Genomic DNA, 57,671 nt, shown 5'->3' with positions numbered 1-57,671 from the left:
GGTGGGATGAGACCAAAAACACGATTCTGTATGTGGCTGGTGCCATTTTCGCCGGAATTACCTACTACAGTGGAACCATTGCCGCAGATACTGTTTTTCTGCCGACTGAAGCACAATCGGTGTTAAGCGAACACGCCGAATGGGCCCGGTATTTGCTTTGGTTCTTTGTGCTTTACGCTTTGTTAAGAATGGCTTTTCATTGGTTTGATCTTTTTGAGCGAAAGAGCTTCAAGATCATAGCTTTTATCACCGTTTTACCGGGATTGTTCATGATCTTTGAGACGGCAGAATACGGTGGAAAAATGGTATATGGATATGGTGCCGGAACCGGTCAGCTTCTACAGCAAGAAGAGCCGGAAACGTTTGCTTCGCCGGATAGTTTGAACGCTGTTTCATCATTCCATAAGAAAGAAAACGGAGATTGGAATTGGTCAGTAAGTTCAAATGCTGTAAGTGATCTGATTACCAATTTTAAATGGGTAGAAGGAACCGTTCAGGATCTGAAACCGGTGGTAGTGTCTGCTGAATCCCCAAAACTTAAAATAGAGCTTAGCGATCAAACGAATATGTTTGTCACCCGCAAAGAATACCGGGATGTTCAAATCGACTATTATCTGAATCTGGATAATCTGGATGGAGAAGTAGAACTCATTCATCATGTACAGGATACCGAAAACTATGATTTTGTATCTCTGAATGATGAGGGCATAATACGTCAGGGCAGAGTGGATAACGGAGAAACAGCCATCTTTGAAGAAGGAACCTTTGAACCAAACGGCGAGATATTTGTTCGTGTGGTAGGTGATGGATCACACTTCCGCGGATATGTAAATAAAGCAATGAAAGTACACGGACACGGAGATGCCCCGAAAGCCGGAAGTGTAGGCATAAAATTAAGCGGAGAAGGTTCAGTTTTGATCTCAGAGATTGAGCTGAGTCAGCTGTAGAAGAATTAAATAAAGGAGCATGCCATGAATCACGAACATCATCAACATTCCAATCAACATGATCATCACGGTAAAGGCGGGCATGATCATGCAGATCACTACAAACACGATCAAAAAAAGAGTGGAGGACATGCGCACCACGATCATCATAAAATGATGGTTCAGGATTTCAAGTTCCGTTTTTGGTGGGTACTGGGGCTTACCATCCCGATCATGGTGCTTTCTCCCATGATCCAGCATTTTCTGGATGTAGATTGGCGTTTTACCGGAGATACATGGATTCTGGCCATACTCTCGACCGGAGTATTTTTCTTTGGAGGTAAGCCGTTTTTAACCGGCCTGGTGGATGAACTCAAGAAAAAGCAACCCGGAATGATGACCCTCATCGGGTTAGCTATCTCCATAGCTTACTTCTATAGTACCGCTGTAGTTTTCGGCTTTAAGGGAGATCTGCTGTACTGGGAATTATCTACACTGGTTGGAATTATGTTGCTGGGCCATTGGATCGAAATGCGATCTGTCATGAGCGCTTCATCCGCGTTGGAAGAGTTAGCCGCCTTACTTCCCGGAGAGGCTCATAAAGTAAATGATGACGGTTCCACGGAGGATATACCGGTGGAAGACCTCATACAAGGAGATAACGTATTGATCAAGCCGGGAGAAAAAATTCCTGCCGATGGAATTGTGGTAAAAGGTGAGACCAGTGTAAATGAAGCCATGTTGACCGGGGAATCGAAACCCGTAAGCAAAACCAAAGGAGATGAAGTAATTGGAGGGTCAGTTAATGAAAAAGGCTCCATCACGATAAAAATTTCCAAGACCGGGGATGATTCCTTTTTATCCCAGGTGATGAAGTTGGTAAAAGAAGCCCAGGAAAGTAAATCAAGAACGCAGGATTTAGCCAATCGGGCTGCATTCTGGCTGACTATCTTAGCCATTACTGCCGGCTTGATCACTTTTGCAGCATGGGTCCTTTTCACCGGACAAAGTCTCGACTTCGCCATGAACCGAACTGTTGCGGTGATGGTCATAACTTGTCCACATGCCTTGGGATTGGCTATTCCACTGGTGGTTTCAAGATCGACGAGTATAGCTGCTACTAATGGATTTCTGATTCGCGACCGGACTGCTTTTGAAGAAGCCCGCAACCTCGATGCCGTCATTTTTGATAAAACCGGAACCCTGACGAAAGGAACCTTCACCGTAACTGATATATTGAACTTTGGAGAAACTTATTCCGATCAGGAGATCTTAAAATACGCCGCATCGCTGGAAAAAAACTCTGAGCATCCGCTGGCCAAAGGAATCTTGGAAAAAGCAGCAGAAACCTGGGAACCGGACGCCTTCGATTCTATCCCCGGCAAAGGTATTCAGGGAAAAGTGAATGGCAAAAGCGTAAAAGTGGTAAGCCCGGGTTACGTCCGTGAACAGGAAATGGGTTATCCAAATGAGGAGGTCGAGGAAATATCATCACAGGGCAAAACCGTGGTTTTTGTGATCATTGAAAACGAATTGGCGGGAGCCATTGCATTGGGAGATGAGATCCGCGAATCCTCCAAAAAAGCGATTGATGCGCTTCACAAAATGGGAATCGAGTGTATCATGCTGACGGGAGACAATAGACAAACAGCCGAATATGTAGCCAGAGAATTGGGGATCGACCAAGTGTTTGCCGAAGTATTGCCCAATGAAAAAGCAGACAAGGTAAAAGAAGTGCAAGATCAGGGGAAAAAAGTAGCTATGACGGGTGATGGGGTGAATGATGCTCCCGCACTTGCACAGGCCAATGTGGGAATAGCTATTGGAGCAGGATCGGATGTGGCCGTTGAAACAGGTGATATTGTCCTGGTCAAAAATAACCCACAAGATGTGACCTCCCTTATTCATTTATCCAAATCTACCTATCGGAAAATGGTGCAGAATTTATGGTGGGCCTCCGGATATAATATCGGAGCAATTCCATTGGCAGCGGGAGCTCTGTATGTATGGGGAATAATTCTAAGTCCGGCTTTGGGTGCTATTCTAATGTCGTTAAGTACCGTGATCGTAGCGGTTAATGCCCGTTTCCTAAAAATGGAAGAACAATAATTGTCACAAACAAGGCATGCTAATTCTAATTACAAACCTTCAAATTCATTATGAATGAATTTATAGCATTGTATGGCGAATCAACCAAAACAGCTCTTGGTTTCTTCTGGAAATCGGGGTGGGCATTTGTGCTCGGATATTTTGTATCGGGGATGATACAAGCCTTCGTGCCCAAAGGGAAACTGACAAAGTATATGGGCGATGGAGGTATCAAAAGTGTTTCTTTATCCACACTTTTTGGAGCGGCATCTTCATCCTGTTCATTTGCTGCACTGGCAGCCGCCCGCGCACTCATCAAAAAGGGGGCCCATTTTATAGCCGGTGTAGCCTTTATGTTTGCCTCTACCAACCTGGTGATCGAATTGGGGATTCTGATCCTTATTTTTCTGGGATGGCAGTTTTTGGCAGCCGAGATCATCGGGGGATTAGTGCTGATCGCTATCAGCAGTGTCCTCATTAAACTAACCTATCCCAAAAGCTGGATGGAAGCGGCTCGTGACAAGGTAGAATCGGAAGGCGACGGCCTGGAAGAAGATTTCGACTGGAAGAAACGCATCAAGAGTAAAGAAGGCTGGCAGCTGGTCGGACATAAATTCGTCAACGACTGGAAAATGGCTTGGGAAGATATTCTCATCGGGTTTACCATCGCCGGTTTTGTGGCCGTATTAGTACCTGAATCTTTTTGGAGTGAACTTTTTCTGGTGAATGCTTCCGGTATTCCTGAATGGTTGGTGACGTTAGAGAATGCTTTGGTAGCTCCATTTGTAGCTGCCGCCACGTTTATCGGCTCCATGGGGAATATCCCGCTAGCCACGGTATTGAATGAAAACGGGGTGCTTTTTGCCGGTATCATGGGCTTTATCTATTCCGACCTGATGGTGCCGCCGCTGGTGCATATCAATGCCAAATATTATGGATGGAGATTGGCGCTTTACATTGCCGGGATCATGTTTGTAAGTATTGTAATTACCGCTTTGTTGATGAATGGTTTATTCGGGCTATTGGGAATTACTCCGGAAAGTCAGCGCGTGGTTTCGGAGATCACCCAATTCAAGATCGATTATACGTTTTGGATGAACCTCGTATTTGTTTGGGTCGCTGGCTGGCTGGTTTGGCAGAATAAAAGCTATCTCAAAAACCACTCCATGAAAATGATGAGCATGGAAGGCGGCGGAAAAATAAAGGCCATTGCCGTTAGGGTATTTATCGCCATCAATGTGGTAGGGTTACTCGCCTTTCTGCTTGTTTGATACGTTTATCCTTTTCGCTATATAATTGAAGCAAGGGAAGAGGGTATAATTAGTAAAAACGTAAATGTTAAAAATAATTAATCTTAGAGATGTAACAATTGCTCGTCCAAATACTCTTGGTTTCATCAGCTGTATAAGACAGTGAGCGTTGAAACGCTTTGGGGTGAGTTCTATTCCTCCATTGGAAGGACATTTTGAGTGCAGGTTTATTTGGCAATGATCAGAACCTGAATTTAAAAATTATAACTCAAGATCCTTTTGATATGAAAGTACCTATGGAAATGGCGCTATCTGTAGCACGGGAGAATTTAAAAGAAATACGAACGGTAACCGAGTGGGCGCAGAAGATGGGTTATAAGTGCCCGAAGTATTTTTCGAGGAAGTTTAAGAAGTATTACGGGGTTCCTCCAAAACCCAAATTGGTGGAGTTGCGGATAGAGAAATTCCATGAGTTGATTAGGGAATTTCCGGAAATAAGCTGTTTTGAATTGGGACTTGAACTCGGGATTGGAGATGAAACTGATTTAAGTAAATATATAAAGAGGCATACACGGAAATACCCCAATGAATGGAAAAATTTATAAAGTTAAACTCTCTAATTACTAAGACTTTAGTTATGAAATATTTGATCGTTTTATCAACTGTTTTGCTAATGAATATTCACAATGGTAATGCTCAAAAACTTGAAGGTCAGATAATTGACAAAACAACGGAATCACCTTTGGCTTATGTAAATATTGGAATAGTAGAACTCGGAATAGGTACGGTTAGTGATGAAAAAGGCAAATTTGCGTTAAAAGTATCGAAAGATAAAGCCGATTCGGTGTTGTTTTCTGCATTAGGATTTGAATCGGTGAAATATTCTATTTCAGGTTTGTTAAAAGAACCAATAGTAAAGCTTAATCCAAAATCCTATGAATTGAAAACTTTTGATGTAGTGGATAAGGCCAGGGGGAGAGATAAAATATTTGGCAAGAAGAAAGGAATACCCCAGGGAGAAACAAACTTAATGGGGAATAGTCCTGGTGATGAGATAGGAGCTCACATTAGAATTAAGCAACCTACATATCTGAAAAGTGCAAACTTTAATATTACCAGAGTCAGTGGGGACAGTATGATATTCCGGGTCAATATATATGAGTTTAATAATGGGGAAATCGGAGATAATCTTTTGAAAGAAAATGTATTGCTTGAAAGCTCTCAGGAAGAGGGTATTGTTACAGTGGACCTAACACCTTACCAATTATTGATAGAACAGGATGTATTACTAACATTAGAAAATATAGATGTAGATTTAAATAAAAATGATCGAGGAATACTATTTAAATATGTACCAGTTTGGTTTAAAGCTAAAGGATTTTATATAAGAAAGGGCGTAAATTCTAAAAATGTGAATGGCAGTTTTTTAAAGCTTTTAGATGGTGTTGAGCTATGTTTCTATTTCGTCGGGAGAGAATTAAAGTGATAGAAAAATGGCAAGTAAAAGTAGTAAGTAAATGTTCTTGATTTATTTAAGATGTTTAAGAAAATTAAATCCGTCAACTTTAACAAATACATTATGCTATGAAAACAATATTTAAATTTTTCGGGATAACATTACTTTTGTCAATATTATCGTTAAATGTGGTTATAACGGGAAACACATTAAATGAAACAGAAGTGATGATCAAAACCCAGGAGGCTAATGCTCACATAGAGCCTGAAATCGCATGTCATTCATCTTCAAAGATTAACTTAGCTTATTCATATACTGATTGCTCGACATGCAATAACAGAAACTTCAGAAGAGGTATAGGTACAGAGTCAACTTGTATTCCTTAATAGGTATAAAAGGTTCTAAATAGCGTTTATGGGTATCCATAAACGCTTAATTTTTTTAACTTAACTCTTTTGGTTATGGTTCATAAAAATATTTTACTAATTATAGTTGCCAGTTTATTCATCTCATGTACTCATACGTCTGAGGATAGCAACCAAAAAATTTTAACCAAATTTCAAGACAGTATTAAATTGGAAGCAGAGCCTTTTCCAATTAATGAAAAGGTGTTAGGTATAATTTATTTGCAGCAATTAGACTCATTAATAATTGCCAGTACTATACAAGAAGATAATTTGTATTGGGTTTTAGAAAATGAAAAGGTAAAGGCAAATTTTGGTAATACCGGGAATGGGCCTAAAGAGATACCTTATCCTATTCACATTTATGATACATTTAAAAGAAATGCATTTCTATATGATTCTCAACTATTACTATTGTCTAAAGTTGATGTGGATGCTTCTATTGGGTCTGGAAAACTGGAAATAATTGATCAATATGAATTTCCCAAAGAACTATCTGGGATTCGTGAAGCATTTTTTATTAATGAAGAACTTATTGCAGGAATTTATGATGACCGATTTGACAAGAGATTAGATGAAAAAAGAGGCGTATTTTTCTTTCATATAGAAGAGAACTCCTATGAGCTTCTTCAATTAAATAACATTGAGATCACTCCGTATGAAGTAATGCCCGCTATTAATATAAATGCCAAAATGCCTACTCTTTCTCCGGATCGTACAAAAATAGCGTTGGCAAGTGTACATAACCCAATTTTAGAGATCGTGGATCTGGAAAAAAGACAAGTAAAGGAGCTAAAAATAGAGGGAGAAGATATTTTGGAAAATTATCCTCTTGAAGATTTCAAAGATGGAGAAGCTATTCAGTATTACACATTTATTTCTTCTACTGAAAAACATCTATATCTATTGTGTAAGGGGTATTCAGAGAATAATACTGAGGCTGGATCAGACTACTACATTCAAGTTTATTCATGGGAAGGGGAGCCTGTAAATCAATATGAAGTACCCTCTGGCATCGCGTTGTCTTCATTTTTTGTAAATGAAGAAGATGCGGTTCTTATAGGACATAGTTTAGAGAATGGGCAGACGTATAAATTCAAATTGTAATTCAGAATCTTCCAAAGATGAAACTTGAGCCAAAGATCCTATTCGTTAGTCTGATTGTTCTCGCTTTTTTTAGTTTATGGCTACTATACACTAATCATATTAGGCAAGATCAAATAGATAAGTTAGTTCATTTACAAAATGAACAAATTCTTAGTGGTAATGAACCTGAAAGCTGGGGTTTTGAACAAGCAGGTAACAGATCAGCTAAAATTGTACATCCTGAAGTTGAACTATCTTCAGCAGGATTATCATTGAGCGTCTTTTTTACAGACAATGGATGCGGTTATTGCGTGGATCATGAAGTTGAACTTTTGAATAAACTAAATGAAGAATTCGAGGGTAATTTTAATACTTATCTAATCAGTCACAACAAGTCTTTTTTAAAGCGCTTACACGATGCTGAATTTCCCTACACAACAATTGATCCTCAAGAAAAATTATTGAACAACGACTTTGATTTTGGAAATCCGGTTGCTCTCTTTACTGACAAAAACGGAGTTGTCCAAATCATTCATGTAGCTGAAAAGGATAACGAAGCAAAAAGCAACCATTTTTATGATAGAGCTGAGTCTCTTCTTTCTTCAATTCATAAATGAATAAGAATTATGACTCCTCCCCAACCACCCGATCCTGATGAAAACTGAACAAAAATATCTAATCAAAACTATTCCTCATCTTTTCTCGTCATCAACTAAAAAATACCCACTACTAAACCCATAGTTTCCATATCTGGTTTTATTTTACTATCCTCCGCTAAGTATTAATAAATTCTCTATTTGCTACTTAAAAAACCTATAGCTTCGGTGATCTTGGTTCTGGCGGTGCTCATTTTCGGGGGCATTGCATTGGAACGCTTATCCATTGAACTGATGCCGGATATTGATCGCCCCACGCTGTTAGTACGAACCGACTACTCCGGGGCACCTGCTTCGGAAGTGGAATTCCGTATTACCGAGTCCCTGGAGGGTATGCTTTCGGGCGTTCGGGGCGTACAGGAAATTGAATCCCTTACCCGGCAGGGACAAAGCCTCATCTTCCTCACTTTCGAGTGGGGGTTCGACATGGACATCGCTTTCCTGAATGTGCGGGAGAAACTGGATCAGGCGCGCTATATGCTCCCTGATCAGGCTGAACGACCCCAGCTGGTCTACTCTTCTGCTTCGGATGAACCCATTGCAACCATCGCCCTGCAGCTGGCCAATGTGTCCAATCAACAGTTTTCGAATCGACTTTCACTGAAGCGCTGGGCCGACCAGGTATTTACGCGTCGGCTGGAGCAGCAGGAGGGCATTGCCCAGGCACTGTTAGTGGGCGAGGTTCAACCCGAAGTACAAATTCAGTTCAACCCACGATTTATAGATCGGTATGGGTTATCGTTGTCGCAAATTCAGCAATCTGTACAGGAGGCGAATCTTTTTTCTTCTCCCGGAGAACTTCGGGACGGATGGTATCGCTATGCTTTGAAGATCGAAAGCCGGATCGAGTCGCTGGAAGACCTGCGGAAAACGCCGATCATTTCGTTGGCAAGCGGACGGGTTTTGCTTCTGGAAGAATTGGCCGAAGTGAAAATGGCAGAAGCAGATCCCACATCGTTTGCACTGTTGGATGGGGAAGAGGTGCTGAATGTACTCATCAAAAAAGAATATGGTTCAAATACAGTAGAGGTATTTGAGACGCTGGAAAATGTGTTGACGGAGATTCGTGACCAAAATCCGGATATCCTGATCGAGGTAATCCAGGAAGATGCCAGCTACATCGAAAATTCGATCTCTAACTTATTGCAAACACTGCTGATCGGGGGCGTGCTTGCATTCTTGGTGTTGTTCTTGTTCCTGGATGACGCGCGAAGTCCGTTTACTATTGGCATCTCCATTCCGGTCAGTATTTTTCTCACCTTTGTGGTGATGTATCTGTTCGATATTCAGCTTAACATCATTTCCCTGAGCGGATTGACACTCGGTATTGGTTTGCTGTTGGATAATGCCATAGTGGTGTTGGAAAACATCAGCCGCTACCGCCAAAAAGGGTTGGGAAGGTTTGAAGCCGCAAGAGAAGGAACAAAGGAAATCAGTCTTGCGGTTACCGCTTCTACGTTTACTACCATTTCGGTATTTTTGCCGCTCATATTTTTGGGCGGATTTGAAGGTGCCTTTTTCCGCGATCTGGCGGCCACGCTTTCATTCAGTTTGATCGCCTCATTACTGGTAGCCCTGTTTATCCTTCCCGTTTTTGTGGCTCAGATCAGCAGGAAGTCAAAATCAGGAGGAACGCTCAGTAAAGTCTCTGCAGGCCTGGATGCTATCGTTATGGCTTATGAGCGAAACCTGGGAAAAGTTATTCAAAAACCATTTCCATTAGTTCTATTTGCCATCGTTTTACTTGCCGGTGCGGGTTTTGCATTTATGACCATTCCCAAAGCGGTGTTGCCGGCAGACGAACCTTCAAAAGTAGAATATCTGGTTTCCATGCCCGGGAATACGGCCCTGAGATCTGCCAAGCAAGCATCTGTTACTGTCTCAAACATACTGTCAGAGCGGACAGATCGAACGAATATTTTATCACTTGGCGGCTATACCGATAACACAAACCTAAAATCCATTACCAACGAAGGACTGAATAAATTCACCATCTCAGTACCTGTGTCCGGTTTTGAAGAAGCAGAACAGGTAGATGATATCGTGGAGGCGATTGCTGATACTTATAGCAACTGGACCTTTCAGAAAATTGAAGAAGATGCTTCCGGCGTAGTTGGTATAGGGCAGGATGCACCCGTTCAGTTTAGTGTGGTTGGTACCGACCGGAATTTCAGCAAGCGGGTTGCTTCAGCGTTCGCCAAATTCATGAAGCAACATTATGATGAACTGAATCTGCGGCTAAAATATCCACAGCAAATACAAGCGTATCAGATACAGTTCAGGTCAGAAAACATGCTGGCATTTGACTTGACAGAAGATGAAGTCATTCGTTACCTGGAATCGTTAACGCGGGGAGCTTTTATCACCGATTGGAACCGGCAGGATGAGCAAATTTCCATCCGGCTGATCGGAGAGAAGGAGCAAAGCCTGAATCCGGAAGAAATCACCCTTGATATCAAGAACAAGATCATCCCGCTTACCGATGTCGTGGAAATCAGTCGCATTGAGGAAGCGGAGCAAATTGAACGTATTCGCCAGGCTCCCATTTTAACCTATAACTCCGATCTTACGTTTATGGATTGGTGGTGGGATGGAGGCGAGATTCAGCAATTGGTAAATCGGTTCATGCAAGAATCGGGTTATGAGATTCAGGTTCGGGGATCAGCTTTGCAGGTCATCAATTTATTGAAAGAATTAGGGTGGCTGCTGTTTATCAGTGTACTTTTGATCTACCTGATCCTCGCCATCCAGTACGAAAACCTGAAGTATCCGCTTATCATCATCCTGGCCATTCCTTTTGCCTGGATCGGTTCCTTCTTTGCCATGTGGATCGGCGGGGTGAGCCTGAACGCATTGTCTTTTATGGGTATCCTGATCCTGACCGGGATCGCTGTCAACGATTCCATCCTGAAAGTAGATTTCATGCGCCGTTATTTTGATGAAACCGGGAATCTGGAAGAAGCCATCAAGCAGGCCGGTATTAATCGTTTTCGACCGGTTGTAATGACCAGTATGACCACAATTCTGGCACTTATACCTATGCTGATACCATTTGGGGACGGATACATCCTCCGGCAATCACTGGCTATTGCCCTTATGGGAGGTATGATCACCAGCACCATGTTGACGTTGTACCTGATCCCGCTTGTATTTAAGTGGACGAATGGAACAGCCAACATGGAACAGGGAACATCCAACAAAGAACGTAGCACAGCTCGATAAACAGTATGAAAATTTTGAATTGGAAATTAGATAAGGATGAATTTTTTAGATGTAACCGAAAAGAAGTCCTCCCTTGAGGGAGGTGCCGGACTGAGCGAACGTGAAGTCGGGCGGAGGGTGAAAGCCGGGGGCGATGAGGTTGAAGTCAGATAATAACTTCCTGGCACCAACACCTCTCCCGGCTGAAGCCATACTCTCCTTAAGGAGAGACTAATTTTCATTTTGAATTTTTAATTCCTGAAGAGTGAAAGCAAGAAGAGATCAATAAATATCACATTATGAAACATCCCAAATATATACCACTGCTTTACTGCATACTGATCACAGCAACCCTGTTTACTGCTTGTAAAACGGAGGAAGAATCACCTGATGTACCTGATATGGACAGTGTGGAGATCCGCCCGGAAGTGGTCTTTGATGTGGTAGATGATAAACCGCTCAATTTCTACATCGAAAGTCGGGGAGTGGTGGAGCCGCTTCAGCAGACCAAGATCGTGCCTCGTATAAGTGGCTATGTGGAATCCCATATCATTGAGGAAGGCCGGCAGGTAGATAAAGGGGAAGTGCTGCTTCAGTTTGTGGATGATGAATGGGAATATGAGGTAGAACAGGCTCGCCAAGCTTATCTGAAAGCCAAAAATCAATATGAAATTGACAAGCGCTTGCGTGAGGGCTATTCGGGAGAAAGTAACGATGAAATGATCCGCATCAACAGCGGATTGGCTGAGGCGGAAGTAGCGTACGACCGCGCAAAATTGAATTTGAGCTATACGACCATAAAAGCTCCGTTTTCGGGGAGATTATCATTGCAGGATGTTGTAACCAATCAGGGTTTTATTTCTGTGGGTTCGTATGTATCTGCCGGCACTGAATTGGCATCCCTGATAGATGCAGCCACGGTACGGATCCGTTTTGATGTACTGGAATCCGAGATCAACAACCTGGAGAAAGGAATGGAAGTGGAGCTGTTTGGGCCTGAAGGAACAGAATACCGGGGTCAGATCATCGCGATATCTCCGGAAGTGAATCCCGATACTAAAACCGGACAGGTACTGGTAGAAGTTGATAACAGTGAGTACGGATTAAAAACCGGCATGACCGTTGACGGCCGGGTTTTTGTCCGCAGCCAGAAAAGTAAAGTCCGCATGCCCCGTGAAGCCTTATTGGAACGCGATGGGCGAACCTTAGTTTTCCGCCTGTTAAACAATGAAGAGGTGGAATGGATTTACGTTACACCGGTTGCAATGAATTCTGATTATGTACTCATCGACCATGAAGACATTAATCCCGGCGATACGCTGGCAGTGGATCAACACTTCAGCATCAGCCACCAACAAAAAGTAGTCCCGTTATTGGTTGATTGAAAATTGAATCAGTTTTCGCTCCAACGCAGAGCGTGTGGAGCGAGTGAAAAAGTAAAGATCGGAAATTATGAACCATTTAAGATACAGCTACAAAGAATTCCTCCCTTGAGGGAGGTGGATTGCGTAGCGAATGCGAAGCAAGACGGAGGGTGTAAGCCATGGGCAATGTTGTAAAAATCAGGTAAGTTGAAACCATGGCTACAACACCTCATCAAATTCAAACAGGCACAATTGCTTGAATTGATCTCTCCTCAGGGAGAGAATATAAGTAGTACCCCTACTGATTAATTAAGAATTCAAGGTTTTGGATTGGATCGTTTTTTTGCTCCAACGCCGAGTGTGTGGAGCGAGAGTGGAAATAACAATCAGGTCATTTTAAATTTCTTGTGAAAGAACTTCTAAACCGAAAATATCTCATTTCTTTTTTCTACATCATTGTATGTGTGATCGGGATAGCGGTGTGGCGAATTTTGCCGATCGAAAGTACGCCGGAATTGAATCTGCCATCTATAACCGTGAACTACAATTGGGGCAGTACCTCCCCGGAAGTGATGGAAATGGAGATCACGCGAAAAATAGAGCGGGAAGCCAACCGGCTGCGGGATGTTACCGACATTCGTTCTATTACACAAGAAGGCAGGTCTTCGGTTACCATCACCTTCCGCAAAGATGCCCCGGTAGATTACAGGGTTCTTGAACTCAGGGAATACCTTTTTGCGATGGATGAAAATCTCCCGGAAAGTATTTCTCCGCCCTCCATTACCCGTCGCGTTCCCGAAGAATTAGAGGATCAACAAACCTTTATCGTGTACACCCTGAACGGTGATCTGGCCCCGCGACGATTACTTGAATATACACGAACTAACATTCGTCCAAAGTTATTGGCGATCGAAGGGTTAGCGGAAGTGGCAATCCGAGGCGTTCAGGATCCGGCACTGGTGATCGAATTTGAGGTAGATCAGGTAGAAAAATATGGATTGGCTCCCCGGCAGATTCTGATGCAGGTACGGGATCGGTTGCGCTGGCGCTCTGCGGGTTTTGTGGAGGAAGGGATTTCACGCTACAGTCTTGTCATTCCTCCTGAGTTCAGCAGCATACCGGATATAGCAGGACTGAAAATTGAAATTCCCAATTCAAGAAAGCAGCTTGTACTGGACGATCTTGCCGAGATCTCCGTCCAGGATTATCCGGCACGATCTATAAAAAGGATCAACGGTGATCCTGCTCTTACCATCGAATTCGTAAAAGAGTCAGGAGCCGATGCCTTCACCCTGGCAGAGAAGGTGCTGAATGCCATGAAGGAGCTTGAAACACAACTCCCCGAAAACCTGTCGCTAATGCTTACGGTAGATTCAACCGAAGAGCTCCGTCAGCAATTTGATGACCTGCAGCTTCAGGCTGTCATAAGCGGGATCTTGGTCTTCCTGGTAGTCATTTTGTTTATCCGCAAAATTCGCGCTCCTTTAGTGATCATCGGAAGTGTGGCATTTTCAGTTTTATTCAGCCTCATCATCCTATACCTGATGGGATATAGCTTGAATATCATAACGCTGGCGGGTATTACCGTGGCCCTGGGTATGCTGATCGATAACGCTGTGGTCGTTTTTGAACACCTGAACCCCGGACTTCCCGCAGATAAATCAGATCGAATTGCCCATATCACCAAAGAAATTGGGAATTCCTTGGTTCCCGTACTTGGCAGTACGTTTACGACGGTGGGAATCTTTGTGCCCCTGCTTTTTGCCCTGGATGAACTCCGGATCTTTTTAGTCCCTCTGGCCGTAGCACTTACGGTTACGTTGGTTTGTTCAGTTTTGATAGCTTTTACGTGGATCCCATACTCGCTGGTATGGCTCACGCCCTCTGTCTCAGAAAAGAAGAAAAAGCAGCGCGGAACACGATGGTTGAACAGGTTGGTAATGAAAAGCTTTTTACTGAAATCGAAGCTTCGGTGGGTACTTCCTGTTGCTTTGATCGCAGTGATAGGCATCCCGCTTTTTGCAATCGAGGAGCCGGACTGGGATGCAGAAGAAGGAACCTTATGGCCAGAGTTCACCCAAATTTATTTTGATAACCGGGATGATATCGACAATTGGATCGGCGGAATAAGCAAGCGGTTTGCGGATGAAACTTATTTTGGAAGTCCCTGGCGGCGCAATAACGAGCAATCAGTGAATGTATATATTCGGGCTCCCCAGGGCACTCCGCTCTCCGAGATCGACAAGATCGTCAAGAACTATGAAAAGATCGTGCAGCCTTATGAGCAAGCCTTCAGTTATTATGAAGCCAACCTTTCGGAAGACTTCGGGGCCAGGATACGTTTTGTAGTTGATCCGGATTACGTGTTTAAGATGGAACCCTACGTTTTTTATGGGGAGGCTCAGTTTCTGGGAGCAAGGACCGGAAATTTTGCCACTTCGGTACAGGGCTTGAATATTCCCGGCATCAGTACCGGATTTGGCGGGAGCTCCTCAAATTATTCCATTCAACTTGAAGGGTATGCCTACGATGAACTCCTTAATTTAGCAAAAGACCTGGAACGCAGGCTCAAAACCAGCCGAAGGGTGAGTGAAGTAGACATCAACTCCTCGTACTACTTCTCACGGGGCGATAACTTTCAGCAATATATTTTGCGTCTTGATGATGAAAAGATGCTGGCTAACAATCTCGACCGAAGGGAAGTCCTTTCTACCCTGATGCTTGACCTGAACCCCGAGAATACGGTTGGAAAAGTTGAATTTGGAGGGCAGGAAATGTTTTTGATTGGGCGTAGTGAAAGAGACAGAGCGTTTGAAGAAGACATGATGAACCGCACCCGCACATTTGGGAACGTAAATTTCAATATGGCTACGATTGGGGAGATCACTCAAGAGGGCGCAATGGGTGAAATCAGGAGAACAAATCAGTCGTATGAAAGAGTGGTATCGGTGGATTATTTAGGAAATTACCGAATGGGCAGAGAATATATAGAATCTGTGATCGAAACTACGCCCGTTCCGGTGGGAGCCAAGATCGAGTTTGGGCGGGGGTTCTTCAGTTTCGGGGATGATGATAATACGCGTAATTTTGTATTTATCGCACTTTTGAGCCTGCTTAGCGTATGGATGATCGTCTCAGCCCTGTTGGAAAGCATTAAATACCCGCTGTTTGTGATCCTGGCCGTTCCCTTCAGTTTGATCGGGATCATGCTGGGTGGCCTTGCCAACGATATGGCTTTCGATCGCGGAGCCATTGCCGGCTCGCTGCTTTGCATCGGGGTAGTGGTGAATAACGCCATCCTTATTTATCACCAAAAACAGCTGGAAAACGGAAACGGAATTTTTGGCCTTCGCTGCTGGATGCACGTCTATCGAAAACGAATCCGGGCTATTTTGATCACAACGGTAACCACCATAACCGGCCTCGTCCCCATGATGATCTTCGGCAACAACGAATTCTGGGAGAATCTGGCTATAGTGGTTATCTGGGGCTTATCGGTTAGCACGATCTTGCTGCTGATTATGACGGGATTGCGGGTGAAGAGTGATAAATGATACCTATAATAGAATCTAAAAAGATATAAAAATAAAACCTTTTCATTCTTGAGATGCCTAAACTTGGAATACTTTTACTTACACTCGTTTGTTTATCTAAAAACTTCCAAGTTGCTGCTCAAAATCCGGAAATATTCACAAAACAAACAGAAATACGCTTACCCGACAACCATCTCATTGGGAATATAGAGGCGCTGGATGTTTATGGAAATAGCTTCCTTATTAGCGATACGTTTCAACAGCAGCAAATCTATTTGTACAAAAAGGGAGCGGATGCTTTGGTAAGGTTAGATCCTGAGGAGTGTTTTCCGGGCTTTACATATCACCCGATCCACGCTTTTCACCTGGCTGATCAATCGCTGTTTTTGGTGAATTCGGGACTGCCGGGATATCGGTTCAAACCCAATGGGGATTGTTTAGGAAATGTAGAAAAAGGATTTACCCCTGTTATTAAACAGCATATAGCAGTAGGAGAAAACGGGGACTTTTTTACCCTCCGAATGATACCGAACGGGGAAGTATTTTTAACCCATTACGACAAAACAGGTGAGCCTGTAGAAGAAGTCAGTGTAGGAAAACATTCTTTACCTCACTTCAATTATAGATTTGAGGGAGGCGGAATCGTGTTCCATGATGGAGTCATATACTATATGTGGTCATCAGGGAAAGTTATTCATCGGTATGATGTAGAGCGTAAAGAAACACTGGAAGAAATTTCCTTTGAGCCATCTTATGCATCAGCTATGACCAATGATATTCCAAACGATCCATTTTCGGGAGCTATGTTCAAGGCCATTGACAATACCCTGTCGGCGTATTATGTGATTCATTCGCTCTTCAAACTGTCCGAAAAGTTTTTGCTTATACAAACCAGCTTCAGGGAAAATGAATCCCGAATGTATGGGATTCACGTGTTAGATCTGAATACTTTGGAAATAAAAGAAGTGATTATCACCTATCAGCCATTCATCTTTGCCCGGGATGGAAAAGCATACCGGGTAAATGATCACAGAGAGGAAGGAGAAGGCCTGTTGAACCCATCTATCATGGTTTACGATCATATAGCGGAATCTGATCGCAATTAAAACTAAATTGATGTAATGTTCGTCTCATCAAAATTAAAATAAAATAGAGATTTACTATGGGATATAGATCAATTCGGGATACAGCTAAAATTTTTATCATGGTTGCATTGGCTACCGGATTGATGGCTTGCAACACCCAAAAGTCGTCCGATGTCATTCAAAAGAAAGATGGATTGGTGCAAAATCCGGATCGAGGACTGCTTCAGAATGAGGATCCTCCGAGGAATTTGAACTGGTGAAAACCATAGATCTTTCCGGGATCGAGGAGCCGGTAATAAGTAGAATAGGGGACTTACAAATTGATACCGAGGGTAATTGATATTTTATAGACCGGCGTATAAATAAGCTTGTTTCTATAGATCAGGATGGAAGGCTTCGGTATCCCACAAACATAGACGGTCCCCATGCATATGCAAAGCGGGCTTCCACCGGCAAGGCTGAGTCTCCCATCTACGAAGAACTACTGGATGTTTACAACTCCGATCACGAATTACTGTATACATTCAATGATACTGACTTTGTAGAAAGCCTGGGAAGTTTGTCAACCAGGGATGAGCAGGGATACTATTATTCTGCTTTCAGTGATGAGCTGCAGATCAAAAAATATAAAATTGTATCAGAATAATTATACCAATATAAATAAGGTAAAATCATAAGTAGCAATTTATTAGCACGTACAACTGAATGACTTTTCAACATCTTCAAGATCTTTGATCTGCATAGTAAGAACGGTTTGATTTTAGATTCATCGGAGGATAATCACAGATGTTCTTTTTTAGTTTTTTGAAATCAATGAAGCCCTGATAGCATCTCAAATTCAGGTCAATTAATCTTTGATTGATTGCAGGTTCGGTGCCTATATTCTGACGCTGTAAACAATTCATAGTTCCCAGGATTATTAATGAATTTATTTTCACTGTTAGATAAAGTAACCGTACTTCCCAACTTTGCGGTTGGCTCCAAAAAAGAACTCATTGATGCTTTAGTAGATGCATTAAAGGAAAAAATGGAAACCCAGGAGCAGCTGGAGGAAGTCCGAAAAGCTGTTTTCGAACGTGAGTCCATCATGAGTACGGGAGTAGGAAAGGGCTTAGCTATTCCGCACGCCAAAACTGCTGCGGTGGATGAAAACTTAGCCGCCTTCGCTTTATTGAAAGAGCCTCTCGATTTTGATTCTATTGACGGTGAACCGGTTCGGCTTGTGTTTTTGTTGGTAGGACCTGAATCTAATAACAGTCAGCACATCAAATTGTTGAGCCGCATTTCCCGATTGATGAACAGCGGGTCGTTCCGGGAGAAGATCTTAGATTGTACTACTACCGAAGAGATCCTTACGGCATTTCAGAATGAAGAAGAAAAATATTTTGTGAGTTAAATGAGATTATCCTTCCGACTGCTTTTCGTTTTTATACTTCTAATGGCAGCGGAATCTATTGCTGCTCAAGACCTTTCGTCGATCATTCAACGCGCTCCTAATCAAGAAGCATTTTGGTCAGTCACGGTGAGGGGTGAAAATGGACAAATCATAGAGAGCCTGAATCCCGATAAAAGTATTGTTCCGGCTTCCAATCAAAAGCTGGTTACCTCGGCTGCAATCCTGGATTATTTCGGAGCCGATTACCGTTTTGAAACCAAGATCTTTGGAAACGGCAGGATGGAGGGAGATACCTGGCTTGGCGATTTGATTGTGAAAGGGAGCGGAGACCCTTCTATCAGCGGGGACCTTTATGACGATGATCGCTACTATGTTTTCGATCATTTCCTCGAGCAGTTGAAGGAAAAAGGAATCCAAAGCATTCAGGGCAATTTGATTGCCGATGTTTCTTTGTTTGATGACCAACTCTACCCTAAAGGCTGGGATTGGTACGATATGTCTTTCTATTACGGCGTACAGATCAGTCCGCTTTCATTCAATAACAATGCGGTAGATCTGGAAGTGTTTGCAGATGGCGCGATTGGAGATACCCCTGCCATTTCATGGTTTCCGGACAGCACAGATTATGTACGGTTTATTAATGAGCAGGTGATCTCGCATCCTTCCACTGAATATGATGAATATTACCGGCGCGAAATGGGCGGGAATACCATCGTACTGGGAAGCTCACTTCCCCAAGGTTATTACGAAGATGAATCCTTGTCTATCGATAACCCTCCCAAGTACTTCCTCGATTCATTTAAAAAATATTTGAACAGAAATGGGGTGGAATTCAAGGGCCCTGTAATTGTTCCGGGACAAGCATTTCAATATGATAAATCGACAGTGCTTGCTTCTCACCGTTCTAAACCTATGTCGGAGCTCGTGAAATGGCTGAACAAAGAAAGCGACAATTTTTATACGGAAATGCTGGTAAAGAAATTATCGGCTGAAACCAGTGATGAACCGGGTAATTTTGAAGATGGGATCGAACAGGTTAAAATCTTCTTGACCAACCTGGGTATAGATACAGCTTACGTACAGATGAATGATGCTTCCGGGATGGCGAGCGGTAATTTCAACCAAACACAAATACTCTCTGATTTACTCTACAAAATGCAGGGACATCCCGAGTTTGATGCCTACTTTGCGAGCATGTCGGTGGCGGGCATTGATGGAACGCTTGCACACCGCATGAAGGGTACTCCTTTGTATAACAACTTCAAGGGAAAATCAGGATTTGTAACCGGAGTAAGAACGCTAAGTGGTTATATGAAAGCAAGTTCAGGGAGAAACCTAATAGTCAGTTTAGCTACTAATAATTATATTTCTGAAAAAGTACGCCCAATTGATGCCGTACACGAAGAAATATTGATGTACCTTTATGAGAACTACTGATTCATAAACGGCCTCTTTTTGATACGCAGAGCTCAAAATTTTTTTCATTAAGCAGAAATGAATGCCTGAAAGTAAAGCCCACATATTAGTCACGGATGATGAGAAAGCCATTCGGAATACGCTTCAGGAGATCCTTGAATTTGAGGATTACCAGGTATCGACAGTGGAGAGCGGGCAAGCGGCAATTGATTTTGTTTCGGAAAACCCAATTGATCTGATGTTTCTTGATATCAAGATGCAGGGCATGGATGGGTTGGAGACTTTGCAGGCCCTCAGGGAAAAAGGGTATGAGGTTCCTGTGATCATGATATCCGGCCATGGAACTATAGAAATTGCCGTGGAAGCTACCAAAATGGGTGCATACGATTTCCTGGAAAAACCTCCAGATCTAAATCGGTTGTTGATCGCCGTACGGAATGCTCTATCTCAAAAAAACCTTGAAAACGAAAATCGGCAGATCAGGAAAAAACTCCCCAAAATTCAGGAGATCATAGGCGAGAGTAAAGCCATTGAGGACATCAAGACCATGATCGAGAAAGTGGCTCCAACACAATCTCGCGTTCTTATAACCGGTGAAAATGGAACCGGTAAAGAATTGGTAGCCAAGTGGATACATGAGAAGAGCCCCAGGAGTTCAGGTGCGTTTGTGGAAGTAAATTGTGCCGCTATTCCTGCAGACCTTTTGGAAAGCGAATTGTTTGGGCACGAGAAAGGGGCGTTCACAGGAGCTTCTGAGCAGCGCATCGGGAAGTTTGAACAAGCTGATGGAGGAACTCTTTTCCTCGACGAAATTGGAGATATGAGCCTGGATGCTCAAGCTAAGGTATTAAGAGCCCTGCAGGAGAATAAGATCACTCGCGTGGGTGGCAACGATTCCATTTCCGTAGATGTGCGGATTCTGGCCGCAACCAACAAAGACCTGGAAGAGGAGATCAAGGCGGGTGAATTTAGGGAAGATCTGTTTCATCGGATCAGCGTAATCCCCATTAAAGTGCCGGCATTGAGGGAACGAAAAGAAGATATACCATTGATCGCCCAGGCATGTCTTCAAAGTCTTAAAAAACGTGACATCAGTTTCTCTTCGGTTTCATTTAGTGAGGATGGCTTGCAAGCCCTTCAACAAAAAGAGTGGAGTGGAAATGTACGCGAACTTCAAAATGCAGTGGAGCGATTGGGTATATTGGCTACCGGCGATAAGATCACTCAGGAAACAGTAGATAATATATTGCAGACCAGGGACTTAAGCTCCGAGGATCTCGGTAAATTAGCTGATGAGACGGAAGATTTTCAGGATTTTAAGGAAATGGCCGAACGTGTATTTTTGATGAAGCAACTGGATAAGCACGACTGGAATATCAGTCAAACTGCGGAAGCCATCGGTATTCAACGCAGCCACATGTACAACAAAATGAAAAAATATAACATAGAGCGATAGCATGAGCGCAGAAATTATTGACGGAAAGAAAGTAGCCGAATTAGTGAGAAGTCGTGTTCGGGAGGATGTTGAGGACTGGAAAGCCAAAGGACATAGAGCACCTTTTCTGCAAGTGATCTTGGTGGGAGACGATCCGGCATCCAAAGTATATACCGGAGCTAAAACGCGTGCCTGTGAAGATGTTGGCATCGAAACGCACACGGAAATACTTCAGGACACGATATCAGCTAAAGAACTAAAATCCATCATCCAAAAATACAATGAAGATGACGCGGTGGATGGAATTCTTGTACAGTTGCCGCTGCCTTCGCATTTGTCTTCGCATGATGTGATCGAAAGCATTGATCACCGCAAAGATGTGGATGGATTTCATCCCATGAACGTAGGGAGGTTAACAGTAGATCAGCCTTGCTTCCGAAGCTGTACGCCGGCGGGAATTATGGAATTATTCAAGCATTACAGCATTCCGGTGAAATCCAAGCATGCCGTGGTAGTGGGAGCAAGTAACATTGTAGGATCGCCTATGGCCATTATGCTTTCAAGAGAGAATTCGTCCGGTAAAGCAACCACCACGATTTGTCATAAGTACACCAAAGACTTGACACAGCATACCATTTCTGCTGATATCCTGATTGCAGCAGCCGGCCAGCCACACCTGATAAAGGCCGAGATGATCAAAGAAGGGGCTGTGATCATTGATGTGGGTATAAACCGGGTGGCCGATGAAACTTCAGAAAAAGGATACAAGCTGGTTGGCGATGTGGATTTTGAATCCGTCAAAAAGAAAGCCAGCTGGATCACTCCGGTACCCGGTGGCGTAGGCCCAATGACGGTAGCCATGCTGATGAAGAATACGCTTTTGGCGGCGAAGAAGAGTATTTATCCGGAGTAGGGAATTACTTCAATCCCAAATTCTTTAGCAGCTTTGGCCAAAACTTCATCAAAAGTGAAAAGTGGTTGTCGTTGTAGAAAACAGATTGACAAATGAAGCGAATCCAAACTTAAAAGAGGTAAAGTAGTTTGTTTGAGCATGATTTCAGCTCGTCTAAAGTGTTGAACTTCAAAATGATGCTCAATAAATATTCTTTCGTTGATCTGTCGTTCAAATTCAGAACTAATTAGCTCAGCATCTCCAGAGTCGATTGTCCCCATATGTAACTTTTTATTTAAAGCTGATATGAATTCAACTTTTGTCAAAGAGCTAATGTGAAGTTCCTGAGCCTCAAGAATTACAGAATTAGCTTTCTCTGTATGTATTTCAGGGATGAAAAAAGCCACTAAACAACTTGTGTCAACATACATTAATAACGGGCATTTCTTCTCATTTCAATTACCGTTTCAGAAAGAGGTTTCCCTTTTACTTTAATTTTTTTCCGGAATTCATCCATATCAGGAAATTTCTTCTTTGTTTCAGAGTCCTGATAATTCACTAGCTTGGCTATGGGCTTATTGTGCCTGGTGATGATGACTTCCTCACCACGCTCAGCCTCAGTGAGGTATTTGGCTAATTGCTCTCTGACTTTATTTACAGGTACTTTTTTCATGGCTTGGTTTTTAATTATGTACATAAATAAATGTACATAATTTGACCAAGTATTCCCATTAGGTTTCTAAGGCTATTTTTAAATCAAGAAGGTTGAAACCTTAGAATATTTAATTCTTAAAATAGGGTGACACTATGATGTCACTCGGTGTGCGTATCATTGAGTAAATCAAAAAAATAAAACTCAATGACCATGATGAATCAAGCACTTTCAATCACTCCAAAACAAAACAAAAACTCTGCATTATTTGCTGTTCCGGTACTGAAACGTATTCAGCAAGAAAGCATCGAAGAGTACAATGAGATGCAGCAAGCCTTTAATTTAATGGGCTGGGGCGACCTTCCGGATACATTAAAAATCGAGATCCATGAGGACATAAAATTTATGGTAGAAGAACTGAAGGGACGGTTTTCTTCTTGTGATCCGTTTGTAAAACGACGCCGGGAATCTATCCATTATTGGGTGAGTAACTTTCAGGAAGGCATTTGCAGCCTGGATACTGCTATTAACGCATTGAAGGTGAAGGCGCTTTAAGAGGTTTTTTCAGCTTCTTTGCCATGAGTTTTCTGCCCGGAAGAACGGTACACGTCTTCACTTTCAATGTAAATACCTTGGTCGGAGCCGCCAAAAGATCGAATTTTTTTGGAAAGGATATCGGTCAGGTCTGCAAGCTGTTTCTTCTGTTTGTTGAAGTAGTTCTTCAGGAAGAAGCGGCTCATGGCAAAGCCTCCTAATCCTACGAATGGAGCTATTAAAAGTCCTAATTCTTTACTGCTGATTTCTTTTACGGCAATAAGCGTAACAATAAAGGCAATGAAAAAACTAAGAAAGCCGGTCAGCTTTTTGAAAGGGCCCCAGGAGGAAACCATTTGTACTTTTGTTTTACCGTTTTTGGGAGTAAGTGAAAAATGTTTGTATCCGAAGTCACTTTTCCTCTGTTCCCATTCGTAGGTTTTTCCGGTTTTTCGTGTTTTGCCTATGCCTCCGGTGAATTTCCGGATTTCTAAAATAAGGTCTTCCCATTGTTCTTCCGTGAACTCGTTATTTAGGGTAGATACATGCTGAATCCTGGATGAGCCTTTTAAAAGACTATAATTTTGTTCGTTCAAATCGGGCTCATCAACGGAATCAAGTGCCTTGCTTAATGCCTCTTCACTGATGCCTACTTCTTTGGCTACAGATAGAAGTTCTTCGCGGGTTAAACCCACTTGCTCATCATTCAGATTCTCGTCTGCCTGAATTTCAGCAGCTTTAGCTAAGATCCGGTTGATTTGTTTTTGATCATACGTTTTAGAAGGAGGCATAAAACAATATTTAGAGTAGGTTTTTAATCCGCATGAAAATTACTATTCGATGCAGAACTTCCATAGAGATATCCTTATCTTTGAAAAACTGCAAGCCAAACTTTTTCATTGATGCATAAAATGAACAATTCTTCTCCCTTCGAACGCATTACACGCCAAGGACTTACTTATGATGATGTGCTTTTGGTGCCAAATTATTCCCAGGTACTTCCTCGCGATGTGGATACTACCGTGAACCTGACTCCTACACTCAAACTGAATGTTCCTATCATCAGTGCCGCTATGGATACTGTGTCGGAATACCGGTTGGCTATAGCACTTGCCCGAGAAGGAGGTATAGCCATGCTTCATAAAAATATGAGTATTGAAGATCAGGCAGAACACGTTCGTCTGGTGAAAAGAAGTGAAAGCGGCATGATCGTTGATCCGGTTACGCTTAAAGAAAATGCTACTGTCCGAGAGGCTCGAGCTCTCATGAAAAAGCAAAAGATCGGTGGGATTCCCATTGTGGATGAAAAGGGAATTCTTGTGGGGATCGTCACCAACCGGGATCTGCGGTTTGAGTCTGAGCTGAATAAAAAGCTTGGGGATATCATGACGCATGAAAACCTGATCACTGCAAAAGAAGGAACCAATCTGCAGCAGGCTGAGAAGATCCTTCAGCACTATAAAGTTGAAAAACTTCCTATTGTTGATGGGAACAACAAGTTGGTTGGGTTAATTACTTTTAAGGACATCGAAAAGAAGATGAACTTCCCGAATGCCTGTAAAGATGAAATGGGGAGATTGCGGGTAGGTGCCGCTGTGGGAGTGACTGCCGATACCATGGATCGTGTAGATGCATTGGTTGCTACCGGCGTAGATGCCATCACTGTAGATACGGCCCACGGACATTCTCAAGGGGTACTCGATACCATCAAAAAGATCAAAGAGGCTTATCCTGATCTGAATATCATTGGAGGGAACATAGCTACTAAATCGGCAGCAGAAGCACTGGCTGATGCCGGAGCAGATGTGGTAAAAGTTGGCGTTGGCCCGGGATCGATATGTACCACCCGCGTGGTGACCGGGGTTGGAGTTCCTCAACTGAGTGCCGTCATGGAAGTGGCCGAATTTGCGAATGAGCGAGGTATTGGCTTGATCGCAGACGGGGGTATCAAGCAAACAGGAGATATTCCAAAAGCCATTGCCGGAGGCGCTGATGCCGTAATGATGGGGTCTATGTTTGCAGGTGTGGATGAAAGTCCCGGCGAAACCATCATTTATGAATCCCGGAAGTATAAGTCGTACCGCGGAATGGGAAGTATTGGCGCCATGGATAAAGGCTCCAAAGACCGTTATTTCCAGGATGTTGAAGATGATATCAAAAAATTGGTTCCGGAAGGCATTGAAGGGCGGGTCCCCTATAAAGGATATCTGAGTGAAGTGGTTCATCAGATGGCAGGTGGATTAAGAGCGGCCATGGGATATGCCGGAGCGTCTAACATTGAAGAGATGAAAAAAGCAGAATTTGTTCAGATTTCAGCGGCTGCTTACAAGGAAAGTCATCCGCACTCGGTACAAATCACGAAGGAAGCACCGAACTACTCGGTTTCCTGATCGGCTCAACCCGACCATGAAAAACGTTCTTTTTATTGTCTATTATTTTCCGCCTATGGGAGGAAGTGGCGTTCAGCGTCCGCTGAAATTCGTGAAGTATTTGCGTGAATTTGGGTGGAATCCGATCGTGCTTTGTCCCGAGCCGGGAAGGTATCCTTACTTTGATGAAAGCTTAGCCGAAGAATTAGCATCGCTTTCTGTAGAAGTGATCAGGATAAACCCGGATACTTTATTTCATGTGGGGACAAAGAGTTCATCCGCTTCACAAAACCGATGGCAGGTACCCGATCTTTTCGCTAAAATTGCCCGCAGAATATTACGGCTATTTCTCTACCCTGATAATAAAAAAGGATGGATCGCCCCGGCCATAGAAAAAGGAAACGAGATCCTTAGCTCCCGAAATATTAAGGCTATTTTTAGTACAGCGCCTCCGTTCAGTAATCATATAGTTGGTAAGGAATTGAGTAAAAGCTCGGGAGTCCCTTTAGTTCTGGATTACAGGGACGCCTGGCTGAACAACCACTTTATGGATGGTATGTTTGACTGGCAGAAAAAGAAAATGCTCAAGTTGGAACAAGAATGTGTAGCAGAGGCAGACTCAATTATTGGGCTTGATGATTTCATGCTTCAGCAAATGAAGGACGAGTATGAGCTTTCTGAGGATACCCTGCAGGTAATACCCCATGGCTATGATCCCGAAGATTTTGAGAAACCGGGGCAGCCGACCTTAGATTATAAAAAAGGCAAGCTCAATTTCTTGTACAGTGGTTTGTTTTATGAGCAAAATCAGCCCGACGTTTTTTTGAAGGCATTACGTAAGGCAATAGTAGAAAAAGGAGTATCAAAAGAAAAAATACATCTCCATTTTCAGGGTGGTTTGGATCATCGGATCAAGGAACTGATAAGGAAGCTGAATTTTGAAGATATAGTATCGGATTACGGATATCAAACACACAGCCAGGCCGTAGCGAATCTAAAACAGGCCGATGTACTTTGGATGATCTCCAACTTTGACAGCTCTCATAAACAAGTGAAAAGCGGGAAGCTATTTGAATATTTTGGAGCTCAAAAGCCGGTATTGGGATTGGTACAAGATGGAAAAGAAGCAGAATTATTGAGACAATACACCGCCGGTTTTATTGCAAAAGTGGACTCCATTGAAGATACTGCAGAAACATTAGTAAAGATCTTTAGTAGTTGGAATAAGCAAACCCTGCCGGCCGGAAACTCAGAATTTACAGGATCATTCAACCGAAAACAGCTTACCCAAAAACTGGCTCAAATTTTTGACAAAATTTCATCCCAATAATATCATTGCTTTGATTAACTTGATGTACGATGATTGAACTTCTGAAAAAATTATTTGAGCAGCGGGAAAAAAAGATCACCGTTATACTGCTGGACGATTCCAAACCCGATGAAGATAATTCCTATAAGGTCTATCCGCGTGGGTTATTTGCTGCAATTCTCGGAATTTCCGGTTTTTTTGCTGTGATCGTTGCCCTCATTTTTATGCTTACGCCCCTGGGTGGATTGTTATACAGTACCGATGATGCCGAGATCAGGGCACAGATCCTGGAGATCACAGATAAAGCCATCGCCCTGGAAGATTCGTTGCAGCAGCGTGATGCCCAACTTCGTGAAATGAAGAACATCATGCGATTGAGCATTGATACTACCTTAGCCCTGGATCAGCGATTTGATGATTTCCTGAACCAAAGCAACGCTTTTCAAAACCCGGATTTTATCAGTTACGGTCAACCCGGTACATTTGAGAGGCTCAGCCAAAATGAAGTGCTTTTTTCGAATGTAGCTAAATCTGTGCCTGATTTTCCGGCCAAATATCCTGTGAAAGGTTCTCAAACCCGAGGTTACCTTCCCGATGATGAGCATTATGGAATTGATATAGCTACAAAAAGTAATGAACCGGTTGTAAATATTGCAGATGGATCAGTTTTCAATAGCAGTTGGACAATTAATAATGGATATGTAATATCCGTGCAGCACAACGACGGTATTGTAACCACGTACAAGCATCTGTCTACATTAAATAAGAAGGAAGGTGATCTCGTACTAAAAGGTGATATTCTTGGTGAAGTTGATAATGCCGGAGTACTCAGCACCGGCCCACATCTTCATTTTGAATTATGGAAGAATGGGGTGCCTCAAAATCCTGAAATCTATTTAATCAAATAAATCAGTTATGTTAAATTCAAAGAAGTCGACAAATAACAATTCTTCATCCGGCAGCTCGAGCCAGTCTCCAACGGTGAACATTTTAAGTGAAGGCACCAAACTAAAAGGAGATCTGAATTCACAGTCCGATATTCGGGTAGGTGGTACCGTTGAAGGAGAGGCTGTTTCAAAAGGGAAGCTTATTGTTACCGGAAATGGGCGTATTATTGGAAACATCACTTCATCAGATGCAGATATTGCCGGAAGGGTAGAAGGAGAAGTAAAAGTCTCCAACAAACTCACACTCAGGGAAAGTGCCATCATTGATGGTAATATCTACACCAAAACGCTGATCGTGGAAGAAGGGGCACAAATCAATGGCTCATGCCGAATGGGTACTGACTCCAAACAACTCTCGCAAAACAGTGATGCCGATTACGCCAACGATACTAAAGTAAAATCTCCGTCATAGATCATTGCCCAAAAACTTCCTTCCGCCAAAATATATGCAGTATCTGGGGTTAGGGGCAGAGATAGCAGCCTCTTTACTGATCCCAATACTGTCGGGGTATTATTTGGATAAGATCTTTGGTACATCCCCATGGTTGATTTTGCTTGGAGTGTTGGGAGCAATGATTGGTTTTGGATTCATGATCTACCGGATCTCCAAAAAACTGGATACTTCAGATGATGATTAATATAGAAGAGGGGGTTCTGAAAAAATCACTCTCATTTTCAGCGCTGTTAATACTGACCTCGGTCCCTTTTTTCTGGATTGGAGAAGCCCAGGGGGTAGCCGTTTTGTCCGGAGTACTGTTAAGCAGCATTTTTGTTTGTAGCAGTGCCTGGATCTTTGATGCGTTTAGGGAAGCTGAAAACAGCCTGTTTATAAAGGTTTACATCTTTTCGATCGCGGTCCGTTTTCTGCTCATCCTTTTGCTCTTCGGAATTTTGCTCGGAACAACAAAAATTGATGAAATCTATTTTACAGTTAGTTTTATAATTTCCTATCTTTGCCAATCTGTAACGGAAATGATTTTTATTAACAAAATTCTTCAAAAGAGTAGCAGCTAAAATGGTTCAAGCCCTGCGTCGAGTTTTACTGACTTTTTTCTTTTTATCGATCAGCACTTCAAATATTTTTGCCTCTGCATCAGACGCATCTGAAGCCGGTGAAGAACCGGTTATTGACGTTATGGGTACCGTTGCTGATCACGATTATTTCAAGACTCCGCTTGGAAAGATTTATTTGCCTCGAATTTTTTACTGGGAGAATGCCAATGGGGAGTCTTCTGTAAGTTTTTTCTCTTCAACAAAGAAAGCTCTTGCTTCGGATGAATTCATAGAAAGCGAAGAAGGTGCTATCGTTCCTGCAGGTGGAGGATCTATAAAAATTGATTTTTCTATCACTTCACACCTTTTGTATTACTGGTTTGGGATGGGGCTGGCTGTTTTGTTAACGGTAGCGGCAGCCAAGCGGTATAATAAAGGGGTTGGGCGAGATGTGGAGCCTAAAGGTACTTTTCAAAACATTTTTGAGGTATTGTTTTTGTTTATTCGCGATGATGTAGCCCGCGAAAATATTGATCATCACAAAGCTGACAAGTATGTGCCTTTCTTGTTTACAATGTTCATGGGCATATCATTTATGAATTTATTTGGGTTGTTGCCCTGGGGCGCAACAGCCACAGCAGATTTGACTGTGACGGCAACTCTTGCAGCGGTAACCTTTGTGATAACACAATTCAGTGGAACTAAAGATTATTGGGCTCACGTATTTTGGTTTCCAGGGGTACCAACATGGGTAAGAGCTATTTTGACCCCGGTTGAAATTCTTGGCTTGTTTACCAAGCCATTTGCACTGGCAATTCGTTTGTTTGCCAACATGCTTTCCGGTAAGATCATGATCATTGCCATACTTGGGTTGGTCTTTATTTTTGCAGATCTCTTTGGATCGGTAGCCGGTTACGGTGTTGGAATTTTCTCAGTTTCACTTACTGTCGTGCTTTACGCCCTGAAAGTATTTGTGGCGCTATTACAAGCGTACATCTTTACCTTGCTTTCCGCAGTATTCATTGGGATGGCTGCTGAAGATCACGACCATGCAGAAGAAGAATATTATACAGAACATATTGCTGAATAATTTTCAGCGTACTTAATAAAACCAAACATCAATAATTAAAACTAAACAACAGAACTATGGGATTATTAGCAGCTGGTATTGGAGCTGGAATCGTAGCACTTGGTGCCGGAATCGGAATCGGAATGATCGGTAAGAGCGCTACTGAAAGTATTGCACGTCAACCTGAAGCTTCAGGTGATATCCGTGGTGCAATGATTTTGACCGCAGCCTTTATTGAGGGTGTAGCTCTTCTCGGTGCCGTTATTTGTATTCTGCTTGCTCTTGGAATTGGATCATAAACAAAGGTAGGATTCTATCATGACTTTCCTATTAGCAGGTGGAGGAGGTTTACTGTCTTTCAATACCGGATTTGCGATTTGGATTCTTTTATCCTTGATCGTATTTCTATGGGTGATGACGAAGTATGCCGTACCTCCAATTATGACGGCGCTTAAGGATCGTGAGCAAAACATCAAAGAATCTCTGGAGGCAGCTGAAGAGGCTATTGCCAAAGCAGAAAAGATCTCCAAGGATAATGAGAAAGCGCTCCGTGAAGCTGAAGTGAAAGCTCAGCAGATCCGAAAAGAAGCCGTTGAAGAAGCTGAGTTGATTCGTACAGAACGTATCAGCAAAGCTAAAGAAGAGGCCGATAAGTTGATTGAACAAGCCCGAGCCTCTATAGAGCAAGAAAAGAAACAAGCTTTGGTTGATCTTAGAAAAGAAGTGGCTAAACTGGCCATTGATTCTGCTTCCAAGATCATCGATGCTGAGCTTGATAATGCTAAAAACCAAAAGCTGGTGGATAATTTCTTATCCGACCTGTCTAAAAACTAACCGATATTCATGCTGGTATCTAAAGCGGCGCGCCGTTACGCCACTGCACTTTTGGAACTTGCTAAAGAACAGGACGCTGTTGAGCGAACGCTTCAGGATGTTCTCTTAATCAAGAATACACTGGAAGGTTCTAAAGACCTTGTTTTGTTCCTTAAAAGCCCGATCATCAAACCTGATAAAAAAGTATCTGCATTGGATGCTATTTTCGGTGGTCAGCTTAGTGAAATGGTTCACAAATACATTTCACTTATTGCAAGAAAAAATCGCCAAAATTTGTTGGATGAGATCATGTATGCCTTTGTTGAAAAATACAACGAGTATGCAGGTATCATTTCAGCAGAAATATTTGTTGCCAGAGAAATGAGCGACAAGGAATTGGAAAAGGTGAAAGCCAGCCTTGAGAAATTCACCAATAAAAAAGTGAATCTCTCTGCTAAAGTGCAGGAAGATCTTAAAGGCGGTATGGCCGTTAAGATCAACGACACGGTAATAGACGGTACCATTAAGCATAAATTGGAACAGCTTGAAGATGAATTCCTGAGCTCTGCTACGGAATAAAATCACAACATTTTTTTAATCATATACACACAATGAGTCAAGTCAGACCAGACGAAGTTTCAGCCATATTACGCAAACAATTATCCGGCTTCGACAATGAAGCTGATACCTATGATGTAGGAACCGTTCTTGAAGTAGGTGATGGTATTGCTCGTGTTTACGGGCTTTCAAAAGTTCAAGCAGGTGAACTGGTTGAACTGCCTGATTCAAAAGACGACGACGGTAATTCAGTTACCGGAATGGTACTTAACCTCGAGGAAGATAACGTAGGGATCGTACTTTTCGGAGCTTCTAATGCCGTTGAAGAAGGTCATACCGTTAAAAGAACCAATGACATCGCATCTATTAATGTAGGTGAGGGTGTATTAGGCCGGGTAATTGATCCGCTCGGTAATCCTATAGATGGTAAAGGAGCCATTACCGGAGATACCATCCGTCTGCCACTTGAGCGTAAAGCTCCCGGCGTTATTTACCGTGAGCCGGTTGCAGAACCTCTTCAAACCGGACTTAAGGCGATCGACTCTTTGATCCCAATTGGTCGTGGCCAGCGTGAGCTTATCATTGGTGACCGCCAAACCGGTAAAACATCTGTTGCGATTGATACTATTATCAATCAAAAAGCAACGCAAAATACTGAGAAGCCGGTTCATTGTATTTATGTAGCTGTAGGTCAGAAAGGCTCTACGGTAGCTAACATCCGTAAAGTACTTGAAGACAATGGTGCTATGGAATATACGACCATCGTATCAGCTCCTGCCAGTGCTTCTGCTCCAATGCGTTATGTTGCTCCATTTGCCGGTGCTACCATCGGTGAATATTTCCGTGATACCGGTCGTCACGCTCTTGTGATCTATGATGACCTTTCAAAACAGGCAGTCGCTTATCGTGAACTTTCTCTGTTGCTGAAACGTCCTCCAGGCCGTGAAGCCTATCCCGGTGATGTATTCTACCTGCATAGCCGTCTTCTGGAACGCGCCGCAAAAATTATTGATGATGACAAAGTAGCCCAGGCTATGAACAACGTTCCTGACGAATTGAAGCCGATGGTTAAGGGAGGTGGCTCATTGACGGCACTTCCTGTGATCGAAACACAGGCCGGTGATGTATCTGCCTATATTCCTACCAACGTAATTTCTATTACGGATGGACAGATCTTCCTCGAAACAGATTTATTTAATCAGGGTGTTCGTCCTGCTATTGACGTTGGTACTTCTGTATCTCGTGTGGGTGGTTCTGCTCAGGTAAAGTCTATGAAGAAACTTTCCGGTACTTTGAAACTTGACTTGGCTCAGTATCGTGAACTCGAAGCTTTTGCAAAATTCGGTTCAGATCTGGATGCTTCTACTCAGGCTCAGCTCCGAAAAGGAGAGCGTACGGTAGAATTGTTGAAGCAGGATGTATATCAACCTCTGCCGGTTGAACAGCAGATCGCACTTTTGAAAGTGAATGATGAAGGTCTGCTTAATAACCTTGAAACCCAGGACATTTCGGAATTTGAGAATCAGTACCTCGAGCATGTTGGTATCAAGTTTGAAGATGAAATGGAAGCCCTGGCAGGTTCAGGTGTTCTGGATGATGCATTTGGGGATAAGCTCATAGAAGCGGCTGAATCCATTATTCATCAAATTAACGCCAAAAACTAATTCTGAAGCACCGATAATTTATCTCTGATGGCAAATCTTCGAGACATACGAAACCGGATATCTTCTGTTAACAATACGCAGCAGATCACAAAAGCCATGAAAATGGTAGCGGCTGCTAAATTGCGTAAAGCGCAAGACCGCATGAACCAAACGCGTCCCTACGCCTCAAAAATTGAGGAAGTAGCTGGACGTTTAGCGGGAAGCAGTTCGGTTTCAAATCCCCTTTTAAGAACTCCTGAAGAGACTAAAAATCTGCTCTTTATCATCGTTGGTTCTGATCGCGGATTATGTGGCGGCTTTAACAACAATTTGTTTAAAGAAGTAGAGAATCAGTTCAATAATACTTTTGAATCGTATTTGGACAATGATGCTATTTCTGTTGTTACCATCGGGAAGAAGGCGACGGCACATTTCAAAAAACGAAAATATAATGTGATAGACAGTTTTCCTGGATTCTTCGATAACATTGATTACGATGCAACATCGGAGATCATGGAAAAAGCCACAGCGCAGTTTACAGCCGGTGAATTTGATGAAGTGTATATTGCTTTTAACGAATTCAAGTCTGTAATTGCCCAAAACAGACGCGTTCAGAAAGTTCTTCCACTTGATCCGGAAAAAATCGCAAAATCTAAATCCGGTGATGCATCTGAACAAGCGATTGATTACCTTTACGAGCCAAATTCTGAAGCGATTTTAGACCGGTTGTTACCGCTGCATTTGAACATGCAATTATGGCGGGCCGTACTGGAATCCAACGCATCGGAACAGGGCGCTCGGATGACGGCAATGGATAGTGCAACTGAGAACGCCAAAGAGCTGGAACGAGACCTGAGATTGGAATATAACCAGGCTCGACAAAGTGCCATTACCACTGAGATCTCCGAAATTGTATCGGGAGCTCAGGCGCTTAGCGAAAACTAATTTTACTGATTTTAAACCTGGAGAGCTGGCAGAGTGGTCGAATGCGGTGGTCTTGAAAACCATTGAGGCCTCACGGTCTCCGGGGGTTCGAATCCCTCGCTCTCCGCAATAAAATAGCCCCATTTGGGGCTATTTTTGTTTTATGAACACAATCAATAATATGTTTCTGCATTCGTTTATGCCTCAAAATCATCCAACTATATGACTGTACGTACCTTTACGTCTTTTCTTTTATTGACCCTCTTTTGTTCTACTTCAGCTCTCGCTCAGGATACACTAAGTATCGACCTGAATACCTTTCTGCAAAAGGCTAAACAGAATTCCGGACAAATAAAGTATGAGCGCCAAAACGTTGCTTTGGCAGAGAATAGAATTGATCAGGCTAAGGCACAGAGATTCCTGCCCAATCTGAACTTTGACAGTCAGCATGGATTGGTGCCCGGGGTGGAAAGTGACAACCCGAATTTAGAGCCGGATGAATATTACTTAGACCCTAATTTGAGAAACGATTGGTCTAACTGGGCCATTTATACCCGATTTCAGATCAGTGTTGCCCAGCCGGTTTTTACATGGGGAGCCATTGGCAAGGCTGTAGAAGCGGCTAAACTTGCCGCCGAAGCTGCAGAATATGGTTTCGATGCCAAGCAATCCGAATTTGAATTGCGGCTCTTTGATCTCTATTACAGTTATGTGCTGGCACTGGAGATCGAGCGGTTGTTGGAAGAGGCTCAGGACAAGATAAACCAGGTGGAGCGTCAGATCAACAAAATGAAGGAAGAGGGCAGTTCCGAACTGGATGAATCCGAAGTATTTAAGTTTGAGATCTATAAATCAGAGTTTGAGATCCAAAAAACAGAAGTGTACGAAAATATGCGCTTTGTGAAAGAGACCTGGAACTACGCTTTAAGAAACGAGGAAGGTGTGATCTATGAACCTTCTATACAGTTTCTTGATCCCATTTCTTCTGAGATCGAGTCGATAGATTTTTACCAAAACGCAGCCTTCAATAACCGGCCTGAACTGAAAGCGCTCCAAAAAGGAAAAGAAGCCACTGAAACGTATATTTCTTCTCTGAAAAGACAAAATCTACCCGGCTTGTTTTTGGGTGGATATGTAAATTTTGCGAATACCCCGAATCGCCCCAGGCAATCTAATCCCTTTATTCAAAATTCTACCAACCTCTTTACCGGCGGCTTTGGTTTCACGATTCGTCAGAAGCTCAACTTCTTCAGTATTAAAGCTGACTTAGAACGTAGTAAAATTGAGTTGAAAAGAGCTGAACTTGCTAAAGAAGCAGCTCAGGATGGGGTGCTTTTAGAAGTGAACAATCAATACCAAGAGGCAGCCGTTGCCAATGTGAAAGTGAAACAAACGGATGAAGCTTTGGTGACGTCTAAAAAATGGCTTCGACAGGAACAATTGGATTATGATTTTGGTATGGGGGAAGTAAAAGATCTTATTGATGCCATGAGAAAAGAGTTAGAACTGAAGCTTCAGTTAAAGCAGCGAATATTTGAATTGAATTCTTCGTTAGCAGAGTTGAATAAAGCTTCCGGCATCCCAATAGATATGCTAATCACAAATTGATAACATCATGAAAAATCGATTTACAGGTATTTTATTTATTTTTGTAATGTTTTTTATGGGTTCACTTCACGCCCAGCAAAGCAGTGAAGACATCAAATCTTTATTGTTGGAACGTGACCAGCAGATCAAGGAATTGGTGGGGCCGGAAGGCACCAGCTATACCGATCAACAACGGGATAAGATGAAAGAGATCATAAATGGAGTCATAGATTTTGAGGCCATGTCGAAAGAAGCGCTGGCAACTACTTATGACACTATTTCTACCGATAAACGGGATGAATTCGTAGACTTGTTTTCTACTATTGTCCGCGACCAGTCGCTCAACAACCTTGATATTTACCGGGCTGAAGTCACGTATCGTGATATCACGGTGGAAGGGGATCAGGCACGGGTTGAAACCTTGGCTACGTTAAAGAATGTACGAACTCCCGTTAACTACGAAATGCATTTCAAAAATGGTGAGTGGGTGATCACGGATATGGAAATTGATGATGTTTCTACCGCGGGCTCTTATAACCGTCAGTTTCAGCGAATTATTAATCAAAAAGGATTTGAGTCGCTCATGAACAGCCTGAGAAAACGAGCGGAAAGAGCATAGTCGCCAATTTCCAGAACTTCTCAATAATCAGATTGTGATCTGTTTACCTTTCAGGAAGTGAGTTGTTTGTAGGTTTTGCCCAGATAGCTTATCCCGGATAAACTTACAAAAACCAAAATGGAGACAGCAGCTAAGACTATTTGTTGCAGAATGCCTGAGGTGAGCCAGGGTATGAAAATGACTCCTGACACAAAGATCAAAAAAGCACCTAATCCTGCAAGGTGAGGTTTATACATTTCCCGGAAGTGCAATTTAGCATTAACGACCCATCGCGCTTCCATCAATTCCAGCGAATGTAAAGCTAAAGTTGCTATGGAAGAAGCAATAGCGGCTCCAATCAGGCCTAATGAAGGGATCAGAATTAGGTTCATCAGAATGTTGGCCACACTTACAAACAGGCTGTTCATAAGCGTAAGTTTAGAGTGTCCCGTCATGGCCACAATATTTCCTGCTAAACTGAATGAGCAATAGATATAGGGAATGGGGAGTAAGAAATACATGAAAGTGGAAGCTCCTCCAAATTCGGGATGAATAAGAGAGAGCAGGTCTTCTTTGAAGATCGCGATCAGTAAAAGTGTGGGGATGGTAAGGGAGGCTACCCAGCCTGCCGTCTTTGAGAAATTAAGCGATAACTCTTCGGATCTCCCATCTTTATGGTAGCGTACAATATAAGGGGCAAATGCCGTGGAAAAGACCGTTTTTATGGCCTTTACCTCGCGGACGATCATGGCTCCGGCTCCATAAAAACCAACGATCGCGGGACTAAACCCAAAAGCCGGTAACATCAATACATCAATGCCGGTTATAAATCGGGTCAGGGTCATATTTACGTTTTGGGGGAGCGCAAAATCCAATAGCTGTCTGTCTGTTTTAAAGGTTTTGAATGCGTAAAAGAGTTTTGACCAGCTTAATTCCCGGTTGTAGATCCAAACTGAAACCAGAAAGAGCACTATCTGCGCAGAAAGATAAGCAAGAGCGATTCCGGTTAAGTTAGGTTCAATAAACCAAAACAAGACGGAAAAGGTCAGCAGGGAAAGGGGACGAAGCCATCCATTACTAAAGGCATCGTATTTCATGATCTTAAGTCCCTGTGTGGCAGCAAGAACGATACGTTCAAATGCCATCAGGGGCAGTGCCAGCAGCATAAACTGAAAGATCACACTCAGCCCTTTATTGAAATCCTCCTGATAGATCAGTTCCAGGAATTCCTGTCCAAATGCAGATCCTAAAAAAAGGATCAACACGGCCACACTCATGCTCCAGGCAAAGGCATTACTTAACGAACTATATAAATGGTGATGATCCTTTTCATCATCCGAAAAGCGAGCTACAAAGATCAGTGCGCCATCTCTAAAACCGGCCGTAAGAAAAGCCAGGATTATTTCGATGGTAATGGATGCTGTAATGTAAATGCCAAATACATCCGGTCCGTAAAACCGGTTTATGACAATCAAAAAAGCCGGGATGGAGGCCTTTCCGATCACTCCAATGGAATTTACAAAAGCCCCTTTTTTTAGTGCGGAATCGATACTCATTGCTATCTATCCAAAATGCTTTCGTAAAGAGATTCCAGGGTTTTTACCTGTTTATGGAGATCATATTCCTGCTCCATCTTAATTCGACCAAGCTTACCGAGGTTAGTTCTTAAAGATGGATCTTTTATAAGCCGGATCATGCGGTCAACCAATGCCGGGACATTCCTCTCAGGTACCAAAAAGCCGGTTTTGTGATCGTCAATGATCTCATGGATACCGCCGTGCCAGGTGCCAATAACCGGTAATCCGGTTGCGGAGGCTTCTTTAACAACAATCAAACCACTTTCGCGGTCATAGTTGGCAGGAACAATACTGGGGGCAAGCGATACATCCGACTTCTTTAACTCTTGGGCAACTTCTTCAGGAGATAATATTCCTTTGAAGAAAACATGATCATCAAGGTTTTTGCGCGTCGTAAAATCCCGAAGTTTAGCTTCCAAACTCCCGGAACCTATAAAAGAGAGGGAGGCATTATATCCCTGATCCAAAACCTGGCGCAGTGCCTTAAGTGCGTACACGTGTCCTTTTTTTTCGGTGAATCGACCCACCATTACAAATTTCACCGGTTCATCATGTTGCCGGCATTCCGAATAAGAAAATCGATCCAGATCGACGCCCAGCCGATACATTTGAATCTTTTCTTTGTCGGCACCCAACTCAATCAAAAGAGCTCTCAGATCTTCGCTGGCGGCTAAAAGTAAGTCCGCATGTTCGAAGATCCTGGAGGCTTTCAGGTTATACCTCCAGCGGGTGTAATGGTATTTCTTGATGCCTAAAAGGTCAGATACGTCATAACCGTGAAAGGTGACCACAAAAGGGAGATTGTATTTTCTTACGTAAGGCAACGCGTAAACAGCCCCGGTACCAAAATGAGCATGCACCAAATCGAAATTACCTTTCTTAAGGGTTCTGTCAAAAGCTGGCCAGTATGCCAGGTTCTCATACAGAAACTCAAAGCTTCTCGGAGGTTTGTGAAAATGGGCATAAGGAAACAGGTCTTCGTTCCTTCGGTCTTTGCAAAACACTTCTATGTGATAGTGATCGGAGTGCGCCTTTATCTCATCATAAATAAAGGTCTGTGAATAGGGGAGAAAAGATGTAGAAAATAAAGCAATTTTGCGCCGTTGGGGCATTCTTCACAGTTTTATTGAATTTAAATGGAGGGTAGAATATAGAAAAAAAATACCCGATCGCATCAAGAACAGAAAATTATACTTTGTACCTGAAATGGCGTATTTTCGGCACCGATAAAATGCACATCAACTACTACATTCGGTTCAGCACATAATGAAGGTCTTATTCTATGCATCAACATTTGGGGCAGACTTACTTGCCTTTGCTTTATATCTAAATAAAAAGCCGAATGTGACTGCAAAAGTACTTTTATCAGATCCCGGGCAATTTCAGAATGAAGGTGTTGCACATCTTTTTCCTCTTAAAGCAGAACTTATAAAGAAGACGATCAGGAACTATTTCTTTAAACCAAGTGGGTTCAAACCGGATATCACGATCATGGATAACAAGGTTCCGCTGAGAGCTCCTTCGCCTTATGGAATGATGCTGTGGCACGGATTCGGCTGGAAAGGGCCTAACGACATCAAGGAATTCAGTTGGTTGCATAAATCCATTACGGCTGCGTGGGGTACCGCTATGCAGCCAAATGATTTTTTCAGATGGCAGTGCTTTGGGCCATGGGATTTTAAACATCGCACCGAAGTAAGTGGCTTTCATCCCGATAACTGCCGGGTTTTGGGAGCTGCTTCGCACGACCTGCTCCGTAATCCTCTTCCCAAAGAAGACATGCAGCCTTATTATCCGTTTGATGTGGTGAATAAGAAAACCGTTTTGATTGCCCCAACATGGCACTACGGTGAAGTATTTTCACATTGGGGAAGTGATGCCGATATTTTTGAAAAATTACTTCAGCGCATAGATAAACATGATGCAAATGTTATTCTTCGGCTTCACGATTCATTCCGGTTCGACAAAAAGTATATCCGTTTTACCGAAGAATTGGCGGAAAGACATCCCAATACCATGTTGAAATTCAAGGATAAAAATCCGGATAATTTGCTGGATATGATGGTTTCGGATGCGCTGATCACCAACTACAGCAGTATCGCGAATTTATATTATGCAACCGGCCGCCCAACCATCCATGTTTACCCGGTCAAAAATGAAGACGAAGATTTTCTTTGGAGAAAGCAAACCGCGATCGGCACCCTTAAAACCACCATCGATTCTGTGAAATACATCTGGAAATTGCCACCTGAAGAACATGGAGGCATGATGGCTAAGAATTTTGATGCCCTTATCAATCAGGTAGACCGGGCTTTGGAAGATCCGGATTGCTGCAAGGAGCAAGCACAACAGTTTTTAGATGAATATATGTTGGGTGCGGATGGTAAAAATTGCGACCGCATTTGGAATAGCATCAACGAGCTGGTAAACCAGAAACTGTAATACATACATATACGAAAGGATATTTTGAAGATCGACATTACCCATAACGACCTCCAGCAAACGAAGGATCATATATTCTTTATTGTGGGTACGAGTCGCTCAGGTTCTACGCTCTTTCAAAGTATGCTCAGTAGTCACAGTAAAGTCGTTGTTCCCCCGGAAACGCATTATTTTCATTCAAAAGCGGTGGTAGATCAAGCTTTTGAAAGAGCTCAGGACAAAGAGCAGTTTTGCAGAGGTTTGATAGATTTTTGGTATGCCCACAAAACACGCATGCGGGATCTTGGCCTTGATAAACAAGAAGTACTGCAGCATGCAGAAAATCTTAAGCTTTGGTCTCCCATTCAGCTGTACATCCTGCATTTAACGATGTATCGCAAAGAACGGGGTAAGGAGATTTTAGGGGAGAAAACCCCGTTGCATATCTTGCATATTGATGAAATCATGGATGCTTTTCCGAAGGCTCGCATCATTTCCATGTTTCGTGATCCCCGGGCGGCTTCCTATTCTGAGATCAAGGCCTATTTTGGTTCGCCCTCGGTGCTTGTAACCACAGGACGATGGAAGCGATACGTCAACATTCACTTTGAAAGGGCAGAGAGCCTGCCTCGCGATTCATATATGATGATGAGGTATTGGGAGCTGATCCAAAACACTGAGGAGAAGCTCAGAGAGGTCTCAGAGCTATTGGATATAGCGTATGAACCTCAGATGCTTGAATATTACAAACGGGATGAGAAAGGCTTTGCAAAAGGGGAAACAGAATGGAAAAAGGGAACGTTGAAGCCTCTTCAAAAAGACAAGAATAAAGAATGGCGGGAAGGACTTGAAAACTGGCAGGTAGCCTTGATTGAAAACCGGGCAGGCCATTTTCTGACAAAGATGGGCTATGAACAATCCACTGAACCTTTACCTTTTCTTAAAAAGTGGTTTTTTGCCGGCGTCGATATGATGCGTTCTCTTTGGTCAACGGTCACAAATTCCAGAGATGAGGGATATCATGAGCCTCAGGATTTTGTAAAAGCGTATAATGGCTGATCATCCCCGCAAAGCTTTGATGGTTTTACGTTCTGTGAGCCAGATCACCGTTGCTGCCAAGGCAAGAAGAAGTACTGAAGCAAGGGTGATACCCGGAATAGTAGCTTCCCCAAAAAAGTAATTGGCTCCATATCTGAACAAAATGGCTACCCCGGTAAGCGGCACCAAAACATACAGGGCTGAAAAGCTTTTAAACCCAAAATACCAGGGATTTGTCTCGGTCACTTTTGCCCCAAAATAGAAGATGACCATAGAGATTACGGGGTATAAGGTTAGCCAAACCATTGCTACAGCCATCATGCTGATCTGAGAGGCGATGAGAAAGCCAGCAGGCAGTAAAATGGCATTTGCCAGGGCAAAATAGAACACAAAACGTGCTTCTCCCTTTGCGTTGATGAGTTTGGGAAGAAGGGTGATAAGGCATTGAACGATTCCCACGATCACAAATATCCGCATGTAGGGAACAGCATCCAGCCATTTTTCGTAGCCGACCAGCGGTAAAAACCAGTCAATGTAGGTACCCACGATGATCATAACGGTTCCCACCAACAACATACTGGCTTTACTCATGGTGAAAAAGTAATTTCGAAGCCGTTCAGCCTGATCCTGAAGTTTTGAAAATGCAGGATAAGCTACCCGGTTGATGACACTGGAAAGTTCCTGAACGGTATCGAAAACCAGACGGTAAGCGAACGAATAGATGCCTACCAATTCAAGGGAAAAGAACTTACCGATGACCAGGTAATCCGCATTGATATACAGTTTTTGAAAGGTATTGGATCCGGCGGTATAAAGTCCAAAACTGAGCAAATGTTTTACTTTTTGGTAACTAAACTGAAAACGTGGGAAGTAAGGTTTAAAGAACATGCTCAGGATCATTTGTCCCAATTTATGTGCAAGTTCAGCCAGTACAATAGCCCAGGCACCCCAGCCGGTATAAGCGAGGTAGATCATCAAACCTGCTGATGCAGCTAGAGAGACATTATCAATGATCGCGATTTCCTTGAAGGCCAGTTCCCGGGTCAATAGCTTGCTTGAGATCATGTAAAAACTGAATGCTACAATACCGATCATATACACACGGATCATAGGAGAGAGTACCTCCGTATCATAAAAATCAGCAACAAAAGGAGCTCCGGCATACAGCACTATATAAACCGTGACGGAGATCATGAAACTGACCCAAAACAGAGAATCAATTTGAATACGCCCGATTTTCTTCTCTTGTATGATGGCGGCCCCAAGGCCCAGTTCGGTCAAGGCTTTTGCTGTATTGAAGAATGCAATGGCAAGAGCTGCGATCCCAAATTCGGATTCAGATATGATCTTGAGCGTATAAAACAAGGCCCCGGCATTCAGCAGTCTCGCGGCTACGGAACTTACTCCGCTATATAAAACCGAGGATGCCACTTTTCGGGCAAAAGAAGGTTCACTCATAAAACAAAAAATCCATCGGTTTTTGACTTGGGTGTGTGAAAAAACGGCGGTGCAAATATAGGGGGAACTCACACAGAATTGAAACCCCGGTTCTCAACACGTTATCATAAGGTGAAATAATCATCAATTAAATGCTAACATCACAAAGACAAGTTCTTTATCTTTGCCCACGCTAATTACTTCATAAAAATGCTTAGAATGTCACAAACTACAAAAAATGATGCTCCCGACGGTAAACTTTTAGTTTTAACACCGGGGATGGGAGCTGTTGCTACCACCTTTATTGCCGGCGTTGAGTCTATCCGTAAAGGGTATACCAAGCCGATCGGCTCTTTGACCCAAATGCAAACGATCCGACTTGGAGCACGCTCAGAAAACAGAAATCCGCTGATCAAAGACTTTCTGCCACTGGCAAGTTTAGAAGATCTCACTTTTGGCGGATGGGATGTGAAACCTGATAATGTGTATGATGCTTGCGTACATGCACAGGTACTGAAGCCACAGGATATTGATCCTATTGCTGACTTTTTGAAAGAAATTGAACCTATGTCGGCAGCTTTTGAGCAGAAGTATGTAAAAAAACTGGATGGCCCGAATGTTAAAAAATTCGAGACCAAGAAAGATCTTGCTGATCAGTTGCGGGAAGATATCCGCAATAAAATGAAAGAAACCGGAGCATCCCGGGCCGTAATGGTTTGGTGTGGTTCCACAGAAGTTTATCAGTCACCTTCGGCTTGTCACATGTCTATAGAAGCATTTGAGAAAGGCCTGGAAGAGAATGATGAAGCTATTTCACCCTCCCAGCTGTATGCCTATGCTGCTATCATGGAAGGTGTGCCTTATGCTAATGGTGCTCCAAACCTTTCAGCTGACAATCCGGCTCTTACAGAGCTTGCAGAACAGAAAGGGGTACCTATTGCCGGGAAGGATTTCAAGACCGGGCAAACCCTCATGAAAACGATCCTTGCTCCGGGTTTTAAAACCCGAATGCTGGGTATTCAGGGATGGTTCTCAACCAACATCTTAGGAAATCGTGACGGTGAAGTTCTGGACGATCCGGAAAGTTTCAAATCCAAAGAAGTCACTAAATCCGGAGTGCTTGATACCATTTTACAGCCGGATACTTACAAAGACTTATATAAAGACCTCTATCATAAAGTACGGATCAACTATTATCCGCCCCGTGGAGATGAAAAAGAAGGCTGGGATAACATCGATATCTTTGGCTGGATGGGATATCCTATGCAGATCAAGGTAGATTTCTTATGCCGTGACTCTATTCTTGCTGCACCCATTGTATTAGACCTTGCCTTGTTCCTTGACCTGGCTCAACGTAAAGGCAAAGCCGGTATACAGGAATGGCTGAGCTTTTACTTCAAAAGCCCTCAGGTTGAAGATGGCCACGTGCAGGAGCATGACATCTTTATTCAGCACTTCCGCCTGAAGAATACATTGCGTGTAATGGGCGGAGAGCAACCGGTAACACACCTGTCTGAAAACTACGACTCGTACAAGTAATCCGGTTTATGACAAAAAAAACAGGAAAACGAACGGGAGTCATCCTGGCTGCAGGTTTTGGCTCCCGCCTCGCAGGTGTTGACGACGATACCCGTCTGAAACCCCTGACAAGCGTTAACGGAATTCCACTGATCTACCGGACCATCCAAAGTCTGGAGACCGCCGGATGTTCAAAAGTCGTTATTGTGCTGGGCTTTGGATTCGAGGAGATCAAAAAAGACATCCTTGGTTCTTACGAAGGGCAGACTCCCATTGTTTTTGCCCATAATGAGCAGTATAAATTAAGTAACGGCATTTCGGTACTTACAGCTGAGTCGCATGTAGAAGGTGATTTTATCCTGACCATGGCTGATCACATACTTTCAGACAAAATGATGAGGCTTGCCAAAGACCACATACCTCCGAAAGAAGGAGCCACCCTGTTGGTGGATTACAAAGTGGATGAGATCTTTGACATGGACGATGCCACCAAGGTGTACTCCGAAGCCGGCAAGATCAAATCCATCGGTAAAACCATCACAAACTATAATTGTATCGATACCGGTGTTTTTGTTTGCACCCATACGCTTATGAATGAGATCAGAAAAGTATATGACAGGAAGGGGGATGCATCACTCTCTGATGGCATTCAGGCTTTAGCTGATCGCGGAAATATGCATACTTTAGATATCGGGGAGGCTTTTTGGCAGGATGTGGACACTCCGGAAATGCTCCAGCACGCTGAAAAAATGCTTCAGCAGGAATAAATAAATTCTGTTGTAAATCTCCGGGATCTTTTAGGTTATTTTGGAGCGAGGTAATAGAAATATCCCGAAGCTGAGTCATTGATGGAAACTCTGCCATTCATTTCCAACAGTTCTCCTCCAACTACCTGTTTTGCCAAAAACCGCTTGATTCCCCCAAGTTCATTCAGCAGGGAATAGGTATTCAGGTGTTCCGTCACTGTTATATTCAGTTGTTCCATTTGAAATGGCTTCACCCTGATCCTCGTATCCAGTTCCCGTGGAGAGGAGCCATGAGCGATCTGCTCGATCTCGGAAGGGGTAAGCAGGTAAACATGTCCGTTGTGGAACCGGACCCCATACCCAATCGGGGTTTGCAGGTTAGATTTTTTCAGAGTGAGAAAATGAAAATAGAAGCCTTTGTTCTCATCTCCTGATTTAACCCGGTAACTTCGCTCAATAATTTCATTACTTAGATTATTCTGATAAATGTGATCCATATAACCGGTACCTGATACTTCAGTGGTATCTCCATTCAGGGCCACAAAACCTTTTACTTTGGCATGGGGAATCAACAGGTATAAGCCGATCTCATTGGACCCAAAGGAATATTTTCCGTCACCCAGCACTTTACCCGGAACGATGTCGTAATAGGTAAGGTCAACATCATACAAGATTCCGTCTTTTTGGGTGCGATAGCGCACACGATGACTGTCCTCAAATTTACCTTTGGCCCAAAGTGTACGTTCCGGATGCAGTTCAAGGAAATTACTGTCCGGCTCATTGGTAAAGGTTTCAAGGTGATATTCTTTGTTGACCACATAACTGGATCCATCTTCCATGTTCACCATCAGCTTGCCCCCGGTGACCCTTCCCTTGAAAGAAGATCCAAAATCGTTGATGGAGAAATTGATGATCACCTGCATTCCGTTGTCAAGATCCACATGATAGGTCCATAACTCATTAAAGTATTTGGAGGACAGGTTCTTTTCTTTAAAATCGGCCGGCTGAAGGTCGCGATACATGCCGGAAGGAAAAGTAAGGTGCTGTCCTAAGCCGGAAAGGGGTACAAATAATAAGACAATAAAAAGGAGAAGAGGGGTTTTATGCATTTGGGACAGAGACCGGATTGGGCTTAAATAAAATTGAATATCGTGGTTATGGATTTCACCTCACATAACACGATTGAATGATAATTGTTGCTCTATGAACGTTAAATTTCAAAAAGTTAATGGTATGAATTTACAGAAGCATTTAATAGAGACTTTCGATGTAATATTTAATACAAAATAGCGTATTTTTATGGTCTTTAATTCCCAAATTCCGTGAGTTAGTGTAAAATATTTGATTTGTTTAATACACAATAAACTTAACCACTTTTGAACAGACTATGAGGGTTATTCTGCACTTCACAGGAGGAATTATCAGCGCCCATTTTCGCTTTTACAATCTGAACATCTACAGTAAAAATAGTTTTTAAGCAGCTTTTTAATGAAAAACGTCCTTGAGTTTTTTAAGCCCATCCTAAAATTCAATTATTCTCATCCGTATTGGGTTGTCAGCATTGGTCTTTTGGTGGCAGTTTTTGGAGCCTATTATGCACTTCAGCTTAAAGTGGATACCGACATTGCAAGTTTGTTGCCGAAAGATAATCCCAATGTGGTAGCACTTGAAAAACTAAGCGAAACCGTTGGCGGCGAGACCGAAATGGAGGTGGTGATCAGTTCCCCAAGCTTTGAAGCAAATAAAAAGTTTGCTGAAGATCTGATCGAGAGATCCTTAGACCTTTATTATCCCCGTTTTGAGGATACATTCTTTAAAAGAGCTGAATTTCGAAAAGAAACAGAGATCGTTCAAAACAACGCCCTGTACCTTGCCAGCAACAACGAGCTGGATGAAGTGAAGAAGTGGCTGCAGGATGAGATCCAGCAAGCCAAGGAAGAGGCAAACCCCTTTTATTTCGATCTTGGCGAAGAGGAGGAAGAAGAGGAAGCTTCAGCTGAGGATTTTGAGGAAAGCTACAATATGCTGGTTCCCAGTGAGTATCCTGTAAACGAGGACAGCACCATCATGGTCGTTAAGTTCTTTCCTACCGGTTCCAAAAGCGATATCAAATACCTGGAGGATATGTTTGCAGCCTATGATGAAATGCTGGCTTCCATGAATCCAACAAGTTACCACCCGGAGATGGAAGTTCGTTTTGGCGGCCGGTTGCAGCGGCATCTTGAGGAATTTACCTCCATTATGAACGATGTCATGGGGAGCTTTGCCACCGGGATCAGCGGTGTGATCTTATTGGTGATGCTGTACTTCTTCTTTAAAAAATATCTGCACTACCGGCATGGCACCAGCGGCCGGGGCAGGTATTCCATTTGGTCACATATCATCCGGATGCCCGTTCCCGTTCTCATCATCGGGATACCGCTGCTGGCCAGTTTAACCTGGACTTTCGGTCTGACTTATTTTTACCTGGGGATCCTCAACACCATGACCTCTGTGCTCTTTGTGATCCTTTTTGGTCTCGGTATCGACTATGGTATTCACTTTTATGCGCGGTACATTGAATTACGCTCTGCCGGTTTGAGTGTGTATGATGCCATCCTGAAGACTAATGAAAAAACAGGAGAGGCCATCGTGGTTTCTGCTTTTACTACGGCAGCTGCCCTATATATCCTGATGTTTGCTGATTTCCGCGGATTCTCGGAATTCGGCTTTATAGCCGGAACCGGTATCCTGCTGGCACTTTTTGGGATGCTGTACTTACTGCCAGCTTTGCTGGTTATTTTCGATGAACGCCTTAACTGGATCCTGATCAGCGAGAATGAGGTTGAGGAATACACCGGCTATCACCGCTATCCCTTTGCCCGAACCATTATCACCGTAGGACTGGTTGCCTCGGTCATTGTGGTGGCTTTCAGCGGAAACCTGAGCTTTCAGTATAACTTCAGTGAGCTGGAACCCAAATTTCCGGAGTATGAAGAATTTCAGTCGTTTGCCGGACAGGTGGAGGACGGCAACAAAAGGAATCCCGCGTACATCATTGCTGAGACCAATGAACAGGTGGAGCAAATTGCCAACATCCTGAAAGAACGTGCCCGAACCGATACCGTATCGCCAACCATACAAAGTGTGGAGACGCTGCAGGAGCGATTTCCGAATACCGAGCAGGAAGAGCAGGCCAAACTTGACAGGATCGCTGAGATCCGGGAATTGCTTCAGGACCCATTTCTTGTAGATCAGGAAAGTGATGACCTGGATAAGCTGCGAAAAGCCTCACAGACTACTGAGCCGCTGAAACTGTCGGAGATCCCTGATTACCTGAAATCAAGGTTTGTGACCAAAGACGGGGAAGTGGGGCGGTTTGTGATCGTCTATCCGTCGGTAGGACTTTCGGACGGCCGTAAATCCATTGCTTTTAAAGATGATGTCCATGTTGTGGAACTGGAAAGTGGCGAAAAATTCTATGCTGCAAGTACATCGATCGTAGCCGCCTCTATGCTGGACCTGATGCGCACCGAAAGTCCGTATATGGTGGCCGCGACCTTCATATTCATTTATTTTTTCATGCTGTTTTCTTTCCGGTCCTTCCGGTGGTCGCTGATCGCCTTGCTACCGCTTTTGGTAGGACTTCTTTGGTTGTTCGGGATCATGATGATCTTCGGGCTGCAGTTCAACTTTTACAACCTGGTGGTACTTCCGGCCATTTTAGGAATAGGGGAAGACAGCGGGGTTCACCTGGCGCACCGCTACCGCGAAGAAGGCAAGCGAAGTATGTGGCAGGTACTTTCAAGTACCGGGCAGCACATCACCATGGGCTCGCTGACTACCATGCTCGGTTTTGCCGGATTGCTGTTTACCAATCACCCGGGTTTGCAATCCATTGGGATCATGGCCGTATTAGGTATTGGCATGACCTTATTGACGTCGATCACCTTTTTGCCGGCCCTTATACAGTGGCTGGAAGACAAAGACTGGATCCGGTTTTAACATCCGGAGCATGATACCGTCTATCAGTTAAGGAAGCCGTATTCAGGCTGGCTGTGGCTGTATCATCCCATCATTTTTTCGGTAAATAACCGACCAAGAGATTCGGAGGGTACGAACTGCGTTGAAGCTTCATTATTCTGCTCATTTTAAAGAGGAGTGATACCTGAATGTGAAAAGTCGGGGAGATGAAAAGAGCCAATGTTAACTATTTTTGAAAGTTCAAAAACCGATGCTTCGATCTGCGGGCATGCACCAGATATCGATCCCCTTGAAAGGTAAGCCTTTGTTTTTCTATCCGATTGATTTTTCATTCACAAAATAATTCTGCACATTCCGATGGACATTATCCGAACAGCTTAGGCGAACGATGGTTCGGATAACATCCCAAAAATCACATTATACGAACAAGAAGTGGCAGGAAAGCGTGTAAAGGCGGTTTCCGCTCGTTCGCCCTAACAATACCCTCGTTCGGATAATATTATGTTAGGTGTACCTGTTAATACACATCCATATGAAGAAAGCTTTTCTGATTATTGTTGCATTGGTCCTTGCTTCATTTTTATATGTAAATTTTATTACTAATGTTTATGCCCATTTTCAAGCTCAATCAATATGTGAATGGCTTAATGAGAAAAAGGAAGGAAAGCCAGCTGTCGGGCCCCAAGCATTTGAACATTTAACTTGGTTAAGAAAGAGTAGTGTTGGTGAATATGAATGCATGGTTGTTGAACCATATCAGGATTTTTACTCTGATAGAGTATCATCAATCTTAATTAGTGAGAATGATATTGATAAAATTTACCTGTCTTATGAATTAAGATATTTTTTACAACCCACATACTTTCATCATCAAACTAATTTTAAACATAAACATAGGTAAGTTACACCTAACAAGGCGTTTTAAATCGGACGCGGACGGGGTTCGATAGAAACTTGATTGCCAGGAATTAATTTCGCTACTTCAAATAAATCATAATCCCCGCGCCGTTTAAACGCCGGGTCGTTATGCCAAAACTAATTTAGATATGAAGAAGCCTATTCCCTTTTTATTGTGGATTCTTCAATTTATTGCAGTTCTAATAACTATACTGTGTACATATAGCCTATTTCTGTATGTTCATATACTTTTTGAATCATTCACTCTAACAGTTCTAGTAGGGGTTTTGACTTATTCAATTGTCATTATGTTAAGTGTATATCTCATTGTAGGTATATGGAAAAAATTGAATTCGACACGGCTATTTTCATTGGCATATTTATATGCTCTCTTATTAGTCTATACTATCATCAATGTGCTTCATTTTAGTTCCATCCCAATTGAAATTCAGTCTCAATATCGACTATTAAACATTATCATGGTCTCAATTTTAGGGTTAGCAATTTTAGTATTTACAATCCGCTTTCAGAGTTCGAAAAAAGTTAGAGCATATTTTGGCATAACAAGCGTTTCAAGCGGACTCGAACGCGGTTCGGGTCGTTAATTTTAAACTCCAGGCTCGCCGCTTAAACGCCGGGTCGTTATAGGGCTTCAATTTTCCACCATGAAAAAGGCAATTTGGATTACGATAGTTCTCGCCATTCTTTTCTTCTTTTATTATGGATCTTGGTTGATGGGTCCCGGGGCTTTTCCAAGAGCAGAATTCTATGAATTTGAAGTATCGGAAGATTCTCTGATTTCAATCATTAATAATGTCAAAAACGAAAATCCCAATTTCATTCTTCCTCAAAGTATTAAAATGCCTGATGGTGGTTATATGGAATTGAAAGATGGACGAAGTGACAGTACTTCACATTGGTATAAAATTTATTTCCATTACCCTGAAAAGGATCAAATTCTTCTTACTTGGACAAGAACTAATTTCAATGGAAAAACGACATTTGCCTTTGCTGGTATAAATTCATTTAAAAAAGAATGGAGATGGAAACCTCCAAATGAAAGTTTTTGGTGGTGGAAAAATCAACCTGATATTGATGAATTTGAACAACGAATTCTTAGTAAAATCAAAAATGAAATTACTACTGGTAATTAAGCTAAAACTTCCCGCCCTATAACAAGGCGTTTTAAGGGGACGCAGACGTAGCGTTGTTCAACCTTGTATCTGAGTAAATAATTTGGCTACTTCAATAAAAACCGAAAACTGCGCCCCTTAAACGCAGGGTCGTTAGTAGGCTTTTAAATCATATGTCAAAACTCATTGCCTTTACTTCTCTCCTACTCTTTCTCTTTCAGGGAGTAAAAGCACAAGATCATCTTGAACCAAGTACAAGTTTATTTGGGCTATATGATTTTGAATATGAATATGAGTCTCAAATTCGTGACACCCTTCTGAAAGGCCTTTCTGATTCTCCGGAGGTCCAAATAGTGATTACTCCATCATTCGGAAAAGAAATAGTTTTGCAACTTGAAAATGATCGCACCAATCAGGCCTTTAGATTAATTACTCAAACTGGGTCTCACAGCATTTGGTATAATAATTATGAGGACAATCCGAAGGAAATTAAGATCAAGAGAATAGAAAAAGAGTTGTCAGAGGAAGATTTTAAGTTAATCAAGGATCTATATAAGAGTGCTATTATGACTGTGAGATATCCTGATGAAAATATTATGGGGTTAGATGGTACTACTTACCAATTTGCTGTATCCGACTATGGAATAAAAACAGGTCAGACTTGGTCACCTAATGAGGAAAGTAGGATGGGAAGACTCGTAGATATAACTCATAAACTTATAGAGCTTTCTGAAAAACGTAGAAGATCAATGCAACTAAGCTCTGAGTTAATTTCAGAAATAAATAAACTAATAATTGAACTTCAATAAAATCAGCCTACTAACAAGCGTTTTAAATCGGACGCGGACGGGGTGCGATGGAAACTTGTTTGACAGGAATTAATTTTGCTACTTCAAAAGAAATCTTAATCCCCGCGCCGTTTAAACGCTGGGTCGTTAGCCGTACTATCATGAAAACCTACTCATCATTTATATTAGTGGTTCTTTTGCTACTTGTGGCTTGTGAAGTACCGTCTCACGAGTCTAAAGTTTACTTTTGGAGAGCAGTATACAATCCACTGGATTATGATGGGGAGTATCAAATTAAAACGGAAATTGATACCGTGCTGAAAGAATATTCAATCGATTCGAAGGTCGAAGAGTATAGAGCCCAACTTTATGTAGATGAAAAACACATTTCCCATTTAGTTGACAGCCTGAGGAGCGTTAACGCCTTTGCGGATACAACGAGTGTAAGTTTGGACTATCCTCTTTTCACAAAATTACCATTGGATGTTTCACTGACCCATTTTAGGGACGTATCTGACTCCTTGTTTGTACTTTCTACTCAGGTAACCACCCATTACTATCACACTGAGTATGGGTTAATCAAAGTTACCTTTCCCCATTCCGGTCATCCCGGCAAAGTATTTTCCTATGAGCTTAAGAAGATCATTTCAGGCCAAAATGGGAAAGTAGATACCTTAGAAGTTGATCCCATTATCCAGACTATCCGAAAAGTAAATCTTGAACGGATTAACCGAATGAATGAAAAAATGGGTTATGATGCCAAAGTCGAACAGTGGTATTGACGTACGGCTAACAAGGCGCTTCAAGCGGACAGGCCTCGCAATTCATTGCTATTAATTCACTTTTAGCTTATAAGTTCGTTACTTAATTACTCAATAATTATTTGCCTGCCGCTTAAGCGCCGGGCCGTTAGGTAACCTTTTAAGCTAAACTAATACAATTCATGAAAAAGGCTCTTCTTCCATTACTTGCGTTATTCTTTACAACTGCTGTTTTTGCTCAAGACTCTACTTCGATTACAAAGTCAGATGATTATGAATTGACTAAACTATTGAATGAATTAGTTGTACTTGAGAATTACAAAACTGACGATTTAAGCATTCGGATTTTTAAAGTAGGCAATGCATCAGGAAGTGCTGGATTTGCCAGTGGTGAAATCTCTCATTTATTGTATATAACAACTTCAGAATTTGATGAAGCTCCTGAGCAACATCTTTTCACAGTTGGGCCTTTTCTAAATCCTGAAATTGACACAATTTCTGAAACTAATTCAGGTGTGCAATTAAAAGTATTTTCTGGTAAATATGATGAAAGGTTTATAAAAACTTATATGGTTTCTCTTAGAAATATAGAAGAGCAAAAACCTTAGCGGGAAGGTTACCTAACAAGCGCATCAACTGGGACGCGGACGTGCCGTTGGTTTCCAAAGTTGCTTGTTTAAAAATATTCACCGTTTATTAACTCATAATCTCCGCGCCCGTTATGCGCTGGGTCGTTAGGGCGCGTCAGGCGCATCACTTTCTGTCAAAATATGTGGGCTTCCAGCCGGTGGTAATTTTTTGGTCAGGTAGCAGGTTCGGGTCGTTGGTGTGGGTTGCCTCTTCTAAAGTTTTCCCAAGAGTCGGGGCGCCACGTGTTCGGTTCTAAATTTTTTGGCTTTAAGGCTGTGGCGCTTAGCTTTTTCGGCCATCCTTCGCGGGCTCTTTCCCGTGCGCCTGTCGCTTAGTTCCGGCATTTTTGGCTTGCAGGGCAGCGGTGGTTTTGTTCGTTTCGTGGCTAGTTTGGCTGTCTCGCCCTAACAATGCGTTTCAAAGCGGACGCGGACGAAGTTCGGTCAAACTTGTTTCTAAGGAATTAATTTCGCTACTTCAACTAAATCATAATCCCCGCGCCGTTTAAACGCTGGGTCGTTAGCCGTATTCCATAAATCTTAGCTTTTATGAATAAAAAAGAGAAAAAAATTATTCCATGTAAGCATTGTGGTGAACCTGCGGTAAGCGAATTTACCATGTTCTGTAAGCGGTGTTATGAAGTAAGATCAAAAGTTGATCAGTTAATGAAAAGTAATCCAGATGCAGCTTTGGATTTATTATTGGAAAAACTTGCCAAAATCACTGAGTTCAGAATTCGTAAACGAGATTATGAACACATAAAGAAACTTGACTACAAGCCCCTGAAATTTCCTGACCCAATTTCCAAAGCCCCAGCTGAGCTTAATGTAACAACTGCAAGTTTTTATACTATTCATCAGATAACCAGACATTCTGTATCTGGAGCTTATCACATTAAACTTTTAGAGGATATTGAGTTTCACAACCTAAAGAGAATGAGTGGTAGCTTACTTTGTAAAGGTTATTTTGATGACACTAAAAACGTTTATGAAACAGATCATGAGATTACGTGCAAGAAATGTTTAAGAATGGCTAAAAGCTTAGAAAGGAGAAAAATTTCTTTGAAGTATTTGTCAAAATCTGAAGCAAAAGAATTCACAGAAAAAGTAAACAAACAAATTTATGGGTATTAAAATACGGCTAACAAGGCGTTTTAAATCGGACGCGGACGGGGTTCGATGAAACTTGATTGCCAGGAATTAATTTTGCTACTTCAAAAGAAATCATAATCCCCGCGCCGTTTAAACGCCGGGTCGTTAGGTGCATACTAATGAAGAAATTGTCAAACCTTTTATCATCTTCTTTCTTCAGAGTAATCATTTGCTTCTTAGTACATGTGCTTTCATGGTACCCTTGGATAATCCTCTTAATGCATATAGAAGTCTTTGATGATAAAGGGTTTCTCGTAGTCATTGCTGCTCCAGGTGCCTTGCCAATAGCATTAGCATTAATTACGGTGACCGATATACTATTAAAAAGAATCAAATATCTTCGTGAAAGAACTGATATTTTCTTCGGAATTGAACTTACAATAAGCCTACTCTTATTCTATCCTGTTTTAGGTCTTGGATATAGAGCCTTAGGTATAATCGCTCCAATATTAGAATGGTAATAGCACCTAACAAAGCGTTTTAAATCGGACGCGGACGGGGTTCGATAGAACTTGATTGCCAGGAATTAATTTCGCTACTTCAACTAAATCATAATCCCCGCGCCGTTTAAACGCTGGGTCGTTATGTGCCCGGCCAGGCTTTCAGGTTTTGTGTGTTGATCGGAGCTTTTTTGCGGTTCGTGGCATTTAATTTCGTCCGGTGCGTTGTTTGTGGTTTGCCACTAAGAAGTCCCGAATCTGCGCCCGTGGTTTTGGTAAATGTTTCGCTGAAAAAGTCGTTAGAATTGGTTTTGAATTTCGGGAGCGCTCGGGGCTTTGTTCAACACTCCTATTCCACACTTCCAGCCAGCCTGTCCAGGAAACAAAGGGCATTTTTAATTTGCAGTAATGGGTTGCTTTTTCCACATTTAGCGGTGGTTCAAACGCAGTCAGTTTTCACATAACAAGGCGTTTTAAATCGGACGCGGACGGAGTTCGGTGGAAACTTGATTGCCAGGAATTAATTTTGCTACTTCAACTAAATTATAATCCCCGCGCCGTTTAAACGCTGGGTCGTTATGTTCAACTACAGTTATGAAGTTCGATAAAACACTAGAAGAGTTGATTGCTTTACTTTTAAAATCGGGTGAAAATCACTGGGTAAAATATTTCACTGAAGTTCTTGAATTGTATAATTCAGGTTAGAAAAATAAAGCATATAAAAAAGTACTTGGAGCATTTGGAGGAATGAGAAGCTTCAATGATATCGGCTTAAATTTTATTACAAATGAAGAGGTTGATCGTGTTTTAGAGATCAAAAAGTGGCTTTATAACTATAGCAAATCTCATTAAAAAGCAGATTGTGTTTTTAGAGTTAAACATAACAAGCGTTTTAAATCGGACGCGGACAGGGTTCGATGGAAACTTGATTGCCAAGAATTAATTTCGCTATTTCAAAAGAAAATCATAATCCCCGCGCCGTTTAAACGCTGGGCCGTTAGCCGTACTACCATGAAGACCTACTCATCATTCATATTTGTGGTTCTTTTGCTACTTGTAGCTTGTAACGGACCGTCTCAAGAGTCTAAAATTTACTTTTGGAGAGCAGTATACAATCCACTGGATTATGATGGGGAGTATCAAATTAAAACGGAAATCGATACCGTACTGAAAGAATATTCAATCGATTCGAAGGTCGAAGAGTATAGAGCCCAACTTTATGTAGATGAAAAACACATTTCCCATTTAATTGACAGCTTAAGGAGCGTTAACGCCTTTGCGGATACAACGAGTGTAAGTTTGGACTATCCTCTTTTCACAAAATTACCATTGGATATTTCACTGACCCATTTTAGGGACGTATCTGACTCCTTGTTTGTGCTTTCTACTCAGGTAACCACCCATTACTATCACACTGAGTATGGGTTAATCAAAGTTACATTTCCCCATTCCGGTCATCCCGGCAAAGTATTTTCCTATGAGCTTAAGAAGGTTATTTCAGGCCAAAATGGAAAAGTAGATACCATAGAAGTTGATCCCATTATCCAGACTATCCGTAAAGTAAATCTGGAACGGATTAACCGAATGAATGAAAATATGGGTTATGATGCCAAAGTCGAACAGTGGTATTGACGTACGGCTAACAAGGCGCTTCAAGCGGACAGGTCTCGCAATTAAGTGCTGGTAATTAGCATTTAGCTCAGAAGTTTGTTACCTAATTAATCAACAATCATTTACCTGCCGCTTAAGCGCCGGGTCGTTATGCAGATCATTTAGTCATGAGATTTTTCGCCTATATCTTTTCAATGTTTTTGATCTATGGGTGTTCCAGTACCCGCCATCAAAATATGACTGCGTTAAAAGCTGATGAATCCTTACCCTGCTTTTCTCTTCCAAAAGGAAATACTTTTGAACTTAATGGTGAGCCATTTCAAGTAGATTCAGTTACCAACTTAGTTTTCAATTTTCACCAAAACAATACAACTGGCTATATTCGACTTTCTTATTCCGAAGAAGCGTCATATAACAAGTTCATGACAGTTATTGATAGAGCAAAGCAAGGGTATGAAGATTGGCGGGATCAAAAAGTACTTGAAGTGTACAAACAATCATATTTGGAACTTACTGATGAGGAAAAGGATAAAGTCCAACAACAATTTCCATATCGCATGAAGGTAGATTCGTTAAATTGTGATGCAAAATGGTAGCAAAAAATCTGCATAACAAGGCGTTTCAAGTCGGACGCAGGTAGGGTTCGCTGGAAAGCTTGTGGGCAATAAAATAAATCAGTTACTTCAACAAAAAACGAGACCCTGCGCCGCTTAAACGCCGGGTCGTTAGTGTGCTTAAGAAATGAAAGAAACTATACTACCAATTCTGATCATTCTTTTTTTAGCTCTTTCATCTTGTAAAAAGTCTGAAACTGTGCCGAAAGGTGTACTTACAAATTCTCAAATTCACTATGATTTAGTTGGAACTCATAATTATCCAAGAATTCACTTTTTTGGCCGAATTGAAAACTTCTCAAAAGATTCTATCAAAGTTATTTTGGAGAACAGGTCACAAGTCTCAAGCCGTTTGAATCAGTTTTTATGGTTTTTGGAAGATGATACATTACAGTTGATATCGTATAGCTTTGATAACATAGGAGAACAAAAAGTTTCAATACCTCCAGATAGTACTTTTAGATTCGTGCTGAGAACAGGTGACTTGGCTTTCTGGGATGAAGACAAAATGGAGCTATCTGACAGTACTTATTACAAGAATATGTTGATAAATAACTCAACAAAGGGTGAGATCTACTTTGTTACCCAAACAGGAGAAAGAATTCTAATGGGAAGAAAAGAGCCATTTCAAATCATTGAAGGATATTAAACAATGGAACCAGCACACTAACACCATTAAAAAGGACTTTGTCAAGTAGATAGTTTTTTCCCATATGCTGTAGTGCATTTATTTAAAAACAACAGGTTATTATTCATTGTTGG

General features: G+C 42.4%; 53 protein-coding genes and 1 tRNA gene (1 of these 54 running past the window's edge). 46 read left to right on the top strand and 8 right to left on the bottom strand.

Annotation, left to right across the window (positions count from 1 at the left end):
• From B151_RS0103905 to folD, 16 genes are all read left to right on the top strand, one after another.
• On the top strand, window positions 1–947 hold the 3' portion of the coding sequence (locus B151_RS0103905) for a DUF2231 domain-containing protein (protein ID WP_020402294.1). The gene continues 124 nt to the left of window position 1, outside the view; only the last 947 of its 1,071 coding nucleotides appear in the window; the start codon falls outside the window, past its left edge; its stop codon occupies window positions 945–947.
• Window positions 948–971: 24 nt separating this feature from the next.
• A complete protein-coding gene (locus B151_RS0103900; protein ID WP_020402293.1) occupies window positions 972–3,035 on the top strand; it encodes a heavy metal translocating P-type ATPase in 2,064 nt (687 codons plus the stop codon).
• 50 nt (window positions 3,036–3,085) lie between these two features.
• Window positions 3,086–4,285, top strand: coding sequence for a permease (locus B151_RS0103895; RefSeq protein ID WP_020402292.1), 1,200 nt, complete (start codon window positions 3,086–3,088; stop codon window positions 4,283–4,285).
• A 263-nt stretch (window positions 4,286–4,548) separates the two neighbouring features.
• The gene (locus B151_RS0103890) at window positions 4,549–4,869 is read left to right on the top strand and encodes a helix-turn-helix domain-containing protein (RefSeq protein ID WP_040516570.1); all 321 of its coding nucleotides are present in this window, start codon (window positions 4,549–4,551) and stop codon (window positions 4,867–4,869) included.
• Window positions 4,854–5,750, top strand: a complete 897-nt coding sequence (locus B151_RS0103885; protein WP_020402290.1) for a carboxypeptidase-like regulatory domain-containing protein — start codon at window positions 4,854–4,856, stop codon at window positions 5,748–5,750. The genes B151_RS0103890 and B151_RS0103885 overlap by 16 nt, the downstream gene beginning before the upstream one ends.
• 431 nt (window positions 5,751–6,181) lie before the next feature.
• Window positions 6,182–7,231: a hypothetical protein gene (locus B151_RS0103880; protein ID WP_020402289.1), complete on the top strand. Its 1,050-nt coding sequence runs from the start codon at window positions 6,182–6,184 to the stop codon at window positions 7,229–7,231.
• Window positions 7,232–7,248: 17 nt separating this feature from the next.
• Window positions 7,249–7,827, top strand: a complete 579-nt coding sequence (locus tag B151_RS0103875; protein ID WP_020402288.1) for a hypothetical protein — start codon at window positions 7,249–7,251, stop codon at window positions 7,825–7,827.
• Window positions 7,828–8,007: 180 nt separating this feature from the next.
• Complete coding sequence (locus tag B151_RS0103870; RefSeq protein ID WP_083909860.1) at window positions 8,008–11,088, top strand: efflux RND transporter permease subunit; 3,081 nt, start codon at window positions 8,008–8,010, stop codon at window positions 11,086–11,088.
• A gap of 278 nt (window positions 11,089–11,366) precedes the next feature.
• Window positions 11,367–12,452 carry an efflux RND transporter periplasmic adaptor subunit gene (locus tag B151_RS0103860; protein ID WP_020402285.1) on the top strand — a complete coding sequence of 362 codons (1,086 nt, stop codon included), beginning with the start codon at window positions 11,367–11,369 and terminating at the stop codon, window positions 12,450–12,452.
• 386 nt (window positions 12,453–12,838) lie between these two features.
• On the top strand, window positions 12,839–15,985 hold the full coding sequence (locus B151_RS0103850) for an efflux RND transporter permease subunit (RefSeq protein ID WP_020402283.1): 3,147 nt from the start codon (window positions 12,839–12,841) through the stop codon (window positions 15,983–15,985).
• Between the two features lie 53 nt (window positions 15,986–16,038).
• The gene (locus B151_RS0103845; protein ID WP_020402282.1) at window positions 16,039–17,070 is read left to right on the top strand and encodes a hypothetical protein; all 1,032 of its coding nucleotides are present in this window, start codon (window positions 16,039–16,041) and stop codon (window positions 17,068–17,070) included.
• Between the two features lie 56 nt (window positions 17,071–17,126).
• Window positions 17,127–17,309 (top strand): hypothetical protein, encoded by a 183-nt coding sequence (locus B151_RS0103840; protein ID WP_020402281.1) that lies wholly within the window; start codon window positions 17,127–17,129, stop codon window positions 17,307–17,309.
• A 662-nt stretch (window positions 17,310–17,971) separates the two neighbouring features.
• Window positions 17,972–18,445 carry a PTS sugar transporter subunit IIA gene (locus B151_RS0103825; RefSeq protein ID WP_020402279.1) on the top strand — a complete coding sequence of 158 codons (474 nt, stop codon included), beginning with the start codon at window positions 17,972–17,974 and terminating at the stop codon, window positions 18,443–18,445.
• The gene (gene dacB / locus B151_RS0103820) at window positions 18,446–19,882 is read left to right on the top strand and encodes a D-alanyl-D-alanine carboxypeptidase/D-alanyl-D-alanine endopeptidase (protein WP_020402278.1); all 1,437 of its coding nucleotides are present in this window, start codon (window positions 18,446–18,448) and stop codon (window positions 19,880–19,882) included.
• Window positions 19,883–19,943: 61 nt separating this feature from the next.
• A complete protein-coding gene (locus B151_RS0103815) occupies window positions 19,944–21,317 on the top strand; it encodes a sigma-54-dependent transcriptional regulator (protein WP_020402277.1) in 1,374 nt (457 codons plus the stop codon).
• Window position 21,318: 1 nt separating this feature from the next.
• The gene (gene folD / locus B151_RS0103810; RefSeq protein WP_020402276.1) at window positions 21,319–22,209 is read left to right on the top strand and encodes a bifunctional methylenetetrahydrofolate dehydrogenase/methenyltetrahydrofolate cyclohydrolase FolD; all 891 of its coding nucleotides are present in this window, start codon (window positions 21,319–21,321) and stop codon (window positions 22,207–22,209) included.
• On the opposite strand, the gene B151_RS0103805 is transcribed toward folD, so the two are convergent.
• Window positions 22,197–22,619, bottom strand: a complete 423-nt coding sequence (locus B151_RS0103805) for a type II toxin-antitoxin system VapC family toxin (protein WP_020402275.1) — start codon at window positions 22,617–22,619, stop codon at window positions 22,197–22,199. The two genes, folD and B151_RS0103805, sit on opposite strands and share 13 nt — an antisense overlap.
• The gene (locus B151_RS17905; RefSeq protein WP_020402274.1) at window positions 22,619–22,861 is read right to left on the bottom strand and encodes a type II toxin-antitoxin system Phd/YefM family antitoxin; all 243 of its coding nucleotides are present in this window, start codon (window positions 22,859–22,861) and stop codon (window positions 22,619–22,621) included. Before B151_RS17905 ends, B151_RS0103805 begins: the two co-directional genes overlap by 1 nt.
• Before the next feature lie 192 nt (window positions 22,862–23,053).
• On the opposite strand from B151_RS17905, the gene B151_RS0103795 reads away from it, so the two are divergent.
• Window positions 23,054–23,395 carry a hypothetical protein gene (locus tag B151_RS0103795; RefSeq protein ID WP_157470685.1) on the top strand — a complete coding sequence of 114 codons (342 nt, stop codon included), beginning with the start codon at window positions 23,054–23,056 and terminating at the stop codon, window positions 23,393–23,395.
• Here B151_RS0103795 and B151_RS0103790 read toward each other — a convergent pair.
• Complete coding sequence (locus B151_RS0103790) at window positions 23,392–24,165, bottom strand: hypothetical protein (RefSeq protein ID WP_020402272.1); 774 nt, start codon at window positions 24,163–24,165, stop codon at window positions 23,392–23,394. The two genes, B151_RS0103795 and B151_RS0103790, sit on opposite strands and share 4 nt — an antisense overlap.
• Window positions 24,166–24,276: 111 nt before the next feature.
• On the opposite strand from B151_RS0103790, the gene guaB reads away from it, so the two are divergent.
• From guaB to B151_RS17900, 5 genes are read left to right on the top strand one after another with little or no spacing between them, the layout of a single operon-like run.
• A complete protein-coding gene (gene guaB / locus B151_RS0103785; RefSeq protein WP_020402271.1) occupies window positions 24,277–25,764 on the top strand; it encodes an IMP dehydrogenase in 1,488 nt (495 codons plus the stop codon).
• A gap of 16 nt (window positions 25,765–25,780) precedes the next feature.
• Window positions 25,781–27,073 (top strand): glycosyltransferase, encoded by a 1,293-nt coding sequence (locus tag B151_RS0103780; protein ID WP_020402270.1) that lies wholly within the window; start codon window positions 25,781–25,783, stop codon window positions 27,071–27,073.
• Window positions 27,074–27,102: 29 nt separating this feature from the next.
• The gene (locus B151_RS0103775; protein WP_020402269.1) at window positions 27,103–27,960 is read left to right on the top strand and encodes a M23 family metallopeptidase; all 858 of its coding nucleotides are present in this window, start codon (window positions 27,103–27,105) and stop codon (window positions 27,958–27,960) included.
• 7 nt (window positions 27,961–27,967) lie between these two features.
• Complete coding sequence (locus B151_RS0103770; RefSeq protein WP_020402268.1) at window positions 27,968–28,411, top strand: bactofilin family protein; 444 nt, start codon at window positions 27,968–27,970, stop codon at window positions 28,409–28,411.
• 34 nt (window positions 28,412–28,445) lie between these two features.
• On the top strand, window positions 28,446–28,637 hold the full coding sequence (locus tag B151_RS17900) for an AtpZ/AtpI family protein (RefSeq protein WP_020402267.1): 192 nt from the start codon (window positions 28,446–28,448) through the stop codon (window positions 28,635–28,637).
• A gap of 118 nt (window positions 28,638–28,755) precedes the next feature.
• On the opposite strand, the gene B151_RS20075 is transcribed toward B151_RS17900, so the two are convergent.
• On the bottom strand, window positions 28,756–28,998 hold the full coding sequence (locus tag B151_RS20075) for a hypothetical protein (protein WP_020402265.1): 243 nt from the start codon (window positions 28,996–28,998) through the stop codon (window positions 28,756–28,758).
• Window positions 28,999–29,014: 16 nt separating this feature from the next.
• Here B151_RS20075 and atpB point away from each other — a divergent pair, with 16 nt between their 5' ends.
• The 9 genes from atpB to B151_RS0103710 all read left to right on the top strand — a co-directional run bounded on the left by atpB (window position 29,015) and on the right by B151_RS0103710 (window position 36,205).
• Window positions 29,015–30,082 carry a F0F1 ATP synthase subunit A gene (gene atpB, locus B151_RS0103750; RefSeq protein WP_020402264.1) on the top strand — a complete coding sequence of 356 codons (1,068 nt, stop codon included), beginning with the start codon at window positions 29,015–29,017 and terminating at the stop codon, window positions 30,080–30,082.
• Window positions 30,083–30,138: 56 nt separating this feature from the next.
• Window positions 30,139–30,360, top strand: a complete 222-nt coding sequence (atpE, locus tag B151_RS0103745; protein ID WP_020402263.1) for an ATP synthase F0 subunit C — start codon at window positions 30,139–30,141, stop codon at window positions 30,358–30,360.
• A gap of 19 nt (window positions 30,361–30,379) precedes the next feature.
• A complete protein-coding gene (atpF, locus tag B151_RS0103740; protein ID WP_020402262.1) occupies window positions 30,380–30,895 on the top strand; it encodes a F0F1 ATP synthase subunit B in 516 nt (171 codons plus the stop codon).
• A 9-nt stretch (window positions 30,896–30,904) separates the two neighbouring features.
• A complete protein-coding gene (gene atpH / locus B151_RS0103735; RefSeq protein WP_020402261.1) occupies window positions 30,905–31,453 on the top strand; it encodes an ATP synthase F1 subunit delta in 549 nt (182 codons plus the stop codon).
• 32 nt (window positions 31,454–31,485) lie between these two features.
• Window positions 31,486–33,096, top strand: coding sequence for a F0F1 ATP synthase subunit alpha (gene atpA, locus B151_RS0103730; protein ID WP_020402260.1), 1,611 nt, complete (start codon window positions 31,486–31,488; stop codon window positions 33,094–33,096).
• A 27-nt stretch (window positions 33,097–33,123) separates the two neighbouring features.
• Window positions 33,124–34,020, top strand: coding sequence for an ATP synthase F1 subunit gamma (gene atpG, locus B151_RS0103725; protein WP_020402259.1), 897 nt, complete (start codon window positions 33,124–33,126; stop codon window positions 34,018–34,020).
• Window positions 34,021–34,039: 19 nt separating this feature from the next.
• A tRNA-Ser gene (locus B151_RS0103720) sits at window positions 34,040–34,126 on the top strand.
• Window positions 34,127–34,221: 95 nt separating this feature from the next.
• Complete coding sequence (locus tag B151_RS0103715) at window positions 34,222–35,607, top strand: TolC family protein (protein WP_020402258.1); 1,386 nt, start codon at window positions 34,222–34,224, stop codon at window positions 35,605–35,607.
• Window positions 35,608–35,614: 7 nt separating this feature from the next.
• The gene (locus tag B151_RS0103710) at window positions 35,615–36,205 is read left to right on the top strand and encodes an MlaC/ttg2D family ABC transporter substrate-binding protein (RefSeq protein ID WP_020402257.1); all 591 of its coding nucleotides are present in this window, start codon (window positions 35,615–35,617) and stop codon (window positions 36,203–36,205) included.
• Window positions 36,206–36,255: 50 nt separating this feature from the next.
• On the opposite strand, the gene B151_RS0103705 is transcribed toward B151_RS0103710, so the two are convergent.
• Both B151_RS0103705 and B151_RS0103700 read right to left on the bottom strand, forming a co-directional pair.
• Window positions 36,256–37,740, bottom strand: a complete 1,485-nt coding sequence (locus tag B151_RS0103705) for an oligosaccharide flippase family protein (RefSeq protein WP_020402256.1) — start codon at window positions 37,738–37,740, stop codon at window positions 36,256–36,258.
• 2 nt (window positions 37,741–37,742) lie between these two features.
• Complete coding sequence (locus B151_RS0103700; RefSeq protein WP_020402255.1) at window positions 37,743–38,873, bottom strand: glycosyltransferase; 1,131 nt, start codon at window positions 38,871–38,873, stop codon at window positions 37,743–37,745.
• 154 nt (window positions 38,874–39,027) lie between these two features.
• On the opposite strand from B151_RS0103700, the gene B151_RS0103695 reads away from it, so the two are divergent.
• Window positions 39,028–40,203 carry a CDP-glycerol glycerophosphotransferase family protein gene (locus B151_RS0103695; RefSeq protein WP_020402254.1) on the top strand — a complete coding sequence of 392 codons (1,176 nt, stop codon included), beginning with the start codon at window positions 39,028–39,030 and terminating at the stop codon, window positions 40,201–40,203.
• 24 nt (window positions 40,204–40,227) lie between these two features.
• Window positions 40,228–41,241, top strand: coding sequence for a sulfotransferase family protein (locus tag B151_RS0103690; protein ID WP_026166450.1), 1,014 nt, complete (start codon window positions 40,228–40,230; stop codon window positions 41,239–41,241).
• Here the strand turns inward: B151_RS0103690 and B151_RS0103685 are convergent, their stop codons facing one another.
• Window positions 41,242–42,678: a lipopolysaccharide biosynthesis protein gene (locus tag B151_RS0103685; RefSeq protein WP_020402252.1), complete on the bottom strand. Its 1,437-nt coding sequence runs from the start codon at window positions 42,676–42,678 to the stop codon at window positions 41,242–41,244.
• A gap of 198 nt (window positions 42,679–42,876) precedes the next feature.
• Between B151_RS0103685 and B151_RS0103680 the strand changes: the two genes are divergently transcribed.
• Both B151_RS0103680 and B151_RS0103675 read left to right on the top strand, forming a co-directional pair.
• Complete coding sequence (locus B151_RS0103680; protein WP_020402251.1) at window positions 42,877–44,196, top strand: inositol-3-phosphate synthase; 1,320 nt, start codon at window positions 42,877–42,879, stop codon at window positions 44,194–44,196.
• A gap of 8 nt (window positions 44,197–44,204) precedes the next feature.
• A complete protein-coding gene (locus B151_RS0103675; RefSeq protein ID WP_020402250.1) occupies window positions 44,205–44,942 on the top strand; it encodes a phosphocholine cytidylyltransferase family protein in 738 nt (245 codons plus the stop codon).
• 35 nt (window positions 44,943–44,977) lie between these two features.
• On the opposite strand, the gene B151_RS0103670 is transcribed toward B151_RS0103675, so the two are convergent.
• Complete coding sequence (locus tag B151_RS0103670; protein WP_020402249.1) at window positions 44,978–46,030, bottom strand: hypothetical protein; 1,053 nt, start codon at window positions 46,028–46,030, stop codon at window positions 44,978–44,980.
• 379 nt (window positions 46,031–46,409) lie between these two features.
• Here B151_RS0103670 and B151_RS0103665 point away from each other — a divergent pair, with 379 nt between their 5' ends.
• The 11 genes from B151_RS0103665 to B151_RS0103605 all read left to right on the top strand — a co-directional run bounded on the left by B151_RS0103665 (window position 46,410) and on the right by B151_RS0103605 (window position 57,558).
• Window positions 46,410–48,905, top strand: coding sequence for an efflux RND transporter permease subunit (locus B151_RS0103665; protein WP_020402248.1), 2,496 nt, complete (start codon window positions 46,410–46,412; stop codon window positions 48,903–48,905).
• Between the two features lie 511 nt (window positions 48,906–49,416).
• The gene (locus B151_RS0103660) at window positions 49,417–49,785 is read left to right on the top strand and encodes a hypothetical protein (protein WP_020402247.1); all 369 of its coding nucleotides are present in this window, start codon (window positions 49,417–49,419) and stop codon (window positions 49,783–49,785) included.
• Between the two features lie 661 nt (window positions 49,786–50,446).
• Window positions 50,447–50,935 (top strand): hypothetical protein, encoded by a 489-nt coding sequence (locus tag B151_RS0103650; protein ID WP_020402245.1) that lies wholly within the window; start codon window positions 50,447–50,449, stop codon window positions 50,933–50,935.
• A gap of 152 nt (window positions 50,936–51,087) precedes the next feature.
• A complete protein-coding gene (locus B151_RS0103645) occupies window positions 51,088–51,723 on the top strand; it encodes a hypothetical protein (protein WP_020402244.1) in 636 nt (211 codons plus the stop codon).
• 140 nt (window positions 51,724–51,863) lie between these two features.
• Window positions 51,864–52,484, top strand: a complete 621-nt coding sequence (locus B151_RS0103640) for a hypothetical protein (protein ID WP_157470684.1) — start codon at window positions 51,864–51,866, stop codon at window positions 52,482–52,484.
• A gap of 161 nt (window positions 52,485–52,645) precedes the next feature.
• Window positions 52,646–53,071 (top strand): hypothetical protein, encoded by a 426-nt coding sequence (locus tag B151_RS17890; RefSeq protein WP_020402242.1) that lies wholly within the window; start codon window positions 52,646–52,648, stop codon window positions 53,069–53,071.
• A 570-nt stretch (window positions 53,072–53,641) separates the two neighbouring features.
• On the top strand, window positions 53,642–54,226 hold the full coding sequence (locus B151_RS17885; RefSeq protein WP_020402241.1) for a hypothetical protein: 585 nt from the start codon (window positions 53,642–53,644) through the stop codon (window positions 54,224–54,226).
• A 236-nt stretch (window positions 54,227–54,462) separates the two neighbouring features.
• Complete coding sequence (locus B151_RS17880; RefSeq protein WP_020402240.1) at window positions 54,463–54,705, top strand: hypothetical protein; 243 nt, start codon at window positions 54,463–54,465, stop codon at window positions 54,703–54,705.
• Between the two features lie 990 nt (window positions 54,706–55,695).
• Window positions 55,696–56,316 (top strand): hypothetical protein, encoded by a 621-nt coding sequence (locus B151_RS0103615; protein ID WP_020402237.1) that lies wholly within the window; start codon window positions 55,696–55,698, stop codon window positions 56,314–56,316.
• A gap of 215 nt (window positions 56,317–56,531) precedes the next feature.
• Complete coding sequence (locus B151_RS0103610; protein ID WP_020402236.1) at window positions 56,532–56,891, top strand: hypothetical protein; 360 nt, start codon at window positions 56,532–56,534, stop codon at window positions 56,889–56,891.
• Between the two features lie 145 nt (window positions 56,892–57,036).
• Window positions 57,037–57,558, top strand: coding sequence for a hypothetical protein (locus B151_RS0103605; protein WP_020402235.1), 522 nt, complete (start codon window positions 57,037–57,039; stop codon window positions 57,556–57,558).
• The last annotated feature ends 113 nt before the right edge of the window (window positions 57,559–57,671 follow it).

This window comes from Gracilimonas tropica DSM 19535, assembly GCF_000375425.1.
Lineage (GTDB): Bacteria > Bacteroidota > Rhodothermia > Balneolales > Balneolaceae > Gracilimonas > Gracilimonas tropica.
This window is presented reverse-complemented; position numbering and strand designations above follow the sequence as displayed.

Bases quoted from the DNA above. Each gene is read 5' to 3' on its own strand.
- B151_RS0103790 (WP_020402272.1), bottom strand. From the start codon at position 24,165: ATGCCTCCTTCTAAAACGTATGATCAAAAACAAATCAACCGGATCTTA.
- B151_RS0103900 (WP_020402293.1), top strand. From the start codon at position 972: ATGAATCACGAACATCATCAACATTCCAATCAACATGATCATCACGGT.
- B151_RS0103880 (WP_020402289.1), top strand. From the start codon at position 6,182: ATGGTTCATAAAAATATTTTACTAATTATAGTTGCCAGTTTATTCATC.
- B151_RS0103895 (WP_020402292.1), top strand. From the start codon at position 3,086: ATGAATGAATTTATAGCATTGTATGGCGAATCAACCAAAACAGCTCTT.
- B151_RS0103660 (WP_020402247.1), top strand. From the start codon at position 49,417: ATGAAGAAAGCTTTTCTGATTATTGTTGCATTGGTCCTTGCTTCATTT.
- B151_RS0103715 (WP_020402258.1), top strand. From the start codon at position 34,222: ATGACTGTACGTACCTTTACGTCTTTTCTTTTATTGACCCTCTTTTGT.
- atpH (WP_020402261.1), top strand. From the start codon at position 30,905: ATGCTGGTATCTAAAGCGGCGCGCCGTTACGCCACTGCACTTTTGGAA.
- B151_RS0103775 (WP_020402269.1), top strand. From the start codon at position 27,103: ATGATTGAACTTCTGAAAAAATTATTTGAGCAGCGGGAAAAAAAGATC.
- B151_RS17885 (WP_020402241.1), top strand. From the start codon at position 53,642: ATGAATAAAAAAGAGAAAAAAATTATTCCATGTAAGCATTGTGGTGAA.
- B151_RS0103890 (WP_040516570.1), top strand. From the start codon at position 4,549: ATGAAAGTACCTATGGAAATGGCGCTATCTGTAGCACGGGAGAATTTA.
- B151_RS0103610 (WP_020402236.1), top strand. From the start codon at position 56,532: ATGACTGCGTTAAAAGCTGATGAATCCTTACCCTGCTTTTCTCTTCCA.
- atpG (WP_020402259.1), top strand. From the start codon at position 33,124: ATGGCAAATCTTCGAGACATACGAAACCGGATATCTTCTGTTAACAAT.
- B151_RS0103665 (WP_020402248.1), top strand. From the start codon at position 46,410: ATGAAAAACGTCCTTGAGTTTTTTAAGCCCATCCTAAAATTCAATTAT.
- B151_RS0103885 (WP_020402290.1), top strand. From the start codon at position 4,854: ATGGAAAAATTTATAAAGTTAAACTCTCTAATTACTAAGACTTTAGTT.
- B151_RS0103795 (WP_157470685.1), top strand. From the start codon at position 23,054: ATGATGAATCAAGCACTTTCAATCACTCCAAAACAAAACAAAAACTCT.
- B151_RS0103700 (WP_020402255.1), bottom strand. From the start codon at position 38,873: ATGCCCCAACGGCGCAAAATTGCTTTATTTTCTACATCTTTTCTCCCC.
- dacB (WP_020402278.1), top strand. From the start codon at position 18,446: ATGAGATTATCCTTCCGACTGCTTTTCGTTTTTATACTTCTAATGGCA.
- B151_RS0103815 (WP_020402277.1), top strand. From the start codon at position 19,944: ATGCCTGAAAGTAAAGCCCACATATTAGTCACGGATGATGAGAAAGCC.
- B151_RS0103615 (WP_020402237.1), top strand. From the start codon at position 55,696: ATGAAGACCTACTCATCATTCATATTTGTGGTTCTTTTGCTACTTGTA.
- guaB (WP_020402271.1), top strand. From the start codon at position 24,277: ATGCATAAAATGAACAATTCTTCTCCCTTCGAACGCATTACACGCCAA.
- atpA (WP_020402260.1), top strand. From the start codon at position 31,486: ATGAGTCAAGTCAGACCAGACGAAGTTTCAGCCATATTACGCAAACAA.
- B151_RS0103845 (WP_020402282.1), top strand. From the start codon at position 16,039: ATGCCTAAACTTGGAATACTTTTACTTACACTCGTTTGTTTATCTAAA.
- atpF (WP_020402262.1), top strand. From the start codon at position 30,380: ATGACTTTCCTATTAGCAGGTGGAGGAGGTTTACTGTCTTTCAATACC.
- B151_RS0103860 (WP_020402285.1), top strand. From the start codon at position 11,367: ATGAAACATCCCAAATATATACCACTGCTTTACTGCATACTGATCACA.
- B151_RS17880 (WP_020402240.1), top strand. From the start codon at position 54,463: ATGCATATAGAAGTCTTTGATGATAAAGGGTTTCTCGTAGTCATTGCT.
- B151_RS0103875 (WP_020402288.1), top strand. From the start codon at position 7,249: ATGAAACTTGAGCCAAAGATCCTATTCGTTAGTCTGATTGTTCTCGCT.
- B151_RS0103650 (WP_020402245.1), top strand. From the start codon at position 50,447: ATGAAAAAGGCAATTTGGATTACGATAGTTCTCGCCATTCTTTTCTTC.
- B151_RS17905 (WP_020402274.1), bottom strand. From the start codon at position 22,861: ATGAAAAAAGTACCTGTAAATAAAGTCAGAGAGCAATTAGCCAAATAC.
- B151_RS0103640 (WP_157470684.1), top strand. From the start codon at position 51,864: ATGAAAACCTACTCATCATTTATATTAGTGGTTCTTTTGCTACTTGTG.
- folD (WP_020402276.1), top strand. From the start codon at position 21,319: ATGAGCGCAGAAATTATTGACGGAAAGAAAGTAGCCGAATTAGTGAGA.
- B151_RS0103605 (WP_020402235.1), top strand. From the start codon at position 57,037: ATGAAAGAAACTATACTACCAATTCTGATCATTCTTTTTTTAGCTCTT.
- atpE (WP_020402263.1), top strand. From the start codon at position 30,139: ATGGGATTATTAGCAGCTGGTATTGGAGCTGGAATCGTAGCACTTGGT.
- B151_RS0103695 (WP_020402254.1), top strand. From the start codon at position 39,028: ATGAAGGTCTTATTCTATGCATCAACATTTGGGGCAGACTTACTTGCC.
- B151_RS0103780 (WP_020402270.1), top strand. From the start codon at position 25,781: ATGAAAAACGTTCTTTTTATTGTCTATTATTTTCCGCCTATGGGAGGA.
- B151_RS0103710 (WP_020402257.1), top strand. From the start codon at position 35,615: ATGAAAAATCGATTTACAGGTATTTTATTTATTTTTGTAATGTTTTTT.
- B151_RS0103805 (WP_020402275.1), bottom strand. From the start codon at position 22,619: ATGTATGTTGACACAAGTTGTTTAGTGGCTTTTTTCATCCCTGAAATA.
- B151_RS0103825 (WP_020402279.1), top strand. From the start codon at position 17,972: ATGAATTTATTTTCACTGTTAGATAAAGTAACCGTACTTCCCAACTTT.
- B151_RS0103645 (WP_020402244.1), top strand. From the start codon at position 51,088: ATGTCAAAACTCATTGCCTTTACTTCTCTCCTACTCTTTCTCTTTCAG.
- B151_RS0103670 (WP_020402249.1), bottom strand. From the start codon at position 46,030: ATGCATAAAACCCCTCTTCTCCTTTTTATTGTCTTATTATTTGTACCC.
- B151_RS17890 (WP_020402242.1), top strand. From the start codon at position 52,646: ATGAAAAAGGCTCTTCTTCCATTACTTGCGTTATTCTTTACAACTGCT.
- B151_RS0103685 (WP_020402252.1), bottom strand. From the start codon at position 42,678: ATGAGTGAACCTTCTTTTGCCCGAAAAGTGGCATCCTCGGTTTTATAT.
- B151_RS17900 (WP_020402267.1), top strand. From the start codon at position 28,446: ATGCAGTATCTGGGGTTAGGGGCAGAGATAGCAGCCTCTTTACTGATC.
- B151_RS0103680 (WP_020402251.1), top strand. From the start codon at position 42,877: ATGTCACAAACTACAAAAAATGATGCTCCCGACGGTAAACTTTTAGTT.
- B151_RS0103705 (WP_020402256.1), bottom strand. From the start codon at position 37,740: ATGAGTATCGATTCCGCACTAAAAAAAGGGGCTTTTGTAAATTCCATT.
- B151_RS0103770 (WP_020402268.1), top strand. From the start codon at position 27,968: ATGTTAAATTCAAAGAAGTCGACAAATAACAATTCTTCATCCGGCAGC.
- B151_RS0103840 (WP_020402281.1), top strand. From the start codon at position 17,127: ATGGGATATAGATCAATTCGGGATACAGCTAAAATTTTTATCATGGTT.
- B151_RS0103675 (WP_020402250.1), top strand. From the start codon at position 44,205: ATGACAAAAAAAACAGGAAAACGAACGGGAGTCATCCTGGCTGCAGGT.
- atpB (WP_020402264.1), top strand. From the start codon at position 29,015: ATGGTTCAAGCCCTGCGTCGAGTTTTACTGACTTTTTTCTTTTTATCG.